Below are 57,671 nucleotides of genomic sequence, written 5' to 3'. Positions count from 1 at the left end.
CAAACTGATCCAAGTACTCACCTTTCGGGAATACCAATATGATGATGGTGCCAATAAAGCAAAAGTTGAAGTGCCGCTCATCACTAATTTGGATAACAAAGCGCTGGAGGAGTCCCTGAATACGAAATACTTGGACGAAAGTAAGAAGCTTTACACGGATTTCATGAGAGATATTGAGAAGTTGAAAGGGAGTGGATTCGAGGGACACCTTGGGGTTGATAGTGGGTATATTGTTAAAACGGACAATGACCAGATCTTCGCTGTAGGCAGATATGTTGTGAACACAGCTGCATCGTCGTCCACAACGTTTCAATATGACACGATTGATAAGAAGAATCAGTTGCTAATCACGCTACCGAGCTTATTTAAAGATGAAGGATATATTCAAGTGATTAGTGACTATCTGAGGGCACAAATGATCCAACAGATGAAGGAGGATGCAGGCAAAGTGTATTGGGTGGAAGGCGTTCCGAACGAAGTGAACTTCTACTTCAAATCGATTAAGAAGGATCAAAGTTACTATATCAATAAGGAGGGCAAGCTTGTTATTGTGTTTCAAAAATATGAAATTACACCAGGTTACATGGGGACTCCGGAATTCATCATACCGTCGAATCTCTTGGTTGACCAATTAAGTACACATGCTTACCTTTTGCCCGAATAAAATTGAACTTCATTGCCTACATTAATTGGGTATGCAAAACATCAGCTGGGGGTATCAACCATGCCGCAACAAAAGGAACTGGGTTTAGCGCAAATCAAAGATGTTGCCCAAAAAGCAGAGCAAGCTGCTGAACAAACTTTGCAAGTTGCTCAGCAAATTTATTCGCAAGCTACAGCAGCGGCACTTACGGAGGCCGAGCAGCAGGTAGAGGAACTTCAGAATCAAATCAAGCAAGCGCAGCAGAAGACCGAAGATTTGAAACAGGAAATGAAATCCCAGAGTGAGTCTGCACAGTCTTAGTTATAGGATCTGATAGAAGCTGCAACGAGGCCCCACAGCCGTGGGGTTGAACAACTTGCTGGAAGATAGAGGAGGGTATTTAATGCCGCGACGACGTAATAGTGGTCCACATACGATTGATCCGAATAAAGCGATGATCCAATCTGTTCATTATGAAAATGGTAGCATTGAGGCGGTGCAATTTCAAAATGGTCAAGTGGTTGATGTCCAGACTGCCATCGAGATGACGGAAGCGGATTTAATCGAAGATGCGAATACGGGTGTAAATCGGAAAGGCGAGAAAACCTTGCGTTCGTATCCAGATGGCGATCCAAGCAATAATTTATCCAATTTACCGCGATTCTAAAAGGATGCTTAAAGGGCTGTTTACCTGTGGTATGCAGCTTTTTTGGCACATAAAAAAGCTGCTGAGCAAGTCAGCAGCTGTTGTGAATGCGGTTGCAAGTTTATTTTTTGAAATAGCCTCCAACATAGTTATAGAGGACGCCAAGCACACCGATATAATAGGCAATCTTGATAATGAAATCGGTATGATCTAGCGGCATCATGTTGGAAAGTAAGAATAAAGGGAACACAAAGTACAAAAGGTCTCTCAAGTAATTTGTAATCGTAGCGCTAGAAAACGTGCCAGCGGAGAACGATTTAAACAAGTCTACTACAAAGCTAAGACCCATGACTCCCAAGACAAGCCACATTGCATAAAGCATTAAACCCGATAGTGTAAGTGCCATGTCTGATTCACCTCCACATACGATGATTTGCTTTCAATCTATCATATGCGGCAATGTGACAAGTCGTGCTAAGCCGCCGAAAATATTTAAACTTAGGTGTGCATCGTATTCCGGAAGATATGCGGAGAGACGCCTACATATTTTTTGAATATACGGGAGAAATAGAAGACATCTTTGTACCCTAGTGAATCGGCAATTTCTTTTACGGAGATCGTCGTATTCAACAACACATTTTTGGCTTCCGCCATTTTCATTCGATGCATATAGGTATTTAGCGGATAACCGGAATAATCACTAACAATTCTACGAAGGGTTGAGAGTGAAATATGATGCCGTTTGGCAATGCTTAGCGCATCAAATGGTTGATATAACGAATCGCTAAGCTCATTGATCAGATTGATGAACTGACTGGACTTCGTTGTTTCTGTCGTAGCTTCAGCCCGCTGAATAAATTCGAATAGCAATGACTCAACCAGCAAAGCGGCTCGATCAATATTAGCAGGGATACCACTTTCCATCCCCATGAATATGCGCTCAATCCGATTATGCTGTGCAGCGTCCTCATAACCAACTTGCTTCACTTGATCTAAATCCGTTAACCAACTATTCTGCCATTCCGTCACTCGACTGCCTTCAACGCTAAAATAATACTCATCCCAGTAACCGCCAGGGTCGGGGCCGTATTGATAAACCTGATTCGGACGGAAGAAAAAGAGGCTTCCGCTTTCTACTTTTTGAACAGGACCATTATTGACTCTATATGTTCCCTTGCCTCCTGAGATATAGACAATAGCAAAGCTCTCGAATTTGCCATGTCCGCGGTACATAATCCGTCCTGGCAGATGTCCGACATGTAGAATTCGTAACGATTGCAATTTTAATTTACTAGCATCGATAGGTAAAGTAATAATTCGAAGTGGATAAGGACTTATTGTATTGTCCATGAACCTAGGCATAACATGCATTCCTTCCGAGTTGACGCCATGATATGAGTATGTCAGTTAAACCGATGTAACTTGCGTATATGTTCATTATAAGTGAGAAACTATGCTCACGTAAAATAGTTAACATCTGGCAGGGGCGATGCGGGAATAATGGCGCTGAATCTTAAGGAAAACATCCAATTTGCTATCGAATTTAAAATTTACAACATAAAATATTAATGGCATTAATTAAAAATGCGGGTGAATTCTTTCATTGAGATGGGGTATATGGGGAAACTATGGTATAATTAATCACACTATGGCATGAAGGCAGGCGACTTACGCAACATGAATGGACAAAATCGGAAAGATGTTGTACCTGGCAGAGAAGTTAACATTGTGTTAAAGCAAGACCAACGAACTGGGAAACTTACACGCGGGATTGTGAAGGATTTATTGACGAATTCACCTACGCATCCACATGGTATAAAAGTAAGATTGACAGATGGCCAAGTCGGTCGTGTGAAAGAAATTATCAGCCCGTTGAGTTGACGGGCATGGAGGAGAATAAGGAATGGCAAAAGCGAAAGTAGCAAAACGGCCAACACGCGATGAATTCGTTCTAGAGGAAATCGGGAACCAGTTGTCGGAAGCGAAGATGGAGAACTCCGAGATTGTGTTAACGGTATGGGGGCGAGAAGAAACGGTGCGAGGTACGATTGCAGCGATGGATTCACGTACGGGTAGAGTACATATGACATGCAACGGCGAGCTCGACAAGGTACCATTCATGGATATTATGAAGGTAGAGTATCCGCGGGACTAAGAGCTATTCTTTGAACATTCTTTCAATACTACGCTTATTCTTCGCTCTAGTAAAAGCCGGTGATAGATTCTGATGGTTCTGAGTGTAAAAATAAGCAATTTTTTCATCGGAAAAATTGCACTAAATCTATATTTAACGCAATTTAACTTGTAACGAACGGAGTTTACTAGAATGGACACTAGATTCACATATGATGATGAGTATTTGGAGCTTTTTGATACTTGGATGAAGGATCAAGGGTTCACGAAACGAACACAACAAGCATATCTAGGCGATGTTCGTTTATTTCTGACAAGCCTCGGTGAGAAAGAGATATCTACGATTGAGGCAATCGATATCATGCGATTCTTAACGAAGATGCGCCAGGGTGGGGCGGGAGATGCCGCGAGAAATCGCTATCTCTCATCGATCCGAACATTTTACACAGCGCTTATTGAATTGCAGATCGTGAAGAACAATCCTTCGATTACAGTCAAGAAATCAAAGGTAGAGAAGAATGCCGTTCCAACCTTCTTGAGTGAGGAGTTGCTTTCTGTCTTTCTACAATCCATTGAAGGGAAATACCAGATTCGCAATGTAGCGATGTTTCTATTAATGAGCTACGCAGGCTTGCGGGTTAGTGAACTTCACCGATTAAATATGTCCGATTTCAATCGCGGGACGAATTCTTTGATGGTATTAGGCAAAGGGCGCAAGTGGCGTGTCATTCCTCTCCCCAGCGAAATCGTCCATGTGCTTGAGCGTGCGCTAGTTGAGCGACTGGAGGCAAGAAGCGGTAGCGAGCAGCCTTTCTTTGTATCGCAATTCGGTCGACGCATTAGCATACGAATGATCCAATCCATTGCGGAGAAACATTTCGAGCAATTGAAAGGGCAATATTTGGAGCTGCAGGGAAAATCATTTTCCAGCCATAAATTAAGACATACATTCGCTACGATGCAAGTGATCGCAGGCACAGATATCCGAACGCTGCAAGAGTTGCTCGGACATGCCAGTATTCAAACGACTCAAATCTATACGCACGTGGGGGATAAACAAAAGCTGGAAGCGATGAATCGTGTATCAGCATTTATTCCAGTTGGAATGGGAATCTGAGGAGGATGTTGTCATAATTACATGATTCGAAACATAAAAGGGATTGAGGGAGAAGTTCCTTTTTACCACTATAGAAAGAGTAAGTTTTCGGTTCCCGAAAACCGTCTTTCTATTTGGCGATAAAAACAACCTATAAAACGCGGTTGCACATCCTCGGAAAGACGACGATAGAAGGTTTTCTCATCACAATGTCATTGGTAGGAGGTATAGCGATGGCAGTACGCCCACCCATCTTACAAAGTGGAGATACCATTGGCATTGTAACATTAGGAAGCCCGCTTGATGCCAATACGATTGATGCAAGAATAGCGACACTTGGTGATATGGGGTTTAATGTTGTTGTGGGCAAATACGCTTATGCGTACGGAGGGATCGTTGCAGCGACGGCTGAACAGCGAGCGGAAGACCTGATGAGTATGTTTATCAATCCGCAGGTGAGTATGATTCTCCCAACTAGAGGGGGGACTGGGGTTAAGGATATATTACCGCTCCTTGATTATCCACTCATTAATAGTCACCCAAAAATCGTAACGGGTTACAGTGATATTACGATTTTACTCAATATTTTATTCCAATTTGCGAATCTCATTACGTTTCAAAGCTTGTTGTTGATTGATTTTAATACGAATACGCCAGCTTACAATTTCGATCAGTTTTATACGGCGACATCCACATTAGTAAGCCCGCGAGTCATTCATAATCCTCCAAGTATGCCGCTAAATGGACTAGTGAAGGGAACGGTGAGAGGACGTCTAGTAGGTGGCAATCTCACCTCATTCATAGGAACGCTAGGTACTCCTTTCGAAGTAGATACAGTGGGTAAAATAATCGTCATCGAAGAGACGCACGAGCCGACAAACACCATATATCGCTATCTAACGCAATTAATTATGGCGGGCAAATTTCGAGATTGCGCGGGAATTGTGATGGGACAATGCACGAATTGTACGACTTCCTATGCAACATCATATAATGATTTAATTTCGGGAATTATTATGCCTTTAGGAAAGCCCCTACTGACTAACTTTAGTACGGCCCATGGCTATTATAAAGCAGCTATTCCCATTGGAGCTATGGCTGAACTTGATACGTACACGAATAAATTGACCGTACTAGAACCAACCGTTATGAACTAATTGGTCGTACTGCCCAGTTAACATCCAACTATGTGAATGTTGACTGGGTTTATTGCTGATGCTTCATAACAGGTAAGCAGGTTTAGTTAATTAAACGACGTGCTCCCCAATAATGCGCATCATAATAAGGTGTGCCAAATAATGTACTAACTTTCACTTCTCTAGTTCCCATAGTACCGGCTTGAAGAATTTGATTATTACCTAGATAGATAGCCACATGGGAAACACCAGTTGTATAGGTTCCTTGCAGAAATATGAGGTCTCCTCTACGAAGATTACTCTTCTCTATAGGCGTTCCCAATTGACTTTGTAAGGCGGCGGAATGTAACAAATTAAATCCTTGCTGATTGAATGCATACTGAACAAAACCTGAACAATCGAAAGCTACATATGGTGTGCTGCCCCCAAAAACATAAGGCACGCCTAGCTGTTTCATACCCGTTGCGATGATCGCGTCAGCTTTAACTTCCCAGCCTACTTGTGGGGTAGCCTTCGAAGGAATCGTTATGATAACGCCTTCATAAATGTTGTTTGCATTCACATTGGGATTACTTGCGATAAGATCGGATAGGGGTACATTGAACTTCTGTGAAATAGACCAGAAAGTGTCAGAATCCGTAGCTATGTACGTATTGGAAGGTGTGGCATACGCAATTCCACCAAACATGAGACTTGTTGCAACAACGGTTGTGAGCATGATCTTTTTCATAGTTTTCCTCCTTGATGTCGAGTGTAACCACTTACACATTCTATCAAAATGAAGAAATAGAGAATATGATCAAAATATGGATATAGGTATGGATCTTGCTATTTTGTTTACATAACATAAGTTATGTAATTTAATGAAGCATTATTTAATAGTAATCATATCACGGAGGTATAGCGAGGGATTAAACTATTGACTTTACACTATGTCAAATTATGATTCGGATTTCGGAGCAAAATGCATAATGAAAACCATGAATATTATGGTATAATATAACAAGTGGAGTTATTAAATATAACACGTACTTAACGCATAAGTAAGGGGCTCCACTTTTAAGAGATAATTATGCCATAAGCAAATCTACCATTTGAAAAATAACAACAGCAGCTAGGGATGACATCCTCATTACGAACATAGAAATAGAGTAAGTACACATGGACAAGAGATGGAGGGACTGCTTATGAGTGCTCAAGACGACATTGATCCATTGGTTAAAGAGGAACTGCTAGAGAAAGATCGCAAATATGTGTGGCATCATATGTCTCCTCATAATGAGAATCCCATGATTATCGCTTCTGGCGAAGGCAGTTGGGTGACAGATGTGGATGGCCATCGGTATTTGGACGGCATGTCAGGCTTATGGTGCGTGAATGTCGGTCATGGCAGGCGTGAAATTGCTGAAGCGGCTGCTGAACAAATGATGAAAATTGCTTATGCGACCCTGGTTCAATCCCATATACCCGCTATTGAGTTAGCAGCGAAATTGAATGTATGGCTCGAAGGGGAGTACCGCATTTTCTACTCCAACTCAGGATCCGACGCGAACGAAGTCGCGTTCAAAATCGCTCGTCAATATCACCATCAGAATGGTAAACCGAGTAAACATAAGTTCATCTCGCGACATCGCGCTTACCATGGGAATTCTATGGGAGCATTGGGTGCAACTGGTCAAGCGCAACGTAAGCTGAAATATGAACCGCTTGGGGTAGGTTTTCAGCATGTCCCCCCACCGTATTGCTATCGATGCCCTTTCGGTCAGACGAAAGAGACCTGTTCGTTGCAATGTGCCACAGCGATCGAGAATGCCATCGTGTGGGAGGGCGCAGATTCCGTTGCTGGAGTGATCTTGGAGCCTGTTATTACTGGGGGTGGCATGCTCGTTCCACATGATGGTTATTTACCGGCAGTTAGAAGTATTTGCGATAAATATGATGTCTTATTGATCGTAGATGAAGTGATTTGCGGGTTTGGCCGATCGGGGAAGCCCTTCGGTCATCAGAATTATGGGGTGAAACCAGACATTGTCACAATGGCCAAAGGGTTAACAAGCGCCTACTCACCGCTGTCGGCGACAGCTGTATCGGCCGAGTTATACGATTCTTTCAAAGAGAAAGAAACGACTAGCCATTTTAGACATATCAATACATTCGGTGGTAATCCTGTTTCTTGTCAAGTCGCTATAACGAATCTTACGATTATTGAGCGTGAGGGTCTTGTAGAACGATCGGCTGAGATTGGGCAAGCGTTCAGGGCTCGATTAGAGCCACTGAATGAGCATCCACATGTCGGAGAAATTCGTATTTTTGGATCGGCGATGGGCATTGAAATGGTAGAAGATCGGAAATCGAAGGTTCCCGCTTCGGTAGAAAGGGTAACTACTATTATTCAAGCTTGTAAACGCAAGGGACTGCTCGTCGGCAAGAACGGGGATACCGTTCCGGGTTATGCGAATATCATTACACTCAGTCCACCATTATCCTCGACGGAGGAAGACGTGAATTTCATTATTGAAACCTTACTCAGTGTGTTTAGTAACGAGCAAGAGAAAGGATGATTGGAGTTGTCGACAATGCCACCTATCCAAATCAATACAGAACGTCTTGGACAGCACATTCATGATCTGGCGCAAATTGGGAAAATCGGAGAAACAGGCGTGTGTCGTCTGGCATTATCAAAGGAGGATCGAGCTGGCGTGGAGCTTGTGAAATCCTGGATGGAAGAAGCTGGGATGGAGGCGTATATCGACCCCTTCGCTAACCTAGTCGGCGTATGGCGCGGAAGTGACCCTGAGGCTCCGGTACTCATGCTTGGATCGCATGTGGATTCACAACCTTATGGGGGGCGGTTTGATGGGGCGATCGGAGTGCTTGGTGCGATAGAAGCGGTGCAAACGATGAGGGAACAAGGCGTGACACCCATGTGTAATGTCGAAGTTGTTGCTTTCTGTGACGAGGAAGGCAGTCGCTTTAATAAAGGATTGTTCGGTGTTAGAGGTATGATCGGCAAACTCGAAGCGGATGAGTTGGATCGTACGGACAAAAACGGCGTTACACGCCGAGAAGCACTGTTAGCATTTGGCTGCGATCCAGCGAATATGGAGGGCTATACGTTCCAAGAAGGCCGTATTGGTGCTTTTCTGGAGCTGCATATTGAACAAGGCCCAGTCTTGGAGTCGCTGAACGAGCCGATTGGCATCGTGAGCGGAATCTCTGGTCCATTGTGGCTCACCGTAGACATGATGGGCTTCGCTGGTCATGCTGGCTCCGTGCCCATGTCGATGCGGCATGATGCGCTGCTCGGAAGCGCCAAAGTTATCGTTGCACTTAACGAGCTTGTACGCCGAGAACCGGGGGTGCCCACAGTTGGAACTGTTGGCTCGCTTACCGTATTTCCTGATTCTCGCAACATTATTCCTGAGAAGGTCAGCTTTACAATTGATCTGCGAGACATCGATCTTAGTCGTCGGAATGTGCTTGAAGCAGAACTCTTAAGTGTCATAGAGAACGTAGCCTGCGAACATGGACTCACCTATACAATTCGAGAAGATACGAATAGTGAGCCACGCTATTGTGCGAATTGGATCAAAAATGCGCTTCACAACGAAGCGGCGCTGATGGGGATGAAGCCGCCTGAGCTCATGAGTGGTCCCTTCCATGATTCATTGGCCATGTCTTACGTATGCGATTACGGCATGATTTTCGTGCGCTGCCTGGAGGGAATCAGTCACAATCCGAAGGAATATGCGAGCCCAGAGGATATTGCATGGGGGACGGAGCTTTTATACCGAACCGCCCGTAAGATCGTAAGTAGTCCAGAAGGGCGACTTTGAATGAGGGAGGAGGAGCGAAGATGGGTACGACTTTTATTTCGTTAACGGATTTGAAGCGTAATTTTGCCGAAGTGAAGGCAGGGATGAAGCCCAAAGAAGCAATCGAAGAATCCAACCGGTGCTTGTTCTGTTATGACGCTCCTTGTACACATGCCTGTCCAACAGGCATAGATATCCCTTCATTTATTAAAAAGATTGCCTCAGGCAATCTAAAAGGCTCCGCCAGAACCATCATGGATGCCAATCCCGTTGGCGCTTCGTGTTCACGCGTATGTCCGACGGAGGAATTATGCGAAGGGGCTTGTGTTCTCAATCATTCGTCCAAGCCTATCTTAATTGGTCAATTGCAACGGTATGCTACGGACTGGGCCATCAAGAATGAGCAGATATTATTTCAAGCTGGGGCAAGTAACGGGAAAACTGTCGCTATCGTGGGCAGCGGACCTGCGGGACTTGCGGCAGCTCGCGAGCTGGCCCGCTTCGGTTTTAAAGTGACGGTATTCGAAGCGAGGGAGCAAGGTGGCGGTTTGGACACGTATGGTATCGTATCATTCCGGTTGCCGCAGGAAATTTCGCTTTGGGAGGTCGAGCAAGTCAGGCAGCTAGGGGTGGAGTTCCGGATGAACACGCGTGTCGGTGTTGACGTCAGTGCTGCTGAATTGCTTAGTGATTACGATGCGGTGGTGATTGCAGTTGGGATGTCTAAAGTACCTATGCTTGGTATCGATGGCGAAGAATTGACCGGTGTCTATGACGCGATAGATTTCGTAGAGTCGACGAAAACGGCTCCAGATCTCGATGAGTCTTTCGTTGGAAAGCGGGTTGCAGTGATTGGCGCTGGGAATACCGCTATAGATGCGGCCACGTGCTCTGTCAGACTTGGGGCAGATCATGTTCAGATCGTGTACAGACGTACGCAAGAAGAAATGACAGCGTATGATTTTGAATACGAGTTTGCGAAGTTAGACGGTGTTTCCTTTCAGTGGTTGACGGCGCCGAAACGGATCCTCGGAGATGAAGCGGGTAACGTCGTTGGTATTGAATGTGTTCGGATGGAGCTTCTTGAGACTGATGACGGAAGGCGTAAACGCCCAGTTCCGATTGCGGATTCCGAATTTGTCATTGAAGTAGATGCGGTAATAAAGGCGATTGGTCAGACGAAGCATATTTCCCTGATCGAACAGTTTGGACTCGCTCATTCGCGGGGCACGGTGACGTTGGTAGATGCAAGTGCTGGGATGACATCGAACCCGAAGGTTTTCGCAGCTGGCGATGTTATTTTCGGTGATGGTCAGGGCGAAGCAATGGTTGTATCCGCAGCTCAACAAGGGAAATTGACTGCATTTGCGATTTACAAGCAGTTGGTGAAGGGGCAAGAGGCAACAGCTTAGGTAGGGCTACTACAGAATCAGGAGGGATTCAGCATGGCTGATTTACGAACGAATCTAGCTGGCATTGTATCACCCAACCCTTTCTGGTTGGCATCAGCTCCACCGACGAACACGGGGTATCAGGTTCAGCGAGCTTTTGAAGCGGGCTGGGGAGGTGCCGTGTGGAAAACGCTAGGCGATCCCATTATTAATACATCTTCGCGCTTTGCTGCTGTTCATTTCAACGGACAGCGAGTTGCAGGTTTTAACAATATTGAGCTCATCACTGATCGTCCGCTAGAGGTTAATCTGAAAGAGATTTATGAAACGAAGAAACGGTTCCCGAATCATGCGCTGGTCGTATCTCTGATGGTTGAGCCCAAGCGAGAGAAGTGGCATGAGATCGTCAAGAAGGTCGAAGCTGTTGGCGTAGACGGCCTTGAACTGAATTTCGGATGTCCGCATGGCATGGCGGAACGTGGGATGGGAGCGGCATCTGGTCAACAGCCTGATCTTGTGGAAGCGCAGACGATGTGGGCGAAGGAAGCCGCCCAAACACCTGTGATTGTGAAGCTGACGCCGAACATCACGGATATTACGAGCACTGCTTTAGCAGCCGTTCGTGGCGGGGCGGATGCGATCTCGCTCATCAACACGATTAACTCGCTCGCCGGTGTCGACATCGATTCGTGGAACACGATTCCACATGTCGGCGGTAAAGGCTCACACGGCGGTTATTGCGGCCCTGCTGTGAAGCCAATTGCCCTGCATATGGTTGCCGATTGCGCGCGTAATCCAGGAGTGAATATTCCGATTTCTGGCATTGGGGGCATTTCCACCTGGCGAGATGCCGTTGAATTTATGCTCATGGGCGCAACAGGCGTTCAAGTATGCACGGCTGCTATGCATCATGGCTTCCGGATCGTGGAGGATATGATCGATGGACTGAATAACTATTTGGATGAAAAAGGGTTGGCCAGCGTCTCCGAACTGATCGGGAAATCCGTCCCGCGCTATTCCGATTGGGGAAATTTGGATTTGAACTACGCCGTTGTTGCGAAGATCGACACGGAAACGTGTATTAATTGCAATAAGTGCCATATTGCCTGCGAGGATACCTCGCATCAATGCATTGAGCGACATACGGATGAGCAAGGAGAGACCTTTTTGCAAGTGAGGGAAGAGGATTGTGTAGGCTGTAACTTATGTGCGATTGTGTGTCCTGTAGATGGTGCGATCTCGATGGTTGAGGTGAAAGGAACAGAAGAGCCCATGACGTGGAACGAGCGTCAAGCGGCTGTTGCCGGGCTGGCAGAGAGTAAAGATGCCGATAAGAAGGAGGCTGGTTAGCTATGGCCAAACTCATTAAGAATGGAACTATAGTCACAGCGACGGATCACTATCAGGGGGATATTCTCATCGAAGATGGGATCATTACTGGGATCGGTTTGAACCTCGAGCGAGAAGACGCAGAGATTGTAGATGCTACTGGTAAATATGTATTTCCTGGTGGTATCGATCCGCATACGCATCTGGATATGCCATTTGGCGGGACGGTCACTGCGGATGATTTCGAGACGGGCACGATAGCTGCGGCCTTTGGGGGAACCACGACTGTAATTGATTTTTGCTTAACGAATAAAGGGAGGCCACTTAGTGAATCGGTACAGACGTGGCATCAGAAAGCAGAAGGCAAAGCCGTCATTGACTACAGTTTCCATCTCATGATCGCAGAAATCAATGATGAGGTACTGGCTGAGCTGCCGAGCATGATTCATGATGAAGGCATTACATCACTTAAGGTGTTTATGGCGTATAAGAACGTCTTTCAAGCGGATGACGGTACATTATATATGACGTTGCTTGAGGCGAAAAAGCATGGCGCACTCGTAATGGTACACGCGGAGAATGGGGATGTCATTGAGTATTTAATCAAAGAAGCACTTGAAGCGGGTCGAACTGACCCGATTTATCACGCGCTGACTCGGCCATCCTTGATTGAAGGTGAAGCGACAGGACGTGCAGCGAAACTCACGGAACTAGCCAACTCGCAGCTCTATGTCGTGCATGTGACGTGCGAAGAAGCTGTACAGCAAATTACGGAAGCGCGTAATCGAGGTGTCGACATCTGGGGAGAAACGTGTCCGCAATACCTGATGCTAGATCAAACGTATTTGGAAAAAGCGGATTTCGAAGGCGCCAAATATGTGTGGTCTCCGCCACTTCGGCCGAAGTTTCACCAAGAGGTGCTGTGGAATGCGTTGACAACGGGCCAACTGCAGACGTTAGGCTCAGATCAGTGTTCTTTTAATTGGAAAGGTCAAAAAGATTTGGGGCTAGGGGACTTCAGCAAAATTCCCAACGGTGGGCCATGTATCGAGGATCGTTTCTCTATTCTGTTCTCTGAAGGGGTAGGGAAAGGCCGAATTACACTGAACCAGTTCGTGGATATCGTGTCCACCCGAAGTGCGAAGCTATTTGGATTGTTTCCGAAAAAGGGGACAATTGCGGTTGGCGGGGACGCGGATTTGGTGATTTTTGATGGGAATGCGAAGCGCACGATTTCCGCCGAAACTCACCATATGAATGTGGATTACAATCCATTCGAAGGTCTTGAAATCACAGGGGAGCCAGTGACGGTTATGTCTCGCGGTGCTTTTGTGATTCGGGATAAGCAATTCGTAGGCCAAGCCGGAAATGGCCAATTCATCAAGAGGGGAACGTATGTTTCGTCATCCTCGCGGGTGAACCCATTGATTAAGGAAACGGCCCAAGGGGGTGCTCCTCATGTCTGAATTTGAGCTATTTCAATCGGAAAAGCAAAAGCTTGACGGCTATGTCGCGCAGCAATTTCGGATTGTCGGTGTGCTCGAGGATCTAGAAGGGGCATGGCTAGACCTTGAACATCCCGGTGGTGAAACGGCCAAGCTGCATTTGACGACGGCCAATGCTAGGAAGTACTACGTTAATGTGTTATTGTCGCAGGGTAAAAATAAGGCTTAAGTATTTACATGTAAGGAAACCTTACGTATATGCAGTGAGTTGCGGAACCTTATTAATTTGACAATGTGTCCAAAAACTTGTGAGAAAATTTGTTGTCCCTGGAGATGAATGGTGATGACGGACCTGCAAAACTTAATAAATGGTGTTTGGGTAGATGCAACAAATAGTGAAACGAGTAATGTCATCAATCCTGCAACAGGTGAAGTGATTGCGCGTGTGCCACTTTCAAGTGGGAGAGATGTTGAACAAGCTGTATTTGCAGCCCAAAATGCGTTTGAAACATGGAGTAGAACACCTGTTCCCAAGCGTGCGCGAATCCTATTTCATTATTGGCAGCTGCTTCAAGCTCACGAACATGAACTTGCTGAATTGATTACCCGTGAGAACGGGAAAAGCTACAAAGAAGCACTTGGTGAAGTGCTGCGCGGTATGGAGTGCGTAGAGTTTGCAGCAGGTGCACCGTCCCATATGATGGGAACTACTCTTGCGAATATATCTGCGGAAATGGATTCCGAGTTATTTCGGGTGCCGCTCGGCGTGGTTGGTGGTATTACGCCGTTTAACTTTCCGATGATGGTACCATGCTGGATGTTTCCACTAGCAATTGCGCTCGGGAACACCTTCGTTTTGAAGCCTTCCGAACGCACACCGTTAACTGCTATGAGACTAGCCGAATTGCTGCAAGAAGCTGGACTTCCTGATGGTGTGTTAAATGTCGTGCATGGTGCTCATGATGTGGTCAATGCCATAACGACTTCACCTTCCGTCAAAGCCGTATCTTTCGTAGGCTCGCAGCCTGTGGCGAAGTATGTGTATGAACGGGCATCTGTTGCAGGTAAAAGAGTGCAGGCTCTTGCAGGGGCGAAGAACTATCACATCGTCATGCCTGACGCGTATCTAGAGAAAACGATTGAGAATATCATCATGTCTTCCTTTGGTTCAGCAGGCGAACGTTGTATGGCCTGTTCCGCGGTAGTTGTAGTGGGCGATGGGGACGCGTTTGTTGGCGAATTAAAGAAAGCAGCTACTGGGATGATACTTGGCAATGGGATGGAGGAACAGGTTACTCTGACTCCGATTATTCGGGATGAGCAGCGCAGACGGATCTTAACCTACATCGAGAAAGGAATCACGGAAGGAGCTGAACTGCTAGTCGATGGTCGAATAGCTGAGGCATGTGACGGTGAAGGATTCTTTCTCGGAGCGACAGTATTCGATCATGTGAAGCCAGAGATGACGATTGCCAAGGAGGAAATCTTTGGACCTGTATTGTCTTTATTCCGTGCAACCGATTTGACTAGCGCTTTAGCATTAGTCAATCAATCCCGCTTCGGGAATTCAGCCGTTATTTACACGGAGAATGCCAAAGCTGTGCGTCAATTTCGCGAGGAGGTAGAGGCGGGGATGCTTGGCGTCAACGTAGGAGTGCCAGCGCCGATGGCTTTTTTCCCGTTCTCGGGCTGGAAGGACTCATTCTATGGTGATCTGCATGCCAACGGGAAAGACGGCGTTGAATTTTACACGAAGAAGAAGATGATTACTTCGCGGTATTTTTGAGTGTGGAAGGTGTTGAACCTGAGGTGGAGCCTCAGGTTTTTTGTATTATCTATTGGTACGAAATGGTGAATCTATATCTGAAAATGCAGTAGTTATTCCAATTAGGAATTGGATAGTTTTAGCTCTATTGGGACATACTGTCGCTGTATAAAAGATCTGAGATATGGAAAGAAGGGTCACGTATGCGTCTATTCAACAAAGGATGGAAGAGGAACTTAAAGACGTCTGATGCACCCTCTTTATCTGAAACTGGAATTCAGCATCACCCTTCATCCAGACTGGATGATAATTTGAAATACTTGGCCTCGATGTATGACGAGTGCAGCGACATTGTGTTCCAGTCTTTCAAGCTAGGGAATGGTATCCAAGCTGCTGCTGTGTATGCTCAGGGATTAGCGGACGAAGGCTTGTTCCAGAGCCAAATTATCGAAACTTTGCTGCATGGAGTGCCAGGGCAAACGGAATATCTACCCCAACTGGTCGACCAGCTTTCAGCCAAGGCAGAACAGTTGATAGAGTGGTCCGCTATTATTGAAAAAATTGGCAGTGGGCTTCCTATTCTATTGATAGATGGTTCTAAAACAGCACTTGCTTTCGGGATGAGCAAAATCATACAACGGAATGTAGAAGAACCAGTGGCCGAATCAACGATACGAGGTCCACGCGAAGGGTTTACTGAATCGCTTAAGGTGAACATCCCACTGATTCGCAGAAGAATAAAAAGTCCAGAGCTTAAGATGGTCAACATGACAATAGGAACTTATACGAAAACACAAATTACTTTGGTTTATATGAAGAACCTGGCGGATCCCCAACTGGTAGCTGAGATGAAAATGCGAATCGAACGAATTCGCATTCATGGGGTTCTTGAGAGCGAAATGATCGAGGAATGGATTTCCGATAATCCATACTCACCATTTCCTCAGGTATTGCCAACGGAACGTCCAGATGTCCTATGTGCGAATGTCTTGGAAGGTAGACTTGCTGTCATGATTGATGGGACTCCCTTTGCTTTAATTGCTCCGATGGGGCTGTTCTCGCTGCTTCAATCAGCAGAGGATTATTACCAGAATGTTATTATGAGTACGTTTATCCGTCTACTCAGATATGTTTTTTTCATCATCTCGATGCTGCTGCCCTCCGCTTACGTTGCTATCACCACCTTCCATCAAGAGATGATACCAAGCGTTTTATTGCTCAATATATCGAAATCAAGAGAGGAGATTCCGTTTCCTGCCCTTGTAGAAGCGCTAATCATGGAAATTACATTTGAAGCACTGAGAGAAGCGGGGGTACGCCTTCCGAAACAGGTAGGGGCTGCTGTCAGTATCGTTGGCGCGCTTGTTATTGGGCAGGCAGCTACTTCTGCTGGCATCGTATCGGCCCCAATGGTTATTGTAGTGGCGATCACTGGAATTGCTTCTTTCATGATCCCTCGGTATACCTTGGGTATTCCTCTTCGATTAATCCGGTTTCCTATCATGCTAATGGCAGGAAACCTAGGATTGGTTGGTGTGATCCTTGGGTTTATTGGCATCATTCTGCATCTTAGCAGACTAAGTTCCTTCGGGGTCCCTTATTTAACACCGATTACACCGACGCGCTTCAAGGATTTCAAGGATATGTTGTTCCGTGCGCCAGTCTGGAAGCAGGAGCATCACCCTCAATTGAGCGGTTACCAAGAACAGCAGCATGAAACTGACGGCCAGCATGTTAAAGGAGAGGATACAACATGATCCATCAAAAAATTTCCTCAAAGCAAATGGCTGTGTTTATGTATCCAGCCATTCTGGCAACATCCATTCTCGGTGTACCAAGTATTACGATGAAATTTGCAGGACATGATATGTGGTTATCCCCACTTTGGGCTTCGCCTTTTGGTTTTCTTGCTATCCTGATAGCTTTCCGCCTTAACGTGAAATTTCCAGGCTTGTCTATGATACAATGCAGCACAATCGTATTAGGCAAGATCGGTGGTAAGTTATTTGGGCTGTTGTATATGTTCTACTTGCCTCATTTGAGCGGAATCATATTAAGAGAATATGGCGAGTTTATCTTGAGTACAGTTCTTCGCCACACGCCCTTATTTGTTGTGACGGGCTCCTTGATGTTGTTCTGTGCCATAAATGTTAAAAGCGGAATTCAGGTCATCGCACGGAGTAGTCAATTTTTGATCATTATGGCATGGTTTATTCTCTTTTTTATATTAGCTTTGCTCATCACTGAGATGAATCCGAACGAGTTGCTCCCTTTTGCCGAGAAAGGACTAAAACCTTCTTTTATTGGAGCGATTGCTCCGGCAGCTTGGTTTGCAGAATACATTTTAGTTTCTTTTTTCCTTCCCAGCGTCTCCGATCGGTCAAAGGCGTTCAAAATTACGCTTCTGTCCTTAGTTGTTGTAACGGTTACGATGGTTGCCATTAATCTGTCATGTCTGATGCTCTTAGGGGACTTAACGGATACGTTTGTGTACCCTGTTATGATTGCGGCACGCTATATCAGCTATGCTGATTTTTTCCAGCATATTGAATCGCTTATCGTAGCCATTTGGATTTCTGGTATTTTTGTGAAAGTTTCGCTGTTTTTATATGTCCAAGCGGTGGCCACGGCACAATGGCTGAACATTGAAGATTACCGTCCACTTGTGTTTCCAATATCTTTCCTCACCATCATATACAGTTATTGGGTCGTGTCCAATCAAAGTGAGGTGGGCACCTTGCTGGGAGCTGGGGGGAACTTGTACACACTAACCTTCTTGATCATCTTGCCAGGATTGTTATGGGGAGTTGCTGTCATTCGAAAGCAGGGGGAAATAGGGAAAGGAAGTTCACAATGAGAACAGGAAAAAGGCTCCTGTTTCACTGGTTGCTTCTGCTCTTTGCTGTGACTTCGACGGGGTGCTGGGATCGCAGGGAGATCAATGACTTAGCTATCGTTCTGGCTGTTGGTGTAGACCGCATTCCGAATAATAAAACAATGTTATCCGCGCAAATCTTTTACCCAAAGGTGGCCGGTGGCGGCCCTCAAGGCAATACGGGAGGCAGTGGCGGCAATGCTATAGGACAGACAATAATGATGAGCGCCGATGGAGTGACTATTGCTGATGCAATGAGCCAACTGCAGGGCAAGCTGTCACGCTCTTTATTTTGGGGACAAAGCGAGGTCATCATTATCGGGAAAGAAGCTGCCGCGAAGGGGATTCAATCCTATATCGATTTCTTCCTGAGGTATATCCAATTCCGGGAGCATGCTTATATGTATGTAAGCAACGATAAGGCCGTTGATCTGATCAAGCTGCAGCCTCCTTTGGAGCGAAGCTCTGCGGAAGTACTTCGGGAGATGGGCAATTTGAAGTTAGGTGCCCAAATTACGCTCAAAGAACTCGCGCAAAAAATAGATGGAGCCTCTCAAGCGGCTCTAATGACACGTATTCATATTATTCCATTCGCCACAGCGGCAGATGCAACTCACAATAATATTCAAGTTTCTGGCATTAATGTATTTAATAAAGATAAATTAGTAGGCAGTTTAGAAGAACGTGCCAGCGTGGGCATCCTTACGATCTGCAATGAGTTGGAGACCAAAATTTTTTCGTTCCCCGTTAATACGTCCGCAGGTTATGTTTCGGTGAATATGCTTCATTCCCAAACGAAGATTGTTCCACACATTGAAAAAAATGGAATATGGCGTATTGAGCTGTTTGTAGAAATGAACGGAGAATTAGTATTGAACACAACGGATCAATCTAATTTTGATCCGCAGTTTATCAAACAAATCAAAACGACATGGACTCAATTGATAAGGGGGGATATCGATGCCAGTCTGCAGCGAGTACAAAAGCAACTCAAAACGGATGCATTCGGTTTTGCCGAAGAATTTTATCAGCATTATCCTAAGGAGTTTAACCAGGTCAAGGAACGGTGGAATGATCAGGTATTTCCTGAATTACAAGTCAATGTTCACATTGCCACACAAATTTATCGGATTGGCAAATCCACTGTTCCTCAAGGGGTCCCTGAGAGCAGTATCCGTAAAAAATAAGAGGAGATTAGAATTGAAAACATTACCTATTGTTGAAATGATTGGATTAACGTTGGTTATCTACCTGTTGGAGGCGAGGCATGTAAAAAGCGTTAAAGTGAAAGTGGCTATTGGAGGTATTTCCGCAATTGCCTTGACGATTGGGATTCTAATTCTTTTTTACCCTGAATTGCCAGGTCCGACCGATTGGGTTCTTCCCTTATACAATCCGTTAAACCACATAATTGGAACGGAATAAATGGAATTCTTAACACTACACTGACAGCTAACAGGGATATGCCCATATCCACCGCCAAAGCGGCGGTTTTTTTCATTTTAGCCAAACAGTCCGTTGTCGAGATCGAGTCAATTTAGTATGATGGAGTGTACGTCGAGAGGAATACGGAGGACTCCATACGAATGAAGAAAAACCGAAAAAACAGCAATTCCATGGGACAATACCGCGAGCTGCTTGGTCGCTATTTGTTCCCTCAGAAGGGGACGCTGATCGGACTAACGCTCCTATTGTTCACATCTATCGGACTGCAGCTGATTAACCCGCAAATTATCCGATTTTTTATTGATACTGCGCAGTCGCAAGGCGCGATGCAGCCCCTTTATACAGCGGCGATCCTATTCATTGGATTTGCGTTGGTGCAGCAGTTAGTATCTGTGATTGCGACTTATTACAGCGAAAATGTTGGATGGAAAACGACCAATAAGTTGCGCGTTGATTTAGCCTCACATTGTTTGTCGCTAGATATGTCTTTTCATAAAAGCCATACATCAGGCTCGCTGATTGAACGAGTGGATGGGGATGTGAATGCACTTGCGAATTTCTTTTCTTCCATGATTATTCATTTATTTGGAAATGTGTTGTTGATGGCCGGTATTCTCGTCCTTTTATTTCGGGAAAATTGGTTGATTGGAACAGGAATGGCTATTTTTGTTGTCTGTGCGATTTATTTGATACAGTGGATTCGTCAGTTTGCTGTACCTGTTTGGGCGGGATGGCGGCAAGCGAATGCAGAGTTTTATGGTTTTATTGGGGAACATTTGGAGGGTACGGAAGATATTCGTGCTAATGGTGCAGTACGCTTCGTCATGAATCGTTTCTATACGATGCTCCGCAAAATGCTGCCTCTACGTGTCAAAGCTTTCCTAGGTTTCTGCGCAATGTGGAACATGTCGATCTTCGTATTCGCATTAGGGAATGCAATGGCATTCGCGATCAGCGCTTATTTATGGCACGGTAATCAAATATCCTTAGGTACGGTGTATTTAATTTTCTTTTACACGGAATTACTTGCTAAACCGATTGAGAAGATCAGAACGCAAATGGAAGATCTGCAAAAAGCTGACGCAAGTATTTCCCGTATTCGTGAGCTTTTCGCGATTCAATCAAAGATTCAAGATGGGCCAGGGGCTGTGCTCCCGGATGGACCTCTTAGGGTTGATTTCAAGGATGTCGTATTCAGTTATGATGACGATCAGCCGACGATTGATCACTTGACGATGACTTTGAAGCCGGGTGAAGTGCTTGGACTACTGGGTCGAACAGGTAGCGGAAAGTCAACGATTGCGAGATTATTATTGCGATTCTATGACCCGCAAAGTGGAGTAATTGCACTTAATAGTACTGACATTCGTGATTGTAAATTAGCCGAACTGCGCAAGCGGGTCGCACTAGTGACCCAGAACATTGAAATCATCCAAGGGACAATTCGTGATAATTTAACCTTTTATGATGCATCGATTCGTGATGAACAGATTGTTGCAGTGCTTCATGAACTTGGCTTAGGAGCTTGGTATGATGCGATGCCAGAAGGTTTGGATACAGGGCTTGCATCAGGGGGAAGCAGTTTATCCGCAGGAGAGGCGCAATTGTTGGCTTTTGCACGTGTATTCTTAACGAACCCTGGACTTGTTATTATGGATGAAGCTTCATCACGTCTGGACCCTTTGACGGAGCAACGTATGGAGAAAGCTGTTTCCAAGTTGTTAACGGAACGCTCCTGTATCATGATCGCTCATCGACTTGCCACTGTACAGCGTGCAGATCATATTGTTATTTTGGACGGGGGACGTGTCTTGGAATCAGGACGTAGAGAAGTTCTAGCCGCAGACCCGAATTCCCGCTTCAGCCAATTGCTCGCCACAGGGTTAGAGGAGGTGTTGGCATGACGACGTTTCAGTATTTAAAAGGGCTTATCATGTATAAACCCCTTCGATATTTCATAAATGCTTTCGCATGGACGATCATTTATTTGGCTCCAATTGCTCCGGGTCTGATTACAAAAGAATTTTTCGACACGTTGACAGGGAATGCCAAGCTAAGCTTTGGCGTGTGGGGTTTAATCGCATTGCTGATTGGAGCTGCTTTGGGCAGGATTCTGCTGATCGTTTTTGGATTCATCACGGATGTTCATTTCCGCTTTCGCATGGGGATGCTGCTTCGCCGCAATTTGCTAGAGCATGTTCTCAAGCAGCCCGGTGCACAGGCCATTCCCGTGTCACCTGGGGAAGCTATCAGTCATTTCCGTGACGATGTGGATCAGTCTGAGGAAGCCGCGAGCTGGTCAGTCGATGTGTTTGGGATGACGTGTTTCGCTCTTGTTTCTGGGTACATATTAATTCGTATTGATGCGCAAATGACACTTCTTGTGTTTATGCCAATCGTTATTGTTATCACAGCCGCTCAATTAGCCACTGTACGTTTGCAGAAATATCGTGCGGCGAGTCGAGAATCTACCTCCAAGGTAACGGGTGAGATTAGCGAAATGTTCGGCAACGTGCAAGCCATTCAGGTGGCTGGCGCTGAGAAGCGAGTGATGGAGCGGTTCAGCTCCTTCGGTGATCAACGTCGCAAGGCAATGTTGAAAGATCGACTGATGGGTGAATTGCTAGACTCTGTTTTCTCGAATTCGGTCAATCTGGGAACAGGACTCTTACTTCTGTTAGCGGGGACGAAAATGAGAGCAGGAACGTTCACCGTTGGTGACCTCGCATTGTTCGTGTACTATTTGACTTTTGTGACGCAGTTTATAACCAATGTCGGGAAGTTCATCACGTATTTTAAGCAAATGAGTGTTTCCTTGGAGAGACTGACCTTCTTGTTGCAAGGAGCGTCGGCGAAGGTGTTGACGATGGTGAAGCCGTTGTATTTGAAGAAGGAGCGGGTAGGGAAGATTGATTCGACAGCTGTGAAAATAGATCAAGATCGAGTTCAAGATCAATATAAAGATCAAGCGGACGACAGCGTCGTCGCGCCTCCGCTGCAGCGACTGGAAGTGAATGGACTCAGCTATACTTACCCGGATACGGGTAGAGGTATCGCTGACATTCACTTCGCCATGCAAAGAGGTTCGTTCACCGTTATCACGGGAACGATCGGTTCAGGCAAAACCACGCTGGTTCGTTCCCTTCTTGGGCTGCTGCCCAAGGAGAGCGGAACGATTGCGTGGAATGGTGTGCCCGTCGAGGATCCGGGCACCTTCTTTACACCGCCGCAGAGCGCCTATACCGCGCAGGTGCCGCGGTTATACAGCGATACGCTGCGCAATAATATTTTGCTCGGGCAAGCGGAGCAAGACGATAGCTTGCCTCAGGCATTGAACGCGGCGGTGCTCGAGTTCGACGTCGCGCAGCTGCCTGAAGGGCTGGACACGGTCATTGGCCCGCGCGGGGTGAAGCTCTCCGGCGGCCAAGCGCAGCGGACGGCCGCAGCCCGGATGCTCGTGCGGGACGCCGAGCTGTACGTCTTCGACGATCTGTCGAGCGCGCTCGACGTCGAGACAGAGCAGAAGCTCTGGGAGCGGATGTTCCAGAGCCGCAGTGAGGCGACGTGCTTGGTCGTCTCGCATCGCAAAACCGCGCTGACACGTGCCGATCACATCATCGTAATGAAAGATGGCCGGATCGAAGCGGAAGGTACGTCAGATGATCTGCTGCGACACAGTCCTACGTTTCGTGAACTGTGGTACGGGGATGACCGTAAAGCATAAGCTTAGGCGTCAGTTTGTGAGCATGCGCTATGACGAATACAAATAAAGGAAATTCGAACTTCGTCACGAATATTACAAATAACAACATAGTATTGTTAGTCTGGTGTAACTCCAATCACCATATCAATAACAAAAACAAAAACAGCTGCACAGTAGTATTAACAACGTAACTGCACAACTGCACAATAGCAATCTGCAACAAAACCAGCAACTACAGCTGCACATCAGCAACACACCAGCACTTAGCAACCCAACACCAGCATCACTTCAACAAACTAAATCAATTAGCTGTAAAATCTACAGCTAATCTTCACGATTTCTTGCCGAAATCCGAATTAACTGGATTTCCTGTAGTTAAGTTCAACGGAATTCGATGGAACCGATGAATTACGCGAAATTAACTACATATTTTCCATTTATTATGGAAATTCGGGCGAAATCGGAGAAATTAACTACATATTTTCCATCTAACTCCACAGATTCGCCGATCAGACAGTGTAAAGTTGAATATTGTACTCGAAGTGTACTCCCCCAAGAAACCCACCTAATGTGACCAACAGAAGGCGGGTTTTTGTTTTATACACCCATCACTCCAGTAAAGGATGAACCTATCTTATGGTCAACACACTCATTCTGGTATTTGTTTTGACGATGATAATTCATACGGCCGAGACATTGTCATACTCGATTCGTTATGCGGGTGTGCGGGTGAACAAGCTCGCTGTGGCACTGTCGCTGGTTGGCATTGTCGTACTTGTGTCGCGCACAGCGAACTTGATTCAGGCGCCGATGACGGCGAATTTCGTGGATTACGCCAAACATGAACAAACATTTGATTTGGTGCGTTATTTGCGCATCTCCCTGTTAGCGTCGTCCATTGGGACGATTATTGCGATCGCGTTATTTCCTACTTTTATCAACATAAGTGCTAGAGTTATTGCTCGTCTTGAACTCGCGGGTTCACTGCCGAAGATGCTCACGAATGTAACGATTTCACAACTGAAGAACACGACCAAATATATCAAAAAACCAAAAGTGAAACTAAGCCAATTCCGTTATCTCGGGATTTCCAAACGCTTCTTATTTATCAATATTGTTGTCACGGCTTTCTACTCGGTTGGTGTTCTCGCCTCACTCTATGCTGCTCATTTATGGCCGGATCATGCAACCACAGCTTCCCAAGCCTCCGGATTGATTAATGGAATCGCTACGATTCTGCTTACCATATTCATTGATCCCCAGTTGGGTCTCATCACTGACAAAGCACTGCATGACGAAGAGCAACGGAAGCAGCTAGGCAAAATATATGCTTTACTCATGACAACTCGCTTCTTGGGAACGCTTTTAGCGCAAGTATTTCTAGTGCCGTCAGCCTACTTTATTGGTTGGATGGTGCAGGTATTTTTCTAAAAAGTGTGAAAACCTTTCTTTCGGCCCCTTCGCTTGGTATAATAGCCTCTATCATAGTAGTAGTGCACAAGAAACGGAGTCCGACCATGAAGAAGTTTAAGAAGTTTTATATTGAAATTACGAGCGTATGCAATTTGGCCTGCACGTTCTGTCCGCAAACGAAGCGTCAAGCTAATTTCATCAAAATAGATACATTTACGAATATCCTTGACCAAATTAAACCGCATACGGATCATATTTATTTGCATGTCAAGGGTGAGCCGCTGCTTCATCCCAAAATCGATGAATTACTAGACTTGAGCCACGAGAAGGGCTTCAAAGTCAACATCACGACGAACGGTACGCTTATTAATAAAAATAGGCACAAGCTGCTCGATAAACCAGCTCTTCGCCAAATGAATTTCTCCTTGCATAGCTTTGATGGTCATGAAGGCTCCGAGGATAAGGAAGGTTATGTGACGAGTGTCCTGCGGTTTGCCAAGGAAATCGTGGCGAAATCCAATGTCATTATTTCTTTCCGACTATGGAATTTAGACACAGATAATCAGACGAATTTGGAACGAAATCGGAATCGCGAAGTGCTTGAATTGCTAGAGAAGGAGTTCGAGCTCGATTACAAAATCGACGAGAAATTCGTCCGCGGGACTGGCGTTAAGCTTGCTGATCGTGTCTATCTGAATCAGGATCATGAGTTTCAGTGGCCAGATTTGAAAGCGGAGGAAATCGAGGGACCTGGCTTCTGCCATGCGCTGCGCAATCAAGCGGGTATTCTTGTTGACGGAACCGTGATCCCGTGTTGTCTGGATGGGGAAGGGGTTATCAATTTGGGTAATATTAACCAAACCAATTTCTCCGACATTATCGAAGGTGAGCGCGCCAATCGCTTGTTCGAGGGCTTTTCCAGACGCGAAGTGGTTGAGGAACTTTGCCGTAAATGCGGATACCGCGAACGATTCAGTATGTAAATTAACAGCCCATTCCAGTCAGCGTCATCGCTGCGGAATTGGGCTTTTTTTCAGCTTTTGCATTTACCATACATTCATGAGATAATACAAGTTTGATTCTTAACTTAGAAGGTTGGGGGCACATACGTGGGACGTTATCCATTTGCATATGATCATGCAGAGCCATATATGCAGCAGGTGTCTGACTGGATTGCGGATATCTTTTATGACATTTTACCTGAGGCAGGCTTTGAAGTTCGGGATGAACAGATTTACATGGCGTTTCAGCTAGAGCGGGCTTATGCTGAGAAACAGACGATTTTTGCGGAAGCCGGCGTAGGGACTGGCAAAACGTTAGTGTATTTATTATATGCGCTGTGCTATTCGCGCTTCACGAACAAACCGGCGATTATCGCCTGTGCGGACGAATCGTTAATTGAACAGCTCGTTAAACCTGGCGGGGATATTGATAAAATCGCTCGCCATTTGAATATGGTCATTGATGCACGACTGGCTAAGTCTCCAGATCAGTATGCTTGTCTGGTTAAGCTGGATGAAGCAAGATTTGGTCATGAAGATACAGAACTATATCGTGACGTATATGCGGAACTTCCTGATTTCGTGCATACGCGTGAAGCTTTGCAAACGTTCTATGCTTACGGGGATCGCAAAAACTATCCACATCTAAGCGATGAACAGTGGCACCGCATGAACTGGGATGCGTATCAAGACTGTTTTGTGTGTGATAAACGGCATCGGTGTGGACAAACCTTGTCGCGTGAATCCTACCGGAAATCGACAGATTTAATCATTTGTTCGCATGACTTCTATATGGAACATGTGTGGACGTATGACGGTCGTAAGCGTGAAGGACAATTGCCACTTCTGCCAGAACATTGTACCGTTGTGTTTGATGAAGGGCATTTGATGGAATCCGCCGCTCAAAAGGCGTTGACCTATAAGCTGAAGCATGTGGTATTCGAGGAATTGGTTATCCGTTTGTTAAAAGGGGAAGTTCGTGAAACGTTAGCCGTCTGTATAGATCGTGCGATCGAGCAGAGCGAACGTATGTTCGAAGTACTGGAGGGCTGCTGTCGCCCGATTGCGGGCTCTGACCGTAAACAAATCGTGATGAGTGATCTCTTGAAGAGAGAGATTCACACGCTCTGTGATATTTTGTCCGAAATCGAAGAGGAGCTTGTCTTCGAGGGCGAGATGTTTACCCTGAACGATTATCAGCTGAAAATTGTTGAGGAGCACTTGGAGATGATGCAGAAGGCGTTTGCGCTATTCCGCAATGATCATTCCTTCATTTGCTGGGCAACGGAAAGTATTACAGGGCTCAGTCTGGTTGTTATGCCAAGAACGGTGAAGGAAGTGCTCAAGGAGTATGTCTTCTCCTCCAAAATGCCAATCGTGTTCTCGTCGGCCACACTATCAGTAGAAGGTAAGTTCGACTATGTGGCGAACAGCTTAGGCCTAGAGAAATATCTCTCGTTCTCGGTAGACTCACCGTATGACTATGCGCAGCGAATGGAAGTCATTGCTCCGCGTTTCACAGATGGCGGAACGTTCCAAGAGAAGATGACTTCAGCAGTTAGCTTGCTGAATAGGACAGAAGGTAGAGCGCTTATTTTATTCCCGACACATCAAGAATTGCAACATTTCAAGAGAGAGATGTCCTCGCGTTCGGAATGTAAGAATCTAACTTTCTTCTATGAAGGAGATCAAGAAATTTCACATGTGATTGCCTCGTTCCAAGAGAATGAACATAGCGTGTTGGCTGCCGTTAGCTTGTGGGAGGGACTCGATATTCCAGGACCGTCGCTATCCAACGTCATCGTCTGGGCGCTGCCGTTTCCTCCACAGGATCCCGTGTTTAACGCGAAGCGTGAAGCATCAGCTTCACCATACGAGGAAGTAGACATTCCTTATATGTTGCTCAGACTGCGACAAGGGATGGGAAGATTGATTCGAACGCGTGAGGATAGTGGGATTATTGCCATTTTCAGCGAGGAATTATATACGAATGCAACGCTCCGCGAGCACATTGAACGGGTACTGCCGGCTGGTGTAGTCATGAAATCCGAATAGGCGAATATCTAATTGTTGTTAGGGAGGCAGGAGGGACTACCTCTCTTTTTGCTGTTGATCCAATCAGCACACATAATTAGGCCCGCGGTATGGATGTGTAAAGGAACTTTTTTTGTTGCTTGGACATAAGATGAAGCTGTGTAGATCAAAGGCGGTGGCATCTGTGAATCCATGTAAAGTACTGTTCATTACTGGAGATTTCAGTAAATATGTACAACGGAGTTTTCATCATTTTTCAATGGCATTATCTGAGCTAGTCAACCTATCCCTTTGGCATAAGAGCGGACATATTAGGGATATTTTGAAACAGCTTCCAGAACGTCCCGACTTTATCCTTCTTAATGATATTCGAGAACGACATTGTCCACGTATTGAAGGATTGGCTGACCTCGAAATCCCAATTGGAGTCATCGTGCACGATACACATTTTAATATTGAAGAGAGAAAAGCATTCCTAACGAAGAACAATATTAAGCATATCTTTTCCATTTATCGCGACCCCTTTCTAAAGCTGTTCCCAGAATTCGCACATCAGATGCATTGGTTTCCGCATTTTGTCGACACCAAGATCTTTCGCGATTATGAGCTGAGGAGAGATATTGACTATCTATTGCTAGGCTGCACCGCGGCATCCGTGTATCCGCTTAGGAAAGTCATGCTTGATCGGATGAAATCAAGAAAAGGCTTTTATCATGAAGAACACCCTGGATATCGTGATATGACGGTTGAAGAAGAGAAGAAAGTACTCGTAAACAGAAACTATGCAAAGGCGATCAATCGCGCTAAAATATTCCTCTCCTGTGACTCCACATACCACTATCCATTACGTAAATATTACGAAGTGCTCGCCTGTCGTACGTTGTTACTCTCCTCCGTTTCGAAAGAGCTGCTCGACCTAGGCTTTATACCAGGCGTACATTTCGTGGAGGTAACGGAAGACAATTTTGAATGGAAAGCTGATTATTATTTGAAAAATAGTGCGGAACGCAACCGAATAGCCGAGGCCGGTTATGAATTTATTCGTAAACATCACACAGTTAAACATCGCGCAAGGAAATTCGTAGAAATGGTCCAAGAAATTTTAAAAAATCAAGGGTAAGACAAAGAAACACCATCAATGTCCTTTGGCATCATGAAAGATGATGTAGGGAATGATGGTGTTTTTTTAGCTGTCTCCAAGTCGAATGACGTTGCGCATGTTCCTTTGTTTATCCATTACATCCCGCGTATCATAGACGAGTGAGGCATATTTAAGAATATCAGCCTTCGGCATAGCATTATGCGTCATCAAAATCACAACACAATCTGCTCTTTGCAAGACATCAGCCGTTAATTCAACACTTTGAAATAATGTCCCCCCGACATGGATCGTATCCATGTAAGGATCATGATAGCTTACATCTGCACCTGCTTCATGCAAATATTGCAGCACTTTAATTGCTGAAGATTCTCGTACATCCGCGACGTTGCTTTTATAGGTTATTCCGTACAGAAGTATGGATGCGCCTTTGAGCGGGGTAGAGGGCTTCAGTAATTCACTGATGCGTTTGACGATATACATCGGCATGGATTCATTAATTCGTTCCGATTCTCGAATGAAACTCGATTCAAGTCCCAATTGCTCTAACTTCCATTGTAAATAAAGCGGATCCACGGGTATGCAGTGCCCACCGATTCCTGAGCCGGGGTAAAAATCGTTGAAACCGAAAGGTTTTGTTTTTGCCCCATCAATCACTTCCCAGATATCAATATGCATGGCATCGCAGAGTATGGCGAGTTCATTAATAAAAGAAATGTTTATAAATCGATATGTGTTTTCAAGCAACTTGGCCATTTCGGCGATCTCTGGGCTAGTCACGGGTTTTATTTCCTTGAAAACGGAGCTGTAAAGTTGTATCACTTGATTTAGGCATGCTGGTGTTATCCCGCTGACTAGCTTAGGTATGGTCTCAACGGAGTACTGGGAATTACCAGGATCAATACGTTCTGGTGAATAACCGATAAACAAATCCTCGCCAATGACATAGGAGGTGCCTGCAATGATTCTGTTAGCGATTTCTTTGGTCGTTCCCGGATAGGTGGAACTTTCCAATATAACAAGTTGTCCAGGTCTTAGTATTTGCTTAATAGAGTCTGCTGCTGCTTCAATATAACGAAGATCAGGCTGACGATCAGCGCCAAGGGGCGTTGGCACACAAATGATTATCGCGTCACTGTCACGGAGTTCATCTAAGTCGCTTGTCGCACTGAAATGATCGGAGGTGGTTATGAAATGAGCATCATGCTCAGCCAAAGAGGGTAGGGACATCTCCTTATTGCGCAGCTTAGTAATGAGTTCCGGGTTAATATCGAAGCCTGTTACGTGAAACCCGCCTTTCACAAATAGAACAGCCAGCGGCAACCCCACATAGCCAAGTCCCATAACGGTGATTCGAATCCGCCTAGAAGTTTGTTCGAAGTTGTCCATGTCATCCCCCATCCCAAACCGATTCAAAATGTCTGTCTACAGAATCTATCGTATGTAGATAGCGGTGGTAAAGTTTGGACTTTATGGCATTATAGAGAACTTGGGTGTTGATAAGAAATGAGACAGTACCACTGAAAATACAGTAGTACTGCCCCATATAAGTTGGTTCATTTAATCATCCAGTTCACAGCCGATGATATCGGCAATATATTAGTCTAATGCCTAACAAAAGCGTGTATATATAACATATATTGAAAGCGTTTACAACTTGTCCAAAGAAATACGATCGACCGAATCAACCTCGGCCAATCCAGTGTCTGCATCATGAACACGTCGAAGGAGGTCGTCGCATGCACTTCTCTTATACCCAAGATCAACAAGATATCAGGGCCCAAGTCCGTACGTTTGCACTCGCGAAGATGGAGCCGACTTCAGAGGAAAGGGATGAATATGAGCGATTTGACCGTGGGATTTACGATGGTATCGGAGAGATGGGATGGTCAGGACTCCCTTGGCCACAAGCCATTGGCGGAGGTGGTTATGATTTCCTAACGTACGCAATGGTGATTGAGGAACTCTCGCGTATTTGTCCGTCTACAGGCGTGATGCTCTCCGTGCATACCTCGCTGGCTAGTTGGGCGATTCATACGTATGGGACAGAAGCTCAAAAACAACAGTATTTACGCCCCCTGGCACAAGGGACTAAGCTCGGCGCCTACTGCCTGACGGAAAGCGACTCAGGTTCAGATGCGGGTGCTATGCGAACGACTGCTACCCATGTAGGCGATGCGTACGTGCTTAACGGCTCTAAGCTATTCGTGACGAATGGCGGGGAGGCGGAGGTGTATATTGTTTTCGCCATTACTGGCACACAGAAGGAGACAAAGAGTTGTACGGCTTTCATTGTGGAAAAAGGAAGGGAAGGACTTATCTTCGGTACCAAGGAAAATAAGCTCGGGATCCGTTCATCGACGACGATAGAACTTAGGTTTGAGGGGTGCAGCGTGCCATTGGGGAACCGGCTGGGCCCGGAAGGCGAAGGATTCCGCATCGCTATGCGAAGTCTGGATGGCGGCCGAATCGGGATTGCCGCACAAGCTACAGGGATCGGCCAAGGGGCCTTGGACGCTGTCCTCGCCTATGGAGCGGGATCTGGCTCGCTCGGCGGCGAGCAGTTCTATGCTCATGTTTCGGAGATGGCCACGCACATCGAAGCCGCAAGACAGTTGACCTATCAAGCCGCTTGGCGCAAAGGCAAGGGGCTCTCCTATGGGAAACAGGCTGCCATTGCGAAGCTTTTTGCCAGCGATATGGCGGTTAACGTATGTTTGCGTGCTGTCCAGCTCTGTGGCGTGTGGGGATGCCTGAAGGAGTCGAAGGTGGAGCGCTATCTGCGAGATGCCAAAGTGACGCAAATTTATGAAGGGACGAATGAGATTCAGCGTATTGTGATTTCGCGTTTGCTGCTTTCTGAAAGCACGTAGGAAGGGAGAGCGAAAACATGAGTGATCACTATTTGCCTGGGCTTGAGCATGTGATAGCTAGTGAGACTAGCATTTCATATCTCGATGTGGAGAAAGAAGAAATCGTGATTCGCGGATATAATCTGATGGAACTTGCAGAGCAAACGACCTATTTGGATGTAGTAGGGCTGTTGTTAGAAGGAGAATTGCCGAATGTGTCAAGGCGACAAGCCATAGAGCAACAGATTCAATCGATGTATGGATTACCGCCTAATGTGCGCGCCATGCTCCATCTGATGCCGGATCGGGCAGATATGATGGACGTCCTGCGAACGAGTATCTCCGCGTTAGCGAGCTTTGATGACGAACTTGATGATCGATCACCAGGAGCGAATGGACGTAAAGCGATACGGTTGTTGGCTAAAGTGCCACAAATTGTCGCCTATGGCTACAGAGCTATTACGAAGCAGCCGCTCATCGAACCCGATCCGAATTTGTCTTACACGGCCAATTTTCTGTACATGATTACGGGAACGATTCCGTCACCGATGGAGGTCGCAATTTTTGATCAATCGCTGATTGTGTATAGTGAGCATGAATTGCCGAATTCGACTTTTGCGGCTCGCGTCATCGCTTCGACACAGTCTGATATTTATGGCGCACTTGTTGGTGCGGTAGCTTCCCTAAAAGGAACACTGCACGGAGGAGCGAACGAAGCGGTTATGCACATGCTGCTTGAAGCGGGTACAGAAGATGACCTGGAAGGGTTGATTCGTTCCAAACTTGCGAGGAAGGAACGTATTATGGGTTTCGGTCACCGTGTCTATATGCGCAAACCTGATCCACGCGCGTTGTTAATGAAGGAGGCGCTGGAGAAGCTCGCACCCGCATGCTACCAACAGGAGTTATTCGACTTGTGTGTTCGTGGTGAGCATGTGATGCGCACGGAGAAAGGGCTGCATCCCAATCTGGATTACTATGCAGCGCCTGTATATTACTTGCTAGGCATCCCAATTGAACTGTTTACACCCGTTTTCCTTGCAGCGCGTACAGTCGGCATCAGTGCACATGTGATGGAGCAGCATGCGAACAATCGTCTATTCCGACCTCGTGTACGATATACAGGTGCGCGCGATTTGCATCCGCCACAGGAAGATCCGCATTCAGAAAGTGAGGACGAAATCGTATGAGTACGTCAAGAGAATGGGTTCAGAGGGAGATGATCTTCGATCCGCTTATTGTAGAGATTGCCGACTACGCATTGCATGCCGAGATTGTAAGTGAGGAAGCGTATCAGATTGCTCATCATGTGCTCATGGATTCACTGGGAACAGGCTTGCTTGCGCTGCGATTTCCCGCTTGTACGAAACATCTAGGTCCGCTTGTTCCAGGCGCAGATGTGGTCGGAGGTGCTCGCGTTCCTGGTACGCGATACGAATTGGATCCGGTTCATGCCGCGTTCAATATCGGTTGCATGATTCGGTGGCTGGATTACAACGACACGTGGCTAGCAGCAGAATGGGGCCATCCATCCGACAACTTAGGCAGTATTCTTGCAATTGCGGACTATGTAAGTCGGAAACGCATATCTGAGAGTCAATTACCTTTTACCATGAAAGACGTCTTAACGATGGCGATCAAAGCGCATGAAATTCAAGGCGTGCTTGCATTAGAAAATAGCTTGAACGCGGTTGGACTAGATCATGTCCATCTGGTGAAAGTCGCTTCCACGGCAGTGGCCGCAGTTATGCTGGGAGGAACGATGGAGGAGGTATGCAGCGCCATCTCCCATGCATGGATTGATGGCGCGAGTTTACGCACCTATCGGCACGCACCGAATACAGGTTCTAGGAAATCATGGGCTGCGGGAGATGCAACGAGCCGTGCTGTTCGTTTGGCGTTAATGGCAGTCGGAGGTGAGATGGGATATGCCTCTGCGCTCACAGCGCCGAACTGGGGATTCCAGGATGTGCTTTTTGAAGGTAAGACACTGACTTTGGGCAGACCTTTGGGCAGTTATGTGATGGAACATATTCTGTTCAAAATTTCATTCCCAGCGGAATTTCACGCGCAAACCGCAGTTGAATGTGCTTTAACCCTACATGAGCTTGTAAATGATCGAATTGGTGACATAACTAAAGTTATGTTAACAACTCACAAATCAGCGATGCGCATTATTGATAAGAAAGGTCCTTTGTACAATCCAGCCGATCGAGATCACTGTCTGCAGTACATGGTAGCTGTTGGGCTTCTGTTTGGTACACTGACTGCCGAGCATTATGAAGATGATATTGCTGCTGATCCGCGCATTGATGCGCTTCGGGAGCGTATGGTTGTGATCGAGAACGAACAATACAGCAAGGATTACCTTGATCCAGATAAGCGTTCTATCGCGAATAGTATTCAAATTTATTTTAAGGACGGAACGTCGACAGGGAAAATTGTATGTGAATACCCCATCGGACACCGCAAGCGGCGAGCGGAAGGTCTTCCGAAAGTAATCGATAAATTCAAAGCGAATGTGCAAACAAGGTTTCCAAGGAAGCAGACGGAAGAAATTATGAAGGGATCACTCGATTATGAAAAGCTCATTCAGACACCTGTTTCGACGTATATGTCGCTATTCGTCATTTAACGAGTGGATAGATCGGTTGAATAAGTCAGGAGGTTGCTATGTCGTGGTTAATTGAGGAGGAGCCGAGTCAAGAACAGTTGGCTGCGCAGTGGCGTAGTTACGTTGAAGCGGGTCCGATTGTCCAAATCGTCGGCACCCACGATGGCATGGCAGCGCGAATAGCCAAACAAGCAGGGTTTGGGGTGCTGTACTTATCAGGTGCTGCTTATACGGCGAGCAGAGGATTGCCAGATTTGGGACTTCTTTATTCGGGCGAGGTTGCAGAGCGCGCTAGGGAGCTCGTTCGAGCATCGGGACTTCCGTTACTAGTCGATATTGATACAGGATATGGCGGCATTCTGAATGTCGCGCGGACCGCCAAGGAGATGGTGGAGGCCAAAGTCGCTGCCGTACAAATAGAAGATCAAGATATGCCGAAGAAATGCGGACATCTGAGTGGTAAGAAGCTCATTCCTGCCGAGGACATGTGTCATAAAATCCGCACGATCAAAGCGGTCAGCCCGACGCTGTATATTGTTGCACGGACAGATGCCAAGGGGGTTGAAGGGATGGCGGAAGCTATCGCCCGTGCGAAGCAATATCTTGCCGCTGGGGCGGATGCTATTTTTCCTGAAGCACTTGAGAGTGAGGAGGACTTCCATCAATTTCGGAAGGAAGTGGACGGACCACTTCTGGCCAATATGACGGAATTTGGACGTACGCCTTACTATACGGCTGCGCAATTTGAGAGTTGGGGCTTCCGGATGGTCCTCTATCCGGTTACGTCCTTACGAGTCGCAGCTAAAGCGTATGAACGGGTATTTGAAGAGATTCGTGGGCAAGGAACGCAAATCGGATCGTTAGCGAACATGCAAACACGTAGTGAGTTATACAAAGCGATTCGTTATGAAGATTATGAGGCCTTGGATGGTTCTATTGCACGATCAACTTGGGAGGATCAAAGCTAGAAGTGCAAGCGGCTTGAGGGAGGGCTCCACATGGATTATAGCCTTTCAGAGGAATTAGAAATGATTCGCGCCATGGTACGCGATTATGCAGCAGGGGAGGTTGCGCCGACGGCGGCGCTTCGAGATGAAGAAGAACGTTATGATCGCCATATATTCGATACGATGGGGGGGCTTGGTTTAACGGGGATTATGGTGCCCGAGGAATATGGCGGACTAGGTTCTGATAGGCTGACGAATTGCTTGGTTTTGGAGGAGATAGCGCGTGCTTGCGCTTCGACAGGGTACACGCTTTATGTGCACAGTGGGTTGGCAGCTGCGGCGATTTCAATGTTCGGCAACGAGGAACAGAAGAAGTTATATCTAGTGCCAATGGGAAATGGGCAAAAGCTCGGCGCTTACGCGTGGTCTGAACGCGCACTGCCGAATGGAATTGTTGACTTGCAGACAGAAGCGTTGCGTGATGGTGACGATTACGTACTGCGGGGCAAGAAAGTTCTCGTTTCAAACGCTGGGGAAGCAGACGTATATGTGGTGTTTGCAGCGACGGGAAATAATTCTACAGCGGATGCGAGTAGTGCTTTTATTATTGAGAAAGGCACACCAGGATGTATGCTGCGTCAAAAAGAACGAAAAATCGGACTGCGCGGTTCACCCAGCATGTCCATTGAATTGGTCGATTGCCGAGTCCCGTTGGCAAATCGGTTAGGCGAGGAAGGAGACGGCCATCGGATTGCATTGCGGACGCTGGAGTCTGCACGCAGCGGGATTGCCGCACTAGCAGTTGGACTTGCGCAAGCAGCGATGGATGTGTCAATCTCCTATGCGAAGACGCGCAGGCAATTCGACAAGCCGATTGTGCAGCAACAGGCTATTGCATTTAAGCTGGCGAATATGGCAACGCAAATTGAAGCAGCGAGGCTGCTCACGTATCAAGCCGCATGGCATGATAGTCAAGAGGGAGACGGAGGCGCGTATTCCAATCTATTTGCTGGGCATATAGCGATGGCAGTAACGATTGAAGCTGTTCAAATTCATGGTGGCTATGGCTATACCAAAGCGTTCCCTGTTGAACGGTATATGCGCGATGCGAAGATGCTTCAAACGATTGAAGCATCGATGGATGAGCAGCGAAGAGCCATCGCTCGCCTGATTAATAAGATGTGAGCGTGGACAGGAGGGTGAGGTGTATGCGAGAAAGCGTCATTGTTGGCGGCGCAAGGACGCCTTTCGGGAAGTTCGGTGGTGCGTTGAAGGATGTCCCAGCTGTCGAGCTTGGTGGAATTGTCATCAAAGAAGCGATTCGTCGCGCGACGCTGAATCCTTCCTTGATCGACGAAGTCCTGATGGGCATGGTGCTGCAAGGAGGTGCAGGACAAATCCCTTCTCGTCAGGCAGCTCGCAAGGCGGGGTTAACGTGGCGTGTAACGTCGGAGACGATCAATAAAGTGTGCGCCTCCGGGATGCGCAGTGTGACCATGGCGGACCAAATTATCCGAGCTGGTGACGCGTCGGTACTGGTAGCAGGCGGTATGGAGAGCATGAGCTCTGCGCCTTATTTGGCGACACATGCGCGTTGGGGCGCACGAATGGGCGAACAGCGTCTGCTCGATCTGATGATTCATGATGGTTTGACCTGCCCATTCGAACGCGTGCATATGGTGCTCCATGGCAGTCGCATAGCTGCTGAATTCAAGATTGGACGGCAGCAGCAAGACGAGTGGGCTTTGCGCAGCCATCAATTAGCTCTGCACGCAACTTCCAGTGGATACTTCGCAGAGGAAATCGTACCTGTTCCTGTGGGTACAACTGTAATAGAACATGATGAGGGACCACGTGGAGATACGAATTTAGCTAAGCTTGCTGGTTTAGTCCCCGTATTGGATAAGCATGGCAGCATTACGGCTGGAAATGCCCCTGGTGTCAATGATGGTGCAGCGGCCTTGATCGTCATGGCGAGTGATGCCGCTATGGAGCAGGGCATATTTCCGCTCGCGACAATCGTCGGCCATACGAGTGTTGGCGAGCCAGCGCCGTATATCGCTACTACACCAGCGTTGGCGATCCGAAAGCTGCTGAAGCAAACGGGCATGACTCTGGATCAAATCGATCGATTCGAGGTGAATGAAGCTTTTGCCGCTGTTGTGCTCACATGTGAGCACATGCTAGGGTGGGATTCGCAACGAGTAAACGTTAATGGCGGTGCCATTGCGCTCGGTCATCCCATTGGCGCAAGCGGGACGCGGATTATTCTCACTTTAATTCATGAGCTTCGCAGAATTGGCGGAGGTTATGGGATTGCAGCGATTTGCAGCGGGACGGCGCAAGGGGATGCGATATTGCTTCGTGTGGAGTGACGGAGTGAAAGAGTAAGTGAGTGACAGAATAACACTGACAGGCGTTCGTTGAGTAGGTCAGTTTAATGAAGCAGTAGGGGCGATGAACGATGTCTATACAAACCATCCTGGTAATTGGGGCAGGGCAGATGGGGAGCGGCATCGCGCAAGTGGCTGCATCTGCCCACCGCAAGGTACTTTGGCATGATCTATCGCTGGCTTTGATCGATAAAGGCATGTTGGCGATCCGTAAACATTTAGAACGAAGTGTTGCGAAAGGGAAGTTGACGGAGGAAGCGAAAGAAAGTCTTCTGAGCCGCATTCTACCGACAGGAGATATTGAACAGGCTGCAGAAGTGGATCTTGTGATCGAGGCGATATCCGAGAATATGGCATGGAAAACGGCATTATTTCGGAAGCTAGATGAAATTTGTCCCCCTGATGTCATACTGGCAACGAATACCTCATCTCTGCCCATCACGGAGATTGCTGCGGCAACAACGCGTCCTTCGCAAGTTATCGGGATGCATTTCATGAACCCGGTTCCTGTAATGCCCTTGATCGAAATCATTCGTGGTCTCGAAACGTCTCAGATCGTATTCGATACGGTCTTTCAGTTGAGTAAGGAACTGGGAAAAACTCCTGTAGAAGTTCAGGATTTCCCTGGATTCGTATCGAATCGGATTTTAATGCCGATGATTAATGAAGCCATTTTTACTGTATATGAGGGCGTAGCAACGGTGGAAGCTGTAGATACGGTGATGAAGCTTGGGATGAACCATCCGATGGGACCGCTGGAACTTGCTGATTTCATTGGGTTGGACACATGTTTATCGATCATGGAAATACTCTATGAAGGATTTAAGGATGCCAAATATCGGCCTTGTCCGCTCCTCAGGAAATATGTGAAGGCGGGGCGACTTGGACGCAAGTCAGGGCAAGGATTTTATACGTATTGAAGTTGAAGGTTGCTTGGCAGTCACTCTGTAGAGGGGCTGTTTTTTGTTTGAATAGCGACATTTGGGTGGTAAAGGAGTAGAATTTAATTAATGACATTAATTAGTGTCGTTAAGTATCTATCAAGAGTGATTAAACTCTACTAACCTGATGGGGTTGCAATTCTTTATAAAGGCGTTACATTTGTTGTTGTCGCCTGTTACATTCATGGATTCCCTTTGATACGTAGGCATAGGTGCGGTATTTGGTTGGAATTAGAAGATTGAAAAGATAGTAGAAATCGTAGGCACAAATGAGTTGTTATATAATTAATGCCATTAATAATTCATGAGATAAACAATAAAAAGTTGGCATCACACAGCATACGTGATAAACTGCTAGATGCGACACTGCAGCGAGTTGCTCTGATGGAGACGGAATCGGCAGATTAAGCTGGTGTCCGACAAAGGAGGCCAACGTTGTGAAATTTCGTGCTGTATCGCAAGAAACCCAGATGAATTATATGCTTTGGAGTATAAAGAATGAAATACGGAAAGAGAATAAGTACTTAGCATCCTTACCATTCGACCCGTCGCCAATCATTGGCGTTGTGAAATATCATTTGGATCAGTGGGATCCAATACAATTATTAGAAGTTGGAAGTCAAGAGGATGAATACGATGGTGAGGCTCGCAGCATTACCGTTTATATAATCAAGCATATGGAAGATATTAGTGTTGCAGGATTGGGACAAGAGATCCAGCGTCTATTTAGTAAAGCCTTTCTGGATGAATTTCAGTCAGATGAGGAAACGTTTGAAATTGCAATTGGCATATTGCGTGATTTGACTAATGGAAATGAGGATGTTTCGAATGAGTGAAATGGTTGGAAAGTACTGCGCGAAGTTTTTTGGTAAAACAGGTGTCATTCTTGAAATTGGCGTTGTGAAAAAGGTAGCGAGTCGCACTATCCATGTTGATTGGGGGACGAAAACCTGGGTATACCAGAATCGTGATTTCAATTGGACACCGCTGACGAAGGAAGAGTTCGAAGTCAAATACAAAAAGCCGAAATTCTCTGACGCTGCTCTAGTGCGCGCCGCGGAATTGGGCCTCAAAATTACATATAATTAAGTTGCGGCTGCCTTATGGCAGCGTTTTTTTTTGTGCGATGGGCAATCGTAACTTTAGCGGAACCACGTTCCGTTTCTTCGAAGTGGAGACAACCGTCTCTATAGGCGCCTCGATTGATGAATTGACACTCTTCTATGTTGGATGACTTGCTGCAAGAAGAATACGCACGAATTGGGAAAAATTGAATTCTACTTATTCTTTACAAATAAAGGGTCATTAGGCATGATAAAATAGGAGTATGGGATGTCGCAGAGATGATTTTCGCAAAGTTTCACTTCTGAAACCCACATCACAATAGGATGGAGGCACACAGAATGTTGCAAATTCGAGAATTAGAGTTAACAGAGGAGTATCCGATTCATTTATTTCTTCTAGCTGATCCGGAACTTGCGATGGTTGAGTCTTATGTGTACCAAAGCAAATGCTTCGTACTGGAGGAAAACCATGAAATTGTCGGTGCATATTTACTGCTTCCGACGAGGCCGAAGACGGTTGAACTGGTGAATATTGCGGTTCTTACGAAGAAACAAGGCCGTGGGTATGGGAAGGAATTAGTGAAGCACGCTGTAGAAACAGCAAGAACACTCCATTATAAAACGATTGAGATCGGTACAGGCAATTCTGGAGTTCAGCAGTTGAGTCTCTATCAGAAGTGTGGATTTCGCATTTATGGCGTAGATCTTGATTTCTTTACAAGGCATTATAAGGAACCTATCTTTGAAAATGGGATTCAATGCCGCGATATGATCCGCCTAAGTCAGGACTTATAGGAGAGTAGGAAAAACACCTGTAAATGTGCTAATTAAGCACGATTACAGGTGTTTTTCTGTATGGGCAACGCCGTTCGCGTCTTTTCATTATTACCCAAGTTGTTTGTACGTATACTCGTAAACATCACGAACCTTCTCTAGCACCCTTGGTGCATGTTGGACGAATCTCAATTTAACATGCTTGTTATTTGTCAAATAGGCTCCGCGCATATGGTGACCTAAGGCACCTTGATAGAGCAGAGAGGCTCCTTTGCTAGGATGTGGAAAAAATAACAGGATAATGGGCTTGAGATAGAAGGGTATGCCTGATTTTTTACCCGGGCGAATTGTATTGTTGCCGCCAGGGTCAACGGTTATCATGGTAATTCCTTCATTGGCCAACTGTGGAGCAAGTTCTTGTGTCCATAAGGATAGCGCGAGTTTAGATGCCGCATAGGGACCGAATAGTTGTTTGAAATTCGTGGGACTATCTAAGGTATCAGGGTCAAAACGCGTCATCGTATTGAACGCATTGGTGGAAGTATGCACAACTCTTTTCAACGTCCCCTTCTTCAACAGTGTCAATAACTCCATCGTAATAATATAGGGAACGACGGTTTGTAGCTCATAATGGAGCTCTCGACCTTGCTTTGAAAACATGAGCTCATGAAAGCTGCCACCTGCATTATTGAAAAGGAGATCAATCTTCTCCTCATTGGTTTTTATTAGCTCTAACGCAACCCTTAAACTTGCAAAATCACTCAAATCCGCTCGGTAGACACGCAATTGGCGCGTTCCTATAGCTGTTTGGATCGGTAGATCGTCTGCAGGGAATTCTGTGCGTATTAGCGCAATGATGTGCGCGTCTTCTTGGAGCATCCGATGAGTCAGGGCTAACCCAATCCCGCTGCTGGCGCCTGTAATTAGTACGACTTTACCAGAAAGATTCGTAGTCATGTTTATTTTCCTCCATATTCAAAGCATGTGTTGGTGTATGGATTTGACTATACAACTTGAAGTCGACTCGAAGTCAACTCATGTGATGAAATTATTTAGGTGTTGACTTCGAGTTAACTCCAAGTTTTATAATGGATCAATATGGGATAAAGGGAGTTGGCGTTGATGAGTGAGGCGACAGGTTTTTCAATTAAAGAAGCAGCGATACAATCGGCTTTGTCGGAAGATACGATTCGTTATTATGAAAAAATCGGACTGTTACCTCAGCCGGATCGGAAGAATAACCGCCATCGAATCTATCACTCGGAAGATCTTGCTGTAATGAAATTAATCACTTGTCTGAAGAAGACGGGTATGTCCTTGGATGAAATGAAACCTTTTCTAGGTTTGACTGCAGAGTCTAATTTGATCGAACATCCAGATCTACAAGTTAAGCTGAACCAACATAAGGAGAACATCCAACATCAGATTAATTCGTTGCAAATGATTCTAGATGTGATTGATTCAAAATTGTCTTCAGGCAACATGCTGCCAGAGGCATGCGTGCTTGCTGATCCCACGAAGAAGTTACCGCAAGTAAGAAGTATTGGATAAGCAGGACATGTAACACAGGCCTTCCTTTCGGGGAGTTCTGTGTTTTTTTGCAATTTAGCGTCTATAGAATTGACCGCCGTCTGATATACCACGCACGGTGAGGTATCCAGATGTGGGGAATTCCCTAATAATTGCTATACCATTCAGGGAGGCGTCCATTGACTTGAAAAAGAAGCTGCGGTATACTTCAGTCATCGGTTCATTTTAGTAAATTAGTAAATTACTAAATTGATACGAAGCCTGACTTTAAACTTGGAGGTATACACAAATGAAAATTCCAACAACACTCAAACATAAACCTGTCATCGTGGCTGAGAACTATGCCAATATTGACGGTAGATACACGCAAAGCACGGATACACAAGGTCTTTCTCTAGGACTAGCGCAGTGGAACGACAGAGGAAAGGTTGATATTTCGGCTAAGGTATGGCGCTATACCGGCGAGAAATGGTCACGCCAATCCGAGGAGTTACCTTTGCACCGTGTCTTAGATTTAGCTATCCTTGTATGCCGCACGAAGCTTCATTTCCAAGAGGACGCTTATCGATATGAGAATGGCTATAATCCAGAGAATCCAGTTATTGACCGCATCGGTCTGCAAGGCGACGCAATGACGGTAGGCGTATGCACCGATAATGAGAAAATTAACGAAGATATCAAGCTTTTTAGCCAAGCATTGAGTGAGGATGGAGAATTGATCGGGGAACGCTTGAGCACGCTTTCCAGGATTTTAAAAGAAATGGGGTATTGAACAACATGCTAGACAAACAGCAGAAAAAAGAGCTTGCGACGAATTATAAACAAACATTTCGGGCCATGGGTGTTTATCAAATTCGCAATACGCAGAATAATAAAATATTTGTAAATGGCAGTATGGATCTAGATGGGATGAGAAATCGACTTGAATTTTGTAAGCAAATGAATACGAATACGTTCAATGAGCTACAAAAGGACTGGACGACGTTCGGTGGCCAAGTGTTCGTGTTTGAGGTGCTGGATCGTATTGAGCCACGGGATGAAATCATGTTGGATGCCGCGGATTTGAAGAGTTATCGAACGGAGGTTGATGCCTTACTTGAACTATGGTTAGAGAAGTTAGAGCCGTATGAGGAGAAAGGTTATAATAAACGTAAACGTTAATATAGCAATTTCCACGAACAGTGAAGGGTTTCCGGTATATGCGGAATCCCTTTTTTGCATAAATAGGGAGGTTTCCTCTTATCCTATGGCGAAGTGATGTTAGATGAAATCATTAGTACTCGCATGATCACAACTACATAGAGGAGTGGGAACGATGAAATACCGTCAATTAGGCGATACAGAACTTCGGATTAGTGAGGTTAGCTTCGGTACATGGGCTATTGGTGGAGGCTGGGGTGAGGCGAATGACGATGAATCAATTCGAGGGTTGCACCGTGCCATGGAGGCTGGAGTGAACTTTTTTGATACAGCGGATGTATATGGTTCCGGTCATGCAGAAGAGCTTCTAGCGAAAGCGACGAAAGGAAGAGAAGACGAGATCCACATCGCTACGAAGTTTTGCCGTTCAGGTGATATTCATGATCTTGCGACCTACTCAGAGCAAACGGTTCGCCAATTCGCAGAGAATAGCTTGAAACGGTTGAATCGGGAACGGATCGACTTGTATCAAATTCACTGTCCACCGCTGGCGATATTGAAGGATGGCTCTGTGTTCGAAGTGCTTGAGAAATTGAAAGCGGAAGGAAAGATTCGGCACTACGGCGTAAGCGTAGAGACGGTTGAGGAAGGATTATTCTGTCTAACTGTTCCTGGTGTCAAGGCGCTGCAAGTGATCTTTAACTTGTTCCGTCAAAAGCCTGCAAACAACCTCTTCCCGCAAGCTCACGCTGCTGGGGTAGGTATTCTCGTTCGACTTCCGCTGGCCAGTGGCTTACTGACAGGGAAATTCACGACATCTAGCACATTTGCAGCCGACGATCACCGTAATTTCAATGCGAATGGTGACCAATTCAATGTTGGTGAGACGTTTGCTGGGCTGCCTTTTACCAAAGGGGTGGAACTTGCGCAGGATCTGGCTTGGATTGGCGAAGGTCGCGGGAACATGGCGCGTGCTGCGATGCGTTGGATATTGGAGAATCCCCACATTACATGTATTATCCCTGGTTTCAAGAACGTCAAGCAGATTGAAGATAATCTAGCTACTCTTGATGTTCCAGCATTCAGTTCGGAAGAGCTAGTTCGTTTGAAGAGTTTCTATACGACAGATGTGCACGAGCATATTCGTGGTCCTTACTAGCCTATTTTGAAGGGAAAGGGGTTTCAGAGGAAAACGAAATGGATATAATAACACCACAACGTTTATATCATGGAACAACGGATAATCTCGTCAACCTTTTTCAAAGTAAATTATTAGATAGCCGGTATTGGCGCCCTGGCCGTGATTTCGGCGAAGGATTCTATACAACGATCTCAGCAGCACAGGCACGAAATTGGGCCCGCAAGGCAGCAGCCCGCTCCTTCATGGGGACCGAACTTGCTTGTGTGCTTGAAATTGAATTGATTTCAATACCTGCGAAGATGGATCCGCTCATCTTTTTAAGTGATTCCTTAGCATGGGCCGAATTTGTCATGTCACACCGCCGTGTGATGCAAAAGGGAGAAGCGGATCCTTGTCACAAGCACCCAGATATTATTATTGGGCCTATGGCGGATGGGGACACTGGACGGATTATTGAAGAAGCAGTACAATTAAATAGAGATGTACATTGGTTTTATGATCAAATTTTACGCAACACACGCGGTCGCAAATTGGATGCGCTACGTCTAGGCAATCAAGTGGTCTTCTCCTCGGAGAAGTGGGAAGCATCGCTTCGGTTTGTTGGTTATAACATTTTTACGGGAGGCAGGTGGATCTACTATGAAAACACAAGTTCGGCTGAATCTATATGAACGCGGAATCGTTGATGCTCTTGTTCAGAGTTTCGGTTACACCTCGCAAGGTGCTCGAAAGCTTGTTGTCGAATATGTCGAGGTCATTCGTAAATTAGGTGGTTATGACACCTGTTATGATCATGCAGCACGATTGGTCCAAGCGTCAACCAACAGTTATCAGCCGGAAGAGTGGTTGAAACGAATCAATGTGTTAGCCAAAGAAGCCGTCCAGGATAAAGGTATACTTCATCTAGAGGGTCGCTTACACGTACATGTTCGTTAATAAGAAGAGTAGAAGCTCATCCTTTGGTTGAGCTTTTTTTGTCATCGCTAAGAGGAGGGAAACTATGATTGAACATATTCGCACGAATAATGTACAGCGATTTACCGGTTTTGGCGCCTTGTATGATGAAAGCAGGCCAACTGCTCCGCAGGAATTAATTCAGATATTGACTGCCTATCTGGGCAAGAAGCCACAAAGCGTAGTTGATGTCGGCTGCGGTACAGGGTTATCTTCGTTTCTATGGTTAAATAACGCTGAGCGAATCATCGGCGTAGAGCCGAGTGATGATATGCGTGCAGTAGCCACAGCCAAATGGGAGAGCATGAACAAACCGGCGTCTATTCAATTCGTGAACGCATTATCTCATGAACTGGAGCTGCCTGCTGATTCTGCAGATATTGTCACGTGTTCACAGTCGTTTCATTGGATGGAGCCGCAAAGCACTTTGCGTGAATTCGCTCGTGTGTTGCGACCAGGCGGCGTGTTTGCCGCGTATGATTGCGATTGGCCGCCAGTTATTAACTGGGAAATCGAGCAGCAATATATGAAACTTACATCGCTAGGTGATCAGCGTGCTGTAGAGCTGGCACCAAAGCAAGAGCAAGCGCACAAATGGAATAAGGACGAGCATTTGAAACAAATTCAATCATCAGGTTTATTTCGTTATGCAAGGGAAATCGTATTTCATAATTGGGAGTCTTGCGATTGGGTCCGTTATGCCAACTTGGCGTTGAGCCAAGGTAGTTTACAATCCGCGATTAAGTTAGGTGCGAGTGAACTCGAGTCAGAAGCAGCTGCATTTCGCCAATTTGTGGAGGAGGCTTTCGCTGGTGAAGAACGTAGGATATTATTTGGGTACCGTATGCGGATAGGCATCGTTTAGCTTGTACATAAGAAAGAAGGGAACAGCTACGAAACTGAATGCATTCTTATTGTTCTATGTCGTCATCTATATGGGGAACGCGGTATATGGAACGTTCATGCCCGTGTATCTCAATAACGCAAAATTTTCTCAGGAGCAGATCGGGCTCCTTCTGAGTCTTGGACCCTTGGTTGCCATGATTGGCCAACCGATTTGGGGGGCGCTCGGGGATCGGGCCAAGTCGAAGAATCATGTTCTGCGACTATTGATTATAGGAAGCGGAATTTCCGTTCTATTGTTCCCGATTTCACATCATTTTCTATTTATCCTTGTTATCATTTGCATATTCACTTTGTTCCAGACCTCTATATTTGCGCTTAGCGATGCTATTACATTAGAGGAATTAGATCGCAGACCCACATGGAGCTTCGGTATCATTCGTTTGGGAGGGACCGTAGGCTTTGCCATCATGTCTCTTCTATTCGGATTTGTTGCCAAGTCGTACATCAATTCCATGTTTCCGGTTTATGCGTGTACAATGGCAGCTGCATTGATTTGTTTATGGCAATTCCCGGCTGCTGCTGGGCGCCCAGCACATGTAATAGGGCAGAAATTCCGTGAGCTGTTCAAGAATGGCAAACTGATGTACTACATAAGCATGAATTTTATCATTCAAATCACACTTGGTTACTACTATGCCTTTTTCCCGATCTACTTTAAGGAAATGGGTGGGGATAGCGTCCTGTTGGGGTGGTCGATGACCATCTCATCCCTAAGTGAGCTTCCTTTCCTTTTATTTTCAGCTAAAATTTTGAAACGAATTCCGATCTCGATTATTTTACTCGTTGCCGCATTGGCGTCATCCTTACGGTGGTTTCTATTCTCTCAGATTGAAGTCGCCCATTGGTTATTACCTGTGCAAGTCTTACATGGGGTTATCTTTATCGTTCTATCCGTTACGATTGCCACGATTATTAACCGTGAAGTACCTCCTGAATGGAAGGCAAGCGGTCAAACCTTGAATGGCTTACTTAGTCTCGGGGCTGCTCGTATTATCGGCAGCTTCATTGGCGGTTTCATGAGCGCAGCGTATGGGATGAGACAAGTTTTCCTGTATAGTTCATGGCTATCAATGGCGTGTGTCGTCGTGATTGGCGTCGTTCTATTTACACGAAGAAAGCACAAGGAACTTGGGTTATAATACAGAAGTGGATGCGAAAATGGTAAAGCTATGAAAGGAGTGAACATGATGAACGATCATGAAGCGATTCTTACTTATGAGCCCGGCGGGCAACAGATATGCATGACACGCGTGTTCAATGCGCCACGGGAACTAGTGTTCCAAGCATTTACGGATGCGACGCTCTTCGTGCAATGGCTTGGGCCGCGACAGCTATCGATGAAACTGGACACTTTTGAGCCGAGAAGCGGTGGCAATTGGCGGTATGTGCATCTGGATAGTCAAGGAAATGAGTTTGCGTTTCGCGGTGTGTTTCATGAAGTTACGGCGCCGGAACGAATTATTCAAACCTTCGAGTTTGAGGGGCTTCCGGAGAAGGGGCATGTTATCCTTGAAACCGCGAAATTCGAAGAACTCGAAGGTGGAATGACCAAGCTAGTGATGGAATCGGTGTTCCAATCGGTCGCTGATCGTGACGGTATGTTGCAATCAGGCATGGAGCAAGGGATGCAAGACTCGTATGAACGGTTAGGAGAGCTTCTGGATCGCATCAAATAGGTAGGAAGAGAGCAGGCGCTGAGGCGGCCTGTTTTTTTCTTGAATAATAGCATAATAAGATATCTATTTGCCGATTCGAATATGGCGATTCCTGAACGACTTTGATACGATATGTCCAAATAGAGGAATGAAGGGATGGTTGCTATGCCATTTATATCACTAACGAGTTGGAGTTTACATCGGAACTTAGGTCCGTTGCGTTGGACTCGCTGGGATGACAACGTCCAAACGCAATTTACGGAAGCGCAAGATCAGCCAGAGCTGATTTCATTGCTGGAATTACCAGCGGTATTAGCAGAGAAAGGGTTTGAATCACTGGAAGTATGCCATTTCCATTTCCCGGAGACGAATGAAGCTTATCTACGTACGTTGAAAGAGGCATTTAAGGATGCCGGCCTGCGTTTCTATACGTTGCTGCTCGAATATGGGGATATCTCTAGTTCAAATGATGTTCGTAGACAGTCTGATCTTGCATGGATAAAAGGTTGGATAGATGTTGCTGCACGAGCTGGAGCGGAAAGAGTGCGTGTCATTGCTGGAGAAGCGGACCCATCAGACAAGGATGCATTGGCCCGATCCATCGAAGCACTCCGTGTGCTAGGACAATATGGCAAAGAGCATGGTGTTCGCGTCGTGACAGAGAATTTCAAATCTCTCTCCTCAACAGGCGACAACTGTCTTGCAATTATTGAAGGATGTGGAGAAGTCATTGGATTTACATCTGATTTCGGTAATTTCAAAGGTGATCAGAAATTCGCCGAACTACTTCAAACCATTCCTTGGAGTGAATCTATCCATGCCAAAGCACAAACGAATGCCGATGGCATTCCCGATGAAGCTGAGTTTATCCGCTGTTTAAACATTGCCAAAGAGGCTGGTTATGAGGGGCCGCTTACGCTTGTTTATGATGGTCCTGGTGATATGTGGGAAGGTATCGAGCGTGTCCGGAAGCTGGCGGAGCCGTTCTGTTCCAACTAGGAAGAGTAACTCCTCCTGCGTGAATTATGTTATGATACTAGCAATGATATCCAATAACTTCACGCTAGAATAGGAGACTTCGACAATGACCCCCGTATGTAATTATTGCAGCAAGAACGATGCCTTAGCGAGTTTAATGATTGAAATTGGACAATTGCGTGTTTCCACCTTGTATTTATTCAGAGAACAAACATATAAGGGACGCTGTATTGTTGCTTTGAATGAGCATCATACTGAGTTCTTTCACTTGTCTCAAGAGAATCAAGACGCATACATGCGTGATGTGGCACAGGCTGCAGCTGCTGTAGAACGTGCTTTTTCACCGGACAAAATTAACTATGGCGCCTTTGGCGATACCATGCCTCATGTTCATTTCCATATTGTTCCGAAGTATAAGGATGGGTACACGTGGGGGAAAATGTTCGAAATGAATCCCGCTGACAATAAGCAATTGACTGAGGCAGAATATGCGGAAATCATCGGTCAGTTGAAAGAACATCTGTAAGGATACTCGATGACAAGACTAAAGCCACCAATCATCATACGGATGAGAGGTGGCTTTGTATATTTTTACACAGCTGTAATTACTAATGAGAAGGCCAAGAACAGACAGAGCCGACTATAGAATCGCGTGTCATAGTAAGAGAATGCTGTATGTTTGAATCTTAAGAAGAAAACACACCCACAGAGGAAACACGACCACTTGGTAAACGCATTTGCTTGCAAGACGGACAGTGCCTCCGATTGGGCTATTAGAACGGTACACACCTAACATCAATAGGGCAACCGCTAGAGTCTCAAGTCTACGAGGACGAAGCAAAGCAGCGCCTTCATTGGATTGCGGCAACGCTGTACGACTGCCCCATCATACCGAATTGGTTCATCGCTCAGATCGCATTACTAAGGGAACGAATGGGTTGATAGGGGCACTACCAAACAAATAAGTCTGCCTTCCGAACTAAAATGGATCAAATTAGGAGCTGCCGAGTTATATACTCGGTGGCTTTTTCATTATACCCTTCGACTACTGGGGGATGAGAGAGTAGAAAAAAACTTTGTGAATGGCAGATTCTCACCAGTGATCTGGTCTTTTTAGCTCTTCTTTTGCAGGAATAAGGAGGGAATTTGTCGAAAAGAAATGATACGTGGAAATTAAACCGTGTGTTACGGAGGTACAATGAAAAATAAGTTGAAAATGAGTGTTAAGCTCGCGGCTGTGCTTACTGGGGTATCTATGGTTTTCGGGAATCTCACTGCACTCGCAGCAGACAACGATGTTCAAAATGCCGCACTAGACTATTTAAATGACGTCAGGGCTCATATGGGTATTCCTTTGATGGAACTAGATCCTTCACTTACCTCTGCAGCAGGCAACCATGCGAATTATCTCCTCGTGAATCAGGAGAACGGACATACAGAAGCACCGAACAAGCAAGGCTTTTCAGGCAAGCTTCCTTGGGATCGAGCAGCAGCGGCGGGTTTGGATACGGATAAATACGGTGTATTTGAGGATGTTTCATTTACGACGGATTCGCCAGAAGTTGGTGTTCAGTCCTTGTTGGACGCACCGCTTCATCGCGCGAGTCTGATCCTCCCGGACATGTCACTCCTCGGCGTTGGGTATAACAAGCATGCACTTGTTCTTAATCCTGCGAAAAAGTGGTTCACGTACGCAGGAACAGGTGTTTATCCTTATGATGGACAGCGGGGAGTACCAATTGGATTTTATGGTTTTGAGATTCCGAATCCATTAGAACAATTCAATCTGGAGAAGTCGGGGTATTTTATCACCTATGCAGGCGTAGCTCAAGAAAAGTCGGACGTAACTGCCTCAATGATAGATAGTCAAGGTGTCTCCGTTGAGATTTACAAATTAAAGCAAGAACTAGGGGATACGAACGCATGGCATATTATTCCGAAGCAAGAGCTTGCTTATGGCCAAACATATACCGTAACGGTTGAACAAACAACTTGGTCTTTCACAACTGTAGAAAATCCAGCTAAGCCATCTACGACGGAACAGAAGGGGAATCCGGTCAAAACGGACCCGCCAAAGAAATTTACACAGAACGATGTAGGCATTCGTGTGAATGGAACTTATATTGACGTTTCTCCAAAGGCCAAAATCATTGGAGAAAGCACGTTCATCCCGCTTCGTGGCGTATTCGAAGCGATGGGAGCCAAAGTGATTTGGGAGGGGACACGTCAACAGGTTACGATCGTGAAAGGCTCCAAAACGATTGTTTTGAACATTGGGAACAAACAAGCGCTAGTCAACGGAACAGGACAGGCACTATCGAACGCGCCATTTATTTCCGCGGAAGGTTCTACGTATGTTCCATTACGATTTGCAACTGAAGCGCTTGGCGCGCAAGTGGCATGGGAAAGTGATAAGTGGACTGCTGTCATCAATCAGATGGATTAGGTGAAGTGAAAGATGAGAAAGTGCAACCATTATAGTTGAATAGTCCAAATCAAGCTGAAATGCGTGCAAATGTGCAACCTTTTCAGAGAGAAGCACCCTTTTGGCGCGATTGTGCTCCAGAAGGGTGCCTTTTTGCAGTAATTTTCAAATAATAGCCGTATTTCACGAAAATAAGTGCCTATATGCAATTTTCAGGGGTTCATCGAGCTAGGCCTTAGCGCAATGCCTTCAAAGCCCCGCTCCAAGCGATGACTTGATCGAACATGGTATTCGCAGCGGTATCCTGACGCTGGTTGGGCTTGAGTACGGTAAAGTTCTCAAAATCAGTGAAGAGGGACAACGTTACCTGAGCGCGAACGCTGGCCATATGTAATTCGGCAATGATGAGACGCAAATTCTCAGCTGCGCGAGCTCCACCTGTACCACCACCATAGCTGACGATCCCAGCTGCCTTGTCTCTCCATTCATTGAACAAGAAATCAAGCGCATTCTTCAAAGCGGCAGGAACGGCGTGATTGTACTCTGGTGTCACGAAGATGTAACCATCATAAGCTTGAATCGCGTTCGACCAAGCAATCGTATGTTCTTTGGTGTATTTCATCAACATAGGAGGATGGGGTTCATCATACAAAGGTAAGTTGAAATCTGCCAGATCGACGATCTCGAATATTGCATCCGTGCGTTTGCTTGCGACTTCGTGTACCCACTGAGCGACGACTTCGCCTCTTCGACCTGGGCGTGTGCTGCCGAGTATTATGCCAATTTTTAACATCGTGATAGCCTCCAATAGTGTACGTCATATAAGAGTAGCATAACGTTCGAGCGGCAGCTCACGCAATTGAAAATACAGTTATAACAAATGTTTCCCATTTGAAAGTATTAAGACGAAAAATTGTTAACATAATATATGTTAAGTTAACTTATTGGTAAAAGTGACGTTTCCGAGTCATAATACATGTTATATTTTGAAAATTGTATGAACATAAAGGGGATGTATATGATTTATCTTACAAGCTCCTATATAATTTATTAGTAGACATTGTGATTAGATAAATGAAGGGTGGTCGCTTTTCTTATGAATACCTCTATATACTTTGTTATATTTTCGGTTATTTTGTTATTTGGTTTATTATCGACATTTATTATCGGGTTTTCCCGTAAAAATCGTGAAGGAGATCAGTCCTATTTTCAGAAGACAGGTACGAAATGGGTAAGACTTACTTCTCTATATGTCATCTCCATTGCAGCAGGCTTATTAGCCTTGTTAGCCTTTATTCGATACACAATTGAATAGATGTAAATATAAAAAAATCTCCCGGAAAGGAGATTTTTTTATTTGGATTAGGTGGGATTCAAGCCGGCAGCGATGGTAACGTATTGATTTTGATAAAATGAATCTGCAACGATCCGAAAAAAGCTTTCCCTTGATTGTAATACAATTCACATTTGTACCCATACTGGCAAGCAATGGCTTGTAAGCATTTGAATCCAGGGAGCGATCTTACCATAGATGTGATTTGCTTGGTAATATGATTGGGAAGTTTCATGACCATGGAAGACGCATTAATGCCATCAACAACAGAGATAAAACTGGGAAACTCGGGTCTCTTGAGCAGTGACAGGTTCATATGATCCTCTGCAATTTGTAAGATCTCTTTGTTCAATCGATTGAGGTTTAAGGTCATATGTTTATAAAAATAGATACCATACCCGATTTTGTTCGTAAAAGGATTTAATCGTTTCTTCCATTTCAGCACGTTTGCTTCCCAGTAGGACTCCAGTTGATCACTAATTCTTGTCCAGTTTAATCGTGATGTGAGAAAATGTTTCATTCGTATACTCCTTAAACCTATAGATTCTGTTCTTAAGTATGACGTTGGAACTAGGTATATCGTTCAAATACACTACATTACGAGAGCAGTATCTGGACAAAACCTTCAGCGGCAACGGATAATTTCATGTTATATCTTATGGCAAACCCTATACTACGTGGTGGAAGTGGCTCCTCCAATGTGAGCTCCACAAGTGACCCTGATTGAAGTTCATTTTGCACAAATGATCGACTTATGAAAGCAGCGCCATAACCTAACCTTGCGAACTCTGCTAGGAGATCAATGTTCCCTAATTCAATGTCTGGATTCACGACGAATCCTTGTGACCCGAACCATTTCTCGATAGCCACACGAGTACTGCTTCCAGGCGATAAGAAGAGAAGAGGTAGCTCCGCGAGCTCGCGGGTAGAGATGGGGCGAGTCGCTAATTCGCTGAAACTTTCACCAACCACGAAGCAATCCTCGAGCACAGCCAAGGTGTGAACAGTCAACTCAGAATCATCGATCGGCAGATGAACAATCGCACAATCAATCTCACCTTCCTTCAAACGTTTCGTAATTTCACCCGTCTTCCCATGTGATAATCGAATTCGTATTCCAGGGTATTGCTGATGATAGGCATTCAATTGAGGCAACAGCAGGTGCTTAATTAATGAATCACTAGCCCCGATCCGAATCTCTCCCTGAAGTCGTTGCTTAAGGTTGCGAAGATGCTTCTGTCCCGAATCCAGCATGGCGAAGGATTGTTCCACGTAATCTAAGAGCGTTTGGCCTTCTTCGGTGAGCTCAACACCTTTCGATAGTCGATGAAACAATTGGAGTCCGAGACCTTCTTCCAGTTGCTTAATCGCATAGCTTACGGATGGTTGTGTTATATGCAGTTCTTGCGCGGCCTTCGTTAAATTGCGGCATTTGGCTGTATGCAAAAAAATGCGATACCATTCTAAATTGATCATATGATATAGTTCACCTCTATGGCAAGATGTGTATATTTGAATTTCATTTATTCCAATGAACTTATTATAATAGCCATATAGGAAAAACACAAAAGAGGTGGCGAATATGGCGAACATCCGGATTTCTGATCCAGGTTGTGCATCGAAGACATGTCCAGGATATTATGAACACATAGCTGCATTAGGTGTAGAAGTTACTTACTAAACAGGAGGCATACAAATATATGGCTGGCAATACATTCGGTGAAATTTTTAAAATTACAACTTTCGGAGAATCACATGGCGCCGCGGTAGGCGTCATTGTGGATGGTGTAACACCAGGCATCGAGATAGATGAAGCCTATATTCAGAAGCAAATGGATCGCAGAAAACCTGGACAATCCTCGGTGACCTCTCCGCGTAAAGAATATGATATTATTCATATCTTATCGGGTGTATTTGAAGGGAAAACAACAGGAACGCCACTATTCGTCAATCTCTATAATCAAGATATGAAGCCGGAAGCTTACAATGATATTCAGAATTCATATCGACCTGGCCATGCAGACTTCACGTATTTGCAGAAATATGGAATCCGTGATCATCGCGGGAGTGGGCGGGCTTCAGGTAGAGAAACAGCAGGGAGGGTAGCTGGAGGGGCAGTCGCTCGAAAGCTGCTTGAACATAGAGGTGTAGAAGTGTTGGCCTATACACGTGAGATCGGTGGAATTTCATGTCAAACCTTCGAAGAGGAAGCGATTGAGCGCAATGCGGTTCGTGCATGTGATCCCATTGCTGGAGCCAAAATGATTGAAAAAATCGAACAATTAGCAGCGATTGGGGATAGCTGTGGTGGTATAGTAGAATGCCGCATTCGTGGGGTGATGCCAGGTCTTGGAGAACCAGTATTTGATAAATTGGATGCTGAATTAGCGAAAGCGATGCTCTCTATCGGAGCAGTTAAAGGGATTGAATTCGGTGCGGGGTTCGCGGCTTCTTCGATGCTAGGCAGTGAGCACAATGATGAAATGGACAGCGAGGGATTTCTTAGTAATCATTCTGGTGGCATTCTAGGCGGGATAAGCACGGGGCAAGAAATTATATTCCGAATTAGTGTGAAGCCAACTTCATCAATTTCTGTTGCTCAGAAGACGTTAAACGTGAAAGGTGAAGAACAAGAGATTCGAACAATCGGTCGTCATGATCCGTGCATTTGTCCGCGAATTGTGCCTGTGGTAGAAGCGATGGCTTGTCTGGTTTTGGAAGATTTGTACAAACGGCAAGCGGCTAATCATGGATAAATAGAAGTACAAGATGCCCCCTTCTCCGAAGGGGGCATCTTGTTAATATTATTTCTTAAATCCCTCAACAGCTTTAATCGCGTGATTAGCAATTTCAGTTGCTTCTGTAAGGGTAATCCCATCTTGCGGAAGGAATGTACCATCAGCTTGCAGCTCGACAATATCCAAAGCAAGCGCGGTTTGGATGGCGCCAACATGTAAGATATCAATCTTGTCATTATCTTTGATGTCGACAGGGTTTAACTTAATCATCGGTAACTTCTCACTGGTTTGCAACGTGTGAATGAGAAGATAGGTGAACGATTCACGCGTTACTTTAGCATCTGGATCAATCTTAATTTGGATATCCGCACCTAATTTACCAAGTGTATCCGTGATAAGCTGAACACTTTGTGTGGAGGAGATAGGGTCAATGCTTACGACGGGTGCTTGATGAGTTTTCAAGTATGCTAGCGCATTAAATACTTCCTCTGCAGCCTCAGCACGCGTAATTTCATCCTTAGGATGGAAAGTATCATCTGTATTCAATGTAATAATCCCGTATTTAAGTGCACGTTGAATCGATCCCGAATAATCAACGGTAAGCTGATCGCCATCTTTAATGTCCACAACAACGGGGTTAATCAATGGGAGTTTCTTACTAATTTCGATCGCCCGAACGAGCTGATGTGTAAACTCTTCACGTGTTAGTTTCTTAGTTGGGTTCAGATCTTTGGGGAGTTCAACATTATTGACAGCTGCGACGATAAGTGCTTGTGAGTACCAAGCGTCATTGGATGCATTCGCATAATAATCACTAGCTTTGGGCTCTTTCACGAAATTCACCAAATCCAAATTAAGTCCAAGTGCATTCACTAGCATTTGTGCGGTTTGGGAAGCTGTAATCTTCTCTTGCGGGGCAAAGAGTGTAGATGTCATTCCACTGATAATACCACTTTGTTGTAGCGATATAATTTTATCTTTTGAACCGATATTGTTTAGGTCAGTGAAGGAGCTTGTTGCGGCAAAACTTTGGCCGACTAGAGATAGGGATAGCAGGGCTGTTGCAGCAGTTAGCGTGATGGTTTTGATTGTTTTTTTCATTTTCTTTCACCTCATATGTTTTTTGTTTTCAGAAACATAAACGGAGGTGTGAATCAAAAGGTTGCACCTGCTTTTAAATTAGTTACTATCATGTTGGAATGTTAGTTGATTTAGTAGTAGTAAAATCATAGTCCCCCCATCTCTAAAGCTGCATGAAGTTGTTGGACGCCGGGCACGATTTCATTGAAATGCGGCCTTGCAAAGCTTAGGCGAATCCACCCTTTATTTGAACCATATACAGTTCCCGGCACAAAGATAACGCCTCTTTTGGTAGCTTCTTCAAGCCATTTAAATTCATCAACTTCGCGATTGATTCTACACCAAAGCGTAAGTCCCCCTTCGGGTATGGCATAGGAAATCATATCTCCCATGATTTCAGTTAGTCCTCGCATGAGTTCATTTCTTTTCTTGGCTAATTCTTTGCGTAAGAAGTGTATGTGTTTCTCAAGATGACCTTCCTTAATAAAAAGATTAGCAACCCACTGAGGGATACTACTTAAGCCGAAATCCATCTGTGCTCTAGCATCGGCTAATCGACTAATGACAGATTGGGGTGCAATTAACCAACCAATTCGTAAGCCAGAAGAAGCTGTTTTGGAAAGGGATCCAATATATAAAACATTGTTATTCTTATCTAGTGATTTCAAGGTTGGAGGTGGGTGACCATCGAAGGCAGTTAATGTAAAGGTGTCATCTTCAACAATTGGAATGCCTAGCTCTGAGGCAATTTCAAGTAACCTCATTTTTCGTTCAGTTGGCATGACACTACCCGTTGGATTTTGGAAATTAGGATTAACAAAAACCATGCGAATCTTATGTTTACGATATAATGTCATAACTTCTTCTGGGTTGATGCCATGTTCATCGGAGGGTAAGCGGAATAATCGTAGTCCTGCCGATTGGAACATTGGCAAGGAATAGCAGTAAGAAGGGTCTTCAATAGCAACCGCGTCACCAGGGTTTAATAAACACTGTAAAATTAAATATAAAGACTGTTGAGATCCAGACGAAATTAAAATAGATGAGTCCGTTGTATGTATGTGAAGATGCTGAGCTAGAAAGGAAACGAGTGTTTCCCTAAGCTGTGCGCACCCCTGCGGGTTATCATATCCCAGTTGTTCATAAAAGGGTCGTTTCTGCAGCAGCTCACGAATCGTTTCTTGCGGATATAAATCCGGAGACAACTGACCGCTTGCGAAGTCGATAAGTCCTTTT

Annotated in this window: 58 protein-coding genes (2 of these 58 cut by a window edge); 48 read left to right on the top strand and 10 right to left on the bottom strand. The window is 45.6% G+C overall.

What is annotated here, in order from left to right; genetic code table 11:
- The 3 genes from rsiV to A8708_RS05410 form a co-directional block, all read left to right on the top strand.
- Positions 1-664, top strand: the 3' portion of a protein-coding gene (gene rsiV / locus A8708_RS05420; RefSeq protein ID WP_068662494.1) for an anti-sigma-V factor RsiV. It extends 224 nt beyond the left edge of the window; only the last 664 of its 888 coding nucleotides appear in the window; its start codon lies off the left edge, out of view; it ends in the stop codon at positions 662-664.
- Between the two features lie 60 nt (positions 665-724).
- On the top strand, positions 725-964 hold the full coding sequence (locus A8708_RS05415) for a hypothetical protein (protein ID WP_068662493.1): 240 nt from the start codon (positions 725-727) through the stop codon (positions 962-964).
- A gap of 82 nt (positions 965-1,046) precedes the next feature.
- Positions 1,047-1,310, top strand: coding sequence for a DUF3892 domain-containing protein (locus A8708_RS05410; protein ID WP_239696550.1), 264 nt, complete (start codon positions 1,047-1,049; stop codon positions 1,308-1,310).
- Between the two features lie 100 nt (positions 1,311-1,410).
- Here A8708_RS05410 and A8708_RS05405 read toward each other — a convergent pair whose 3' ends face one another.
- Both A8708_RS05405 and A8708_RS05400 read right to left on the bottom strand, forming a co-directional pair.
- Positions 1,411-1,695, bottom strand: coding sequence for a hypothetical protein (locus A8708_RS05405; protein ID WP_068662492.1), 285 nt, complete (start codon positions 1,693-1,695; stop codon positions 1,411-1,413).
- Between the two features lie 92 nt (positions 1,696-1,787).
- The gene (locus A8708_RS05400; protein ID WP_239696548.1) at positions 1,788-2,639 is read right to left on the bottom strand and encodes a helix-turn-helix domain-containing protein; all 852 of its coding nucleotides are present in this window, start codon (positions 2,637-2,639) and stop codon (positions 1,788-1,790) included.
- Between the two features lie 327 nt (positions 2,640-2,966).
- On the opposite strand from A8708_RS05400, the gene A8708_RS05395 reads away from it, so the two are divergent.
- From A8708_RS05395 to A8708_RS05380, 4 genes are all read left to right on the top strand, one after another.
- Positions 2,967-3,170 carry a YwbE family protein gene (locus A8708_RS05395; protein ID WP_068662599.1) on the top strand — a complete coding sequence of 68 codons (204 nt, stop codon included), beginning with the start codon at positions 2,967-2,969 and terminating at the stop codon, positions 3,168-3,170.
- Between the two features lie 22 nt (positions 3,171-3,192).
- Positions 3,193-3,444 (top strand): YolD-like family protein, encoded by a 252-nt coding sequence (locus A8708_RS05390; protein WP_068662490.1) that lies wholly within the window; start codon positions 3,193-3,195, stop codon positions 3,442-3,444.
- Positions 3,445-3,615: 171 nt separating this feature from the next.
- Complete coding sequence (locus A8708_RS05385) at positions 3,616-4,539, top strand: tyrosine-type recombinase/integrase (RefSeq protein ID WP_068662489.1); 924 nt, start codon at positions 3,616-3,618, stop codon at positions 4,537-4,539.
- Positions 4,540-4,751: 212 nt separating this feature from the next.
- A complete protein-coding gene (locus A8708_RS05380; protein WP_068662488.1) occupies positions 4,752-5,675 on the top strand; it encodes a S66 peptidase family protein in 924 nt (307 codons plus the stop codon).
- Positions 5,676-5,757: 82 nt separating this feature from the next.
- Here A8708_RS05380 and A8708_RS05375 read toward each other — a convergent pair whose 3' ends face one another.
- Positions 5,758-6,384 (bottom strand): C40 family peptidase, encoded by a 627-nt coding sequence (locus tag A8708_RS05375; protein ID WP_068662487.1) that lies wholly within the window; start codon positions 6,382-6,384, stop codon positions 5,758-5,760.
- A 457-nt stretch (positions 6,385-6,841) separates the two neighbouring features.
- On the opposite strand from A8708_RS05375, the gene A8708_RS05370 reads away from it, so the two are divergent.
- From A8708_RS05370 to A8708_RS05290, 17 genes are all read left to right on the top strand, one after another.
- The gene (locus A8708_RS05370) at positions 6,842-8,215 is read left to right on the top strand and encodes an aspartate aminotransferase family protein (RefSeq protein ID WP_068662486.1); all 1,374 of its coding nucleotides are present in this window, start codon (positions 6,842-6,844) and stop codon (positions 8,213-8,215) included.
- Between the two features lie 15 nt (positions 8,216-8,230).
- Positions 8,231-9,490: a M20 family metallo-hydrolase gene (locus tag A8708_RS05365; protein ID WP_068662485.1), complete on the top strand. Its 1,260-nt coding sequence runs from the start codon at positions 8,231-8,233 to the stop codon at positions 9,488-9,490.
- A 20-nt stretch (positions 9,491-9,510) separates the two neighbouring features.
- Entirely contained in the window at positions 9,511-10,881 is a 1,371-nt protein-coding gene (locus A8708_RS05360; RefSeq protein WP_068662484.1) for an NAD(P)-dependent oxidoreductase, read from the top strand.
- Between the two features lie 33 nt (positions 10,882-10,914).
- The gene (gene preA, locus A8708_RS05355) at positions 10,915-12,210 is read left to right on the top strand and encodes an NAD-dependent dihydropyrimidine dehydrogenase subunit PreA (protein WP_068662483.1); all 1,296 of its coding nucleotides are present in this window, start codon (positions 10,915-10,917) and stop codon (positions 12,208-12,210) included.
- Between the two features lie 2 nt (positions 12,211-12,212).
- Positions 12,213-13,655: a dihydropyrimidinase gene (gene hydA / locus A8708_RS05350; protein WP_068662482.1), complete on the top strand. Its 1,443-nt coding sequence runs from the start codon at positions 12,213-12,215 to the stop codon at positions 13,653-13,655.
- Positions 13,648-13,863, top strand: coding sequence for a hypothetical protein (locus A8708_RS05345; protein WP_068662481.1), 216 nt, complete (start codon positions 13,648-13,650; stop codon positions 13,861-13,863). The genes hydA and A8708_RS05345 overlap by 8 nt, the downstream gene beginning before the upstream one ends.
- Positions 13,864-13,977: 114 nt before the next feature.
- Complete coding sequence (locus A8708_RS05340; protein WP_239696546.1) at positions 13,978-15,420, top strand: CoA-acylating methylmalonate-semialdehyde dehydrogenase; 1,443 nt, start codon at positions 13,978-13,980, stop codon at positions 15,418-15,420.
- Positions 15,421-15,602: 182 nt separating this feature from the next.
- Positions 15,603-17,156, top strand: coding sequence for a spore germination protein (locus A8708_RS05335; RefSeq protein ID WP_068662479.1), 1,554 nt, complete (start codon positions 15,603-15,605; stop codon positions 17,154-17,156).
- A complete protein-coding gene (locus A8708_RS05330; RefSeq protein ID WP_068662478.1) occupies positions 17,153-18,256 on the top strand; it encodes a GerAB/ArcD/ProY family transporter in 1,104 nt (367 codons plus the stop codon). The genes A8708_RS05335 and A8708_RS05330 overlap by 4 nt, the downstream gene beginning before the upstream one ends.
- Positions 18,253-19,461, top strand: coding sequence for a Ger(x)C family spore germination protein (locus tag A8708_RS05325; RefSeq protein WP_068662477.1), 1,209 nt, complete (start codon positions 18,253-18,255; stop codon positions 19,459-19,461). The genes A8708_RS05330 and A8708_RS05325 overlap by 4 nt, the downstream gene beginning before the upstream one ends.
- A 13-nt stretch (positions 19,462-19,474) precedes the next feature.
- Positions 19,475-19,699 (top strand): hypothetical protein, encoded by a 225-nt coding sequence (locus A8708_RS05320; RefSeq protein WP_068662476.1) that lies wholly within the window; start codon positions 19,475-19,477, stop codon positions 19,697-19,699.
- A gap of 161 nt (positions 19,700-19,860) precedes the next feature.
- Positions 19,861-21,624, top strand: a complete 1,764-nt coding sequence (locus A8708_RS05315) for an ABC transporter ATP-binding protein (RefSeq protein WP_068662475.1) — start codon at positions 19,861-19,863, stop codon at positions 21,622-21,624.
- Positions 21,621-23,444, top strand: a complete 1,824-nt coding sequence (locus A8708_RS05310) for an ABC transporter ATP-binding protein (protein ID WP_068662474.1) — start codon at positions 21,621-21,623, stop codon at positions 23,442-23,444. Before A8708_RS05315 ends, A8708_RS05310 begins: the two co-directional genes overlap by 4 nt.
- Positions 23,445-24,059: 615 nt before the next feature.
- The gene (locus A8708_RS05305) at positions 24,060-24,854 is read left to right on the top strand and encodes a lipid II flippase Amj family protein (RefSeq protein WP_068662473.1); all 795 of its coding nucleotides are present in this window, start codon (positions 24,060-24,062) and stop codon (positions 24,852-24,854) included.
- An 86-nt stretch (positions 24,855-24,940) separates the two neighbouring features.
- A complete protein-coding gene (locus A8708_RS05300; protein ID WP_068662472.1) occupies positions 24,941-25,819 on the top strand; it encodes a radical SAM/SPASM domain-containing protein in 879 nt (292 codons plus the stop codon).
- A gap of 126 nt (positions 25,820-25,945) precedes the next feature.
- Entirely contained in the window at positions 25,946-27,892 is a 1,947-nt protein-coding gene (locus A8708_RS05295) for an ATP-dependent DNA helicase (RefSeq protein WP_068662471.1), read from the top strand.
- A gap of 163 nt (positions 27,893-28,055) precedes the next feature.
- The gene (locus tag A8708_RS05290; protein WP_204787471.1) at positions 28,056-28,991 is read left to right on the top strand and encodes a glycosyltransferase family protein; all 936 of its coding nucleotides are present in this window, start codon (positions 28,056-28,058) and stop codon (positions 28,989-28,991) included.
- A gap of 66 nt (positions 28,992-29,057) precedes the next feature.
- Here the strand turns inward: A8708_RS05290 and A8708_RS05285 are convergent, their stop codons facing one another.
- A complete protein-coding gene (locus A8708_RS05285) occupies positions 29,058-30,359 on the bottom strand; it encodes a nucleotide sugar dehydrogenase (RefSeq protein ID WP_068662470.1) in 1,302 nt (433 codons plus the stop codon).
- A 350-nt stretch (positions 30,360-30,709) separates the two neighbouring features.
- On the opposite strand from A8708_RS05285, the gene A8708_RS05280 reads away from it, so the two are divergent.
- The 10 genes from A8708_RS05280 to A8708_RS05235 all read left to right on the top strand — a co-directional run bounded on the left by A8708_RS05280 (position 30,710) and on the right by A8708_RS05235 (position 40,576).
- Positions 30,710-31,843: an acyl-CoA dehydrogenase family protein gene (locus A8708_RS05280; protein ID WP_068662469.1), complete on the top strand. Its 1,134-nt coding sequence runs from the start codon at positions 30,710-30,712 to the stop codon at positions 31,841-31,843.
- 17 nt (positions 31,844-31,860) lie between these two features.
- The gene (gene mmgD / locus A8708_RS05275; protein WP_068662468.1) at positions 31,861-33,012 is read left to right on the top strand and encodes a citrate synthase; all 1,152 of its coding nucleotides are present in this window, start codon (positions 31,861-31,863) and stop codon (positions 33,010-33,012) included.
- Positions 33,009-34,457, top strand: coding sequence for a bifunctional 2-methylcitrate dehydratase/aconitate hydratase (locus A8708_RS05270; protein WP_068662467.1), 1,449 nt, complete (start codon positions 33,009-33,011; stop codon positions 34,455-34,457). The genes mmgD and A8708_RS05270 overlap by 4 nt, the downstream gene beginning before the upstream one ends.
- Before the next feature lie 38 nt (positions 34,458-34,495).
- Complete coding sequence (gene prpB / locus A8708_RS05265) at positions 34,496-35,404, top strand: methylisocitrate lyase (RefSeq protein ID WP_068662466.1); 909 nt, start codon at positions 34,496-34,498, stop codon at positions 35,402-35,404.
- Between the two features lie 30 nt (positions 35,405-35,434).
- Entirely contained in the window at positions 35,435-36,568 is a 1,134-nt protein-coding gene (locus tag A8708_RS05260; RefSeq protein WP_068662465.1) for an acyl-CoA dehydrogenase family protein, read from the top strand.
- Positions 36,569-36,591: 23 nt separating this feature from the next.
- Complete coding sequence (locus A8708_RS05255; protein WP_068662464.1) at positions 36,592-37,758, top strand: acetyl-CoA C-acetyltransferase; 1,167 nt, start codon at positions 36,592-36,594, stop codon at positions 37,756-37,758.
- Between the two features lie 89 nt (positions 37,759-37,847).
- On the top strand, positions 37,848-38,696 hold the full coding sequence (locus A8708_RS05250; protein WP_068662463.1) for a 3-hydroxybutyryl-CoA dehydrogenase: 849 nt from the start codon (positions 37,848-37,850) through the stop codon (positions 38,694-38,696).
- 458 nt (positions 38,697-39,154) lie between these two features.
- Positions 39,155-39,553 carry a hypothetical protein gene (locus A8708_RS05245; RefSeq protein ID WP_068662462.1) on the top strand — a complete coding sequence of 133 codons (399 nt, stop codon included), beginning with the start codon at positions 39,155-39,157 and terminating at the stop codon, positions 39,551-39,553.
- Positions 39,546-39,806, top strand: a complete 261-nt coding sequence (locus A8708_RS05240; RefSeq protein ID WP_056625290.1) for a hypothetical protein — start codon at positions 39,546-39,548, stop codon at positions 39,804-39,806. Before A8708_RS05245 ends, A8708_RS05240 begins: the two co-directional genes overlap by 8 nt.
- Positions 39,807-40,123: 317 nt before the next feature.
- The gene (locus A8708_RS05235) at positions 40,124-40,576 is read left to right on the top strand and encodes a GNAT family N-acetyltransferase (protein ID WP_068662597.1); all 453 of its coding nucleotides are present in this window, start codon (positions 40,124-40,126) and stop codon (positions 40,574-40,576) included.
- 90 nt (positions 40,577-40,666) lie between these two features.
- Here the strand turns inward: A8708_RS05235 and A8708_RS05230 are convergent, their stop codons facing one another.
- Positions 40,667-41,512 carry an SDR family NAD(P)-dependent oxidoreductase gene (locus A8708_RS05230; protein WP_068662461.1) on the bottom strand — a complete coding sequence of 282 codons (846 nt, stop codon included), beginning with the start codon at positions 41,510-41,512 and terminating at the stop codon, positions 40,667-40,669.
- A gap of 165 nt (positions 41,513-41,677) precedes the next feature.
- Between A8708_RS05230 and A8708_RS05225 the strand changes: the two genes are divergently transcribed.
- The 12 genes from A8708_RS05225 to A8708_RS34705 all read left to right on the top strand — a co-directional run bounded on the left by A8708_RS05225 (position 41,678) and on the right by A8708_RS34705 (position 51,305).
- On the top strand, positions 41,678-42,106 hold the full coding sequence (locus tag A8708_RS05225) for a MerR family transcriptional regulator (RefSeq protein ID WP_068662460.1): 429 nt from the start codon (positions 41,678-41,680) through the stop codon (positions 42,104-42,106).
- A gap of 268 nt (positions 42,107-42,374) precedes the next feature.
- A complete protein-coding gene (locus tag A8708_RS05220) occupies positions 42,375-42,857 on the top strand; it encodes a DUF6530 family protein (RefSeq protein ID WP_068662459.1) in 483 nt (160 codons plus the stop codon).
- Positions 42,858-42,862: 5 nt separating this feature from the next.
- Complete coding sequence (locus tag A8708_RS05215) at positions 42,863-43,246, top strand: GIY-YIG nuclease family protein (RefSeq protein ID WP_068662458.1); 384 nt, start codon at positions 42,863-42,865, stop codon at positions 43,244-43,246.
- 154 nt (positions 43,247-43,400) lie between these two features.
- Positions 43,401-44,384, top strand: a complete 984-nt coding sequence (locus A8708_RS05210; protein WP_068662457.1) for an aldo/keto reductase — start codon at positions 43,401-43,403, stop codon at positions 44,382-44,384.
- A 38-nt stretch (positions 44,385-44,422) separates the two neighbouring features.
- Positions 44,423-45,037 (top strand): DUF3990 domain-containing protein, encoded by a 615-nt coding sequence (locus A8708_RS05205; RefSeq protein WP_068662456.1) that lies wholly within the window; start codon positions 44,423-44,425, stop codon positions 45,035-45,037.
- Positions 45,006-45,302 carry a hypothetical protein gene (locus A8708_RS05200; RefSeq protein ID WP_068662455.1) on the top strand — a complete coding sequence of 99 codons (297 nt, stop codon included), beginning with the start codon at positions 45,006-45,008 and terminating at the stop codon, positions 45,300-45,302. Before A8708_RS05205 ends, A8708_RS05200 begins: the two co-directional genes overlap by 32 nt.
- 64 nt (positions 45,303-45,366) lie before the next feature.
- Entirely contained in the window at positions 45,367-46,185 is an 819-nt protein-coding gene (locus A8708_RS05195; protein ID WP_068662454.1) for a class I SAM-dependent methyltransferase, read from the top strand.
- A gap of 1 nt (position 46,186) precedes the next feature.
- Positions 46,187-47,365, top strand: coding sequence for an MFS transporter (locus A8708_RS05190; RefSeq protein WP_068662453.1), 1,179 nt, complete (start codon positions 46,187-46,189; stop codon positions 47,363-47,365).
- A gap of 48 nt (positions 47,366-47,413) precedes the next feature.
- Positions 47,414-47,902, top strand: coding sequence for an SRPBCC family protein (locus tag A8708_RS05185; protein ID WP_204787470.1), 489 nt, complete (start codon positions 47,414-47,416; stop codon positions 47,900-47,902).
- A 144-nt stretch (positions 47,903-48,046) separates the two neighbouring features.
- The gene (locus tag A8708_RS05180) at positions 48,047-48,880 is read left to right on the top strand and encodes a sugar phosphate isomerase/epimerase family protein (protein WP_068662596.1); all 834 of its coding nucleotides are present in this window, start codon (positions 48,047-48,049) and stop codon (positions 48,878-48,880) included.
- 85 nt (positions 48,881-48,965) lie between these two features.
- Positions 48,966-49,385, top strand: a complete 420-nt coding sequence (locus A8708_RS05175; protein WP_068662451.1) for an HIT family protein — start codon at positions 48,966-48,968, stop codon at positions 49,383-49,385.
- A 672-nt stretch (positions 49,386-50,057) separates the two neighbouring features.
- Entirely contained in the window at positions 50,058-51,305 is a 1,248-nt protein-coding gene (locus A8708_RS34705; protein ID WP_082927282.1) for a stalk domain-containing protein, read from the top strand.
- 214 nt (positions 51,306-51,519) lie between these two features.
- Here the strand turns inward: A8708_RS34705 and A8708_RS05165 are convergent, their stop codons facing one another.
- Positions 51,520-52,077 carry an NADPH-dependent FMN reductase gene (locus A8708_RS05165; protein ID WP_068662450.1) on the bottom strand — a complete coding sequence of 186 codons (558 nt, stop codon included), beginning with the start codon at positions 52,075-52,077 and terminating at the stop codon, positions 51,520-51,522.
- 303 nt (positions 52,078-52,380) lie between these two features.
- Between A8708_RS05165 and A8708_RS05160 the strand changes: the two genes are divergently transcribed.
- A complete protein-coding gene (locus tag A8708_RS05160; protein ID WP_056625377.1) occupies positions 52,381-52,599 on the top strand; it encodes a hypothetical protein in 219 nt (72 codons plus the stop codon).
- 58 nt (positions 52,600-52,657) lie between these two features.
- Here A8708_RS05160 and A8708_RS05155 read toward each other — a convergent pair whose 3' ends face one another.
- Together A8708_RS05155 and A8708_RS05150 are read right to left on the bottom strand one after the other, a co-directional pair.
- The gene (locus A8708_RS05155; RefSeq protein ID WP_068662449.1) at positions 52,658-53,137 is read right to left on the bottom strand and encodes a hypothetical protein; all 480 of its coding nucleotides are present in this window, start codon (positions 53,135-53,137) and stop codon (positions 52,658-52,660) included.
- Between the two features lie 77 nt (positions 53,138-53,214).
- Positions 53,215-54,093 (bottom strand): LysR family transcriptional regulator, encoded by an 879-nt coding sequence (locus A8708_RS05150; RefSeq protein WP_068662448.1) that lies wholly within the window; start codon positions 54,091-54,093, stop codon positions 53,215-53,217.
- Between the two features lie 224 nt (positions 54,094-54,317).
- Here A8708_RS05150 and aroC point away from each other — a divergent pair, with 224 nt between their 5' ends.
- A complete protein-coding gene (aroC, locus tag A8708_RS05145) occupies positions 54,318-55,373 on the top strand; it encodes a chorismate synthase (protein WP_068662447.1) in 1,056 nt (351 codons plus the stop codon).
- A gap of 48 nt (positions 55,374-55,421) precedes the next feature.
- On the opposite strand, the gene A8708_RS05140 is transcribed toward aroC, so the two are convergent.
- Together A8708_RS05140 and pdxR are read right to left on the bottom strand one after the other, a co-directional pair.
- Positions 55,422-56,456: an S-layer homology domain-containing protein gene (locus A8708_RS05140; protein WP_068662446.1), complete on the bottom strand. Its 1,035-nt coding sequence runs from the start codon at positions 56,454-56,456 to the stop codon at positions 55,422-55,424.
- Between the two features lie 125 nt (positions 56,457-56,581).
- A protein-coding gene (gene pdxR, locus A8708_RS05135) for a MocR-like pyridoxine biosynthesis transcription factor PdxR (protein WP_068662445.1) crosses the window boundary here: on the bottom strand, positions 56,582-57,671 show its 3' portion. It continues 347 nt past the right edge of the window; only the last 1,090 of its 1,437 coding nucleotides appear in the window; the start codon falls outside the window, past its right edge — the gene reads right to left on this strand; the stop codon is at positions 56,582-56,584.

The sequence above is a fragment of the Paenibacillus oryzisoli genome (assembly GCF_001653565.1).
GTDB lineage: Bacteria > Bacillota > Bacilli > Paenibacillales > NBRC-103111 > Paenibacillus_E > Paenibacillus_E oryzisoli.
Note: the sequence above shows the minus strand (reverse complement) of the source record. Positions and strands in the feature narration are given on the sequence as shown.

Bases quoted from the DNA above. Each gene is read 5' to 3' on its own strand.
- A8708_RS05380 (WP_068662488.1), top strand. From the start codon at position 4,752: ATGGCAGTACGCCCACCCATCTTACAAAGTGGAGATACCATTGGCATT.
- A8708_RS05365 (WP_068662485.1), top strand. From the start codon at position 8,231: ATGCCACCTATCCAAATCAATACAGAACGTCTTGGACAGCACATTCAT.
- A8708_RS05180 (WP_068662596.1), top strand. From the start codon at position 48,047: ATGCCATTTATATCACTAACGAGTTGGAGTTTACATCGGAACTTAGGT.
- A8708_RS05185 (WP_204787470.1), top strand. From the start codon at position 47,414: ATGAACGATCATGAAGCGATTCTTACTTATGAGCCCGGCGGGCAACAG.
- A8708_RS05160 (WP_056625377.1), top strand. From the start codon at position 52,381: ATGAATACCTCTATATACTTTGTTATATTTTCGGTTATTTTGTTATTT.
- A8708_RS05370 (WP_068662486.1), top strand. From the start codon at position 6,842: ATGAGTGCTCAAGACGACATTGATCCATTGGTTAAAGAGGAACTGCTA.
- A8708_RS05335 (WP_068662479.1), top strand. From the start codon at position 15,603: ATGCGTCTATTCAACAAAGGATGGAAGAGGAACTTAAAGACGTCTGAT.
- A8708_RS05260 (WP_068662465.1), top strand. From the start codon at position 35,435: ATGGATTATAGCCTTTCAGAGGAATTAGAAATGATTCGCGCCATGGTA.
- A8708_RS05230 (WP_068662461.1), bottom strand. From the start codon at position 41,512: ATGACTACGAATCTTTCTGGTAAAGTCGTACTAATTACAGGCGCCAGC.
- A8708_RS05410 (WP_239696550.1), top strand. From the start codon at position 1,047: ATGCCGCGACGACGTAATAGTGGTCCACATACGATTGATCCGAATAAA.
- A8708_RS05210 (WP_068662457.1), top strand. From the start codon at position 43,401: ATGAAATACCGTCAATTAGGCGATACAGAACTTCGGATTAGTGAGGTT.
- A8708_RS05140 (WP_068662446.1), bottom strand. From the start codon at position 56,456: ATGAAAAAAACAATCAAAACCATCACGCTAACTGCTGCAACAGCCCTG.
- A8708_RS05375 (WP_068662487.1), bottom strand. From the start codon at position 6,384: ATGAAAAAGATCATGCTCACAACCGTTGTTGCAACAAGTCTCATGTTT.
- A8708_RS05315 (WP_068662475.1), top strand. From the start codon at position 19,861: ATGAAGAAAAACCGAAAAAACAGCAATTCCATGGGACAATACCGCGAG.
- A8708_RS05415 (WP_068662493.1), top strand. From the start codon at position 725: ATGCCGCAACAAAAGGAACTGGGTTTAGCGCAAATCAAAGATGTTGCC.
- A8708_RS34705 (WP_082927282.1), top strand. From the start codon at position 50,058: ATGAAAAATAAGTTGAAAATGAGTGTTAAGCTCGCGGCTGTGCTTACT.
- A8708_RS05330 (WP_068662478.1), top strand. From the start codon at position 17,153: ATGATCCATCAAAAAATTTCCTCAAAGCAAATGGCTGTGTTTATGTAT.
- A8708_RS05155 (WP_068662449.1), bottom strand. From the start codon at position 53,137: ATGAAACATTTTCTCACATCACGATTAAACTGGACAAGAATTAGTGAT.
- A8708_RS05205 (WP_068662456.1), top strand. From the start codon at position 44,423: ATGGATATAATAACACCACAACGTTTATATCATGGAACAACGGATAAT.
- A8708_RS05405 (WP_068662492.1), bottom strand. From the start codon at position 1,695: ATGGCACTTACACTATCGGGTTTAATGCTTTATGCAATGTGGCTTGTC.
- A8708_RS05165 (WP_068662450.1), bottom strand. From the start codon at position 52,077: ATGTTAAAAATTGGCATAATACTCGGCAGCACACGCCCAGGTCGAAGA.
- A8708_RS05220 (WP_068662459.1), top strand. From the start codon at position 42,375: ATGAAAATTCCAACAACACTCAAACATAAACCTGTCATCGTGGCTGAG.
- hydA (WP_068662482.1), top strand. From the start codon at position 12,213: ATGGCCAAACTCATTAAGAATGGAACTATAGTCACAGCGACGGATCAC.
- A8708_RS05395 (WP_068662599.1), top strand. From the start codon at position 2,967: ATGAATGGACAAAATCGGAAAGATGTTGTACCTGGCAGAGAAGTTAAC.
- A8708_RS05400 (WP_239696548.1), bottom strand. From the start codon at position 2,639: ATGGACAATACAATAAGTCCTTATCCACTTCGAATTATTACTTTACCT.
- aroC (WP_068662447.1), top strand. From the start codon at position 54,318: ATGGCTGGCAATACATTCGGTGAAATTTTTAAAATTACAACTTTCGGA.
- A8708_RS05240 (WP_056625290.1), top strand. From the start codon at position 39,546: ATGAGTGAAATGGTTGGAAAGTACTGCGCGAAGTTTTTTGGTAAAACA.
- A8708_RS05360 (WP_068662484.1), top strand. From the start codon at position 9,511: ATGGGTACGACTTTTATTTCGTTAACGGATTTGAAGCGTAATTTTGCC.
- A8708_RS05250 (WP_068662463.1), top strand. From the start codon at position 37,848: ATGTCTATACAAACCATCCTGGTAATTGGGGCAGGGCAGATGGGGAGC.
- A8708_RS05175 (WP_068662451.1), top strand. From the start codon at position 48,966: ATGACCCCCGTATGTAATTATTGCAGCAAGAACGATGCCTTAGCGAGT.
- A8708_RS05150 (WP_068662448.1), bottom strand. From the start codon at position 54,093: ATGATCAATTTAGAATGGTATCGCATTTTTTTGCATACAGCCAAATGC.
- A8708_RS05280 (WP_068662469.1), top strand. From the start codon at position 30,710: ATGCACTTCTCTTATACCCAAGATCAACAAGATATCAGGGCCCAAGTC.
- A8708_RS05200 (WP_068662455.1), top strand. From the start codon at position 45,006: ATGAAAACACAAGTTCGGCTGAATCTATATGAACGCGGAATCGTTGAT.
- A8708_RS05270 (WP_068662467.1), top strand. From the start codon at position 33,009: ATGAGTACGTCAAGAGAATGGGTTCAGAGGGAGATGATCTTCGATCCG.
- A8708_RS05390 (WP_068662490.1), top strand. From the start codon at position 3,193: ATGGCAAAAGCGAAAGTAGCAAAACGGCCAACACGCGATGAATTCGTT.
- A8708_RS05225 (WP_068662460.1), top strand. From the start codon at position 41,678: ATGAGTGAGGCGACAGGTTTTTCAATTAAAGAAGCAGCGATACAATCG.
- A8708_RS05255 (WP_068662464.1), top strand. From the start codon at position 36,592: ATGCGAGAAAGCGTCATTGTTGGCGGCGCAAGGACGCCTTTCGGGAAG.
- A8708_RS05340 (WP_239696546.1), top strand. From the start codon at position 13,978: ATGACGGACCTGCAAAACTTAATAAATGGTGTTTGGGTAGATGCAACA.
- A8708_RS05385 (WP_068662489.1), top strand. From the start codon at position 3,616: ATGGACACTAGATTCACATATGATGATGAGTATTTGGAGCTTTTTGAT.
- A8708_RS05305 (WP_068662473.1), top strand. From the start codon at position 24,060: ATGGTCAACACACTCATTCTGGTATTTGTTTTGACGATGATAATTCAT.
- A8708_RS05285 (WP_068662470.1), bottom strand. From the start codon at position 30,359: ATGGACAACTTCGAACAAACTTCTAGGCGGATTCGAATCACCGTTATG.
- A8708_RS05300 (WP_068662472.1), top strand. From the start codon at position 24,941: ATGAAGAAGTTTAAGAAGTTTTATATTGAAATTACGAGCGTATGCAAT.
- A8708_RS05195 (WP_068662454.1), top strand. From the start codon at position 45,367: ATGATTGAACATATTCGCACGAATAATGTACAGCGATTTACCGGTTTT.
- prpB (WP_068662466.1), top strand. From the start codon at position 34,496: ATGTCGTGGTTAATTGAGGAGGAGCCGAGTCAAGAACAGTTGGCTGCG.
- A8708_RS05310 (WP_068662474.1), top strand. From the start codon at position 21,621: ATGACGACGTTTCAGTATTTAAAAGGGCTTATCATGTATAAACCCCTT.
- A8708_RS05325 (WP_068662477.1), top strand. From the start codon at position 18,253: ATGAGAACAGGAAAAAGGCTCCTGTTTCACTGGTTGCTTCTGCTCTTT.
- preA (WP_068662483.1), top strand. From the start codon at position 10,915: ATGGCTGATTTACGAACGAATCTAGCTGGCATTGTATCACCCAACCCT.
- A8708_RS05345 (WP_068662481.1), top strand. From the start codon at position 13,648: ATGTCTGAATTTGAGCTATTTCAATCGGAAAAGCAAAAGCTTGACGGC.
- A8708_RS05215 (WP_068662458.1), top strand. From the start codon at position 42,863: ATGCTAGACAAACAGCAGAAAAAAGAGCTTGCGACGAATTATAAACAA.
- mmgD (WP_068662468.1), top strand. From the start codon at position 31,861: ATGAGTGATCACTATTTGCCTGGGCTTGAGCATGTGATAGCTAGTGAG.